This is a genomic window from Chromobacterium subtsugae (assembly GCF_001676875.1).
Classification (GTDB): domain Bacteria; phylum Pseudomonadota; class Gammaproteobacteria; order Burkholderiales; family Chromobacteriaceae; genus Chromobacterium; species Chromobacterium subtsugae.
The window spans coordinates 1-50,948 of sequence record NZ_JYKA01000014.1 but is presented as its reverse complement, the minus strand read 5'-3'; the positions used below and the strand labels follow the sequence as shown (position 1 = coordinate 50,948).

The 50,948-nt window shown below is 59.8% G+C and carries 81 protein-coding genes (1 of these 81 running past the window's edge); 21 read left to right on the top strand and 60 right to left on the bottom strand.

What is annotated here, in order from left to right; genetic code table 11:
• From MY55_RS16185 to MY55_RS16165, 5 genes are all read left to right on the top strand, one after another.
• Positions 1-360 carry the 3' portion of a hypothetical protein gene (locus MY55_RS16185; protein WP_065202707.1) on the top strand. It extends 183 nt beyond the left edge of the window, so 360 of the gene's 543 nt are visible here — the last part of the coding sequence; the start codon falls outside the window, past its left edge; its stop codon occupies positions 358-360.
• 85 nt (positions 361-445) lie between these two features.
• Positions 446-649, top strand: coding sequence for a hypothetical protein (locus MY55_RS16180; RefSeq protein ID WP_065202706.1), 204 nt, complete (start codon positions 446-448; stop codon positions 647-649).
• Positions 649-1,179 (top strand): phospholipase D family nuclease, encoded by a 531-nt coding sequence (locus MY55_RS16175; RefSeq protein WP_081284716.1) that lies wholly within the window; start codon positions 649-651, stop codon positions 1,177-1,179. Before MY55_RS16180 ends, MY55_RS16175 begins: the two co-directional genes overlap by 1 nt.
• A 67-nt stretch (positions 1,180-1,246) precedes the next feature.
• Positions 1,247-1,675, top strand: coding sequence for a LexA family protein (locus tag MY55_RS16170; protein ID WP_065202704.1), 429 nt, complete (start codon positions 1,247-1,249; stop codon positions 1,673-1,675).
• Entirely contained in the window at positions 1,672-2,943 is a 1,272-nt protein-coding gene (locus MY55_RS16165) for a Y-family DNA polymerase (RefSeq protein WP_065202703.1), read from the top strand. Before MY55_RS16170 ends, MY55_RS16165 begins: the two co-directional genes overlap by 4 nt.
• Here MY55_RS16165 and MY55_RS23705 read toward each other — a convergent pair.
• Positions 2,904-3,308 carry a hypothetical protein gene (locus tag MY55_RS23705; RefSeq protein WP_146008305.1) on the bottom strand — a complete coding sequence of 135 codons (405 nt, stop codon included), beginning with the start codon at positions 3,306-3,308 and terminating at the stop codon, positions 2,904-2,906. The two genes, MY55_RS16165 and MY55_RS23705, sit on opposite strands and share 40 nt — an antisense overlap.
• Position 3,309: 1 nt before the next feature.
• A complete protein-coding gene (locus MY55_RS16160) occupies positions 3,310-3,924 on the bottom strand; it encodes an SOS response-associated peptidase (protein WP_043573658.1) in 615 nt (204 codons plus the stop codon).
• A gap of 237 nt (positions 3,925-4,161) precedes the next feature.
• Between MY55_RS16160 and MY55_RS23700 the strand changes: the two genes are divergently transcribed.
• Positions 4,162-4,425, top strand: coding sequence for a hypothetical protein (locus MY55_RS23700; protein ID WP_146008306.1), 264 nt, complete (start codon positions 4,162-4,164; stop codon positions 4,423-4,425).
• 38 nt (positions 4,426-4,463) lie between these two features.
• Here the strand turns inward: MY55_RS23700 and MY55_RS16155 are convergent, their stop codons facing one another.
• The 35 genes from MY55_RS16155 to MY55_RS16005 all read right to left on the bottom strand — a co-directional run bounded on the left by MY55_RS16155 (position 4,464) and on the right by MY55_RS16005 (position 30,856).
• Positions 4,464-4,928 (bottom strand): lysis system i-spanin subunit Rz, encoded by a 465-nt coding sequence (locus tag MY55_RS16155; RefSeq protein WP_065202702.1) that lies wholly within the window; start codon positions 4,926-4,928, stop codon positions 4,464-4,466.
• A gap of 2 nt (positions 4,929-4,930) precedes the next feature.
• Positions 4,931-5,170, bottom strand: a complete 240-nt coding sequence (locus MY55_RS16150) for a hypothetical protein (RefSeq protein WP_043573654.1) — start codon at positions 5,168-5,170, stop codon at positions 4,931-4,933.
• A gap of 3 nt (positions 5,171-5,173) precedes the next feature.
• Positions 5,174-5,791, bottom strand: a complete 618-nt coding sequence (locus tag MY55_RS16145; RefSeq protein ID WP_065202700.1) for a transglycosylase SLT domain-containing protein — start codon at positions 5,789-5,791, stop codon at positions 5,174-5,176.
• A complete protein-coding gene (locus tag MY55_RS16140) occupies positions 5,776-6,066 on the bottom strand; it encodes a hypothetical protein (protein WP_043573651.1) in 291 nt (96 codons plus the stop codon). The genes MY55_RS16145 and MY55_RS16140 overlap by 16 nt, the downstream gene beginning before the upstream one ends.
• A gap of 17 nt (positions 6,067-6,083) precedes the next feature.
• Positions 6,084-6,368 (bottom strand): DUF5658 family protein, encoded by a 285-nt coding sequence (locus MY55_RS16135; protein ID WP_043573648.1) that lies wholly within the window; start codon positions 6,366-6,368, stop codon positions 6,084-6,086.
• A complete protein-coding gene (locus MY55_RS16130; RefSeq protein WP_043573644.1) occupies positions 6,365-6,649 on the bottom strand; it encodes a hypothetical protein in 285 nt (94 codons plus the stop codon). The genes MY55_RS16135 and MY55_RS16130 overlap by 4 nt, the downstream gene beginning before the upstream one ends.
• Before the next feature lie 7 nt (positions 6,650-6,656).
• Entirely contained in the window at positions 6,657-7,565 is a 909-nt protein-coding gene (locus MY55_RS16125; protein WP_065202699.1) for a hypothetical protein, read from the bottom strand.
• Positions 7,565-7,783: a hypothetical protein gene (locus tag MY55_RS16120; RefSeq protein WP_063251077.1), complete on the bottom strand. Its 219-nt coding sequence runs from the start codon at positions 7,781-7,783 to the stop codon at positions 7,565-7,567. The genes MY55_RS16125 and MY55_RS16120 overlap by 1 nt, the downstream gene beginning before the upstream one ends.
• The gene (locus tag MY55_RS16115) at positions 7,780-8,136 is read right to left on the bottom strand and encodes a hypothetical protein (protein WP_043573635.1); all 357 of its coding nucleotides are present in this window, start codon (positions 8,134-8,136) and stop codon (positions 7,780-7,782) included. The genes MY55_RS16120 and MY55_RS16115 overlap by 4 nt, the downstream gene beginning before the upstream one ends.
• Positions 8,137-8,139: 3 nt before the next feature.
• On the bottom strand, positions 8,140-11,808 hold the full coding sequence (locus tag MY55_RS16110) for a TipJ family phage tail tip protein (protein WP_065202698.1): 3,669 nt from the start codon (positions 11,806-11,808) through the stop codon (positions 8,140-8,142).
• Between the two features lie 36 nt (positions 11,809-11,844).
• Positions 11,845-12,438, bottom strand: coding sequence for a tail assembly protein (locus tag MY55_RS16105; protein ID WP_065202697.1), 594 nt, complete (start codon positions 12,436-12,438; stop codon positions 11,845-11,847).
• Positions 12,431-13,114: a C40 family peptidase gene (locus MY55_RS16100; protein ID WP_065202696.1), complete on the bottom strand. Its 684-nt coding sequence runs from the start codon at positions 13,112-13,114 to the stop codon at positions 12,431-12,433. The genes MY55_RS16105 and MY55_RS16100 overlap by 8 nt, the downstream gene beginning before the upstream one ends.
• 58 nt (positions 13,115-13,172) lie before the next feature.
• Positions 13,173-13,871: a phage minor tail protein L gene (locus MY55_RS16095; protein ID WP_065202695.1), complete on the bottom strand. Its 699-nt coding sequence runs from the start codon at positions 13,869-13,871 to the stop codon at positions 13,173-13,175.
• A 14-nt stretch (positions 13,872-13,885) separates the two neighbouring features.
• Positions 13,886-14,548, bottom strand: a complete 663-nt coding sequence (locus tag MY55_RS23695) for a hypothetical protein (protein ID WP_157889350.1) — start codon at positions 14,546-14,548, stop codon at positions 13,886-13,888.
• A gap of 131 nt (positions 14,549-14,679) precedes the next feature.
• Entirely contained in the window at positions 14,680-15,024 is a 345-nt protein-coding gene (locus tag MY55_RS16090; protein WP_052257976.1) for a phage tail protein, read from the bottom strand.
• Positions 15,024-17,897 (bottom strand): phage tail tape measure protein, encoded by a 2,874-nt coding sequence (locus tag MY55_RS16085; protein WP_065202694.1) that lies wholly within the window; start codon positions 17,895-17,897, stop codon positions 15,024-15,026. The genes MY55_RS16090 and MY55_RS16085 overlap by 1 nt, the downstream gene beginning before the upstream one ends.
• Positions 17,890-18,147: a phage tail assembly chaperone gene (locus tag MY55_RS24650; protein WP_419761224.1), complete on the bottom strand. Its 258-nt coding sequence runs from the start codon at positions 18,145-18,147 to the stop codon at positions 17,890-17,892. The genes MY55_RS16085 and MY55_RS24650 overlap by 8 nt, the downstream gene beginning before the upstream one ends.
• Positions 18,148-18,170: 23 nt before the next feature.
• Complete coding sequence (locus MY55_RS16080; protein ID WP_043573626.1) at positions 18,171-18,644, bottom strand: hypothetical protein; 474 nt, start codon at positions 18,642-18,644, stop codon at positions 18,171-18,173.
• Positions 18,645-18,705: 61 nt separating this feature from the next.
• Positions 18,706-19,032: a hypothetical protein gene (locus MY55_RS16075; RefSeq protein WP_043573624.1), complete on the bottom strand. Its 327-nt coding sequence runs from the start codon at positions 19,030-19,032 to the stop codon at positions 18,706-18,708.
• A 14-nt stretch (positions 19,033-19,046) separates the two neighbouring features.
• A complete protein-coding gene (locus MY55_RS16070) occupies positions 19,047-20,264 on the bottom strand; it encodes a phage tail tube protein (RefSeq protein ID WP_157889349.1) in 1,218 nt (405 codons plus the stop codon).
• Between the two features lie 15 nt (positions 20,265-20,279).
• Positions 20,280-20,687 carry a phage tail terminator-like protein gene (locus MY55_RS16065; RefSeq protein ID WP_065202692.1) on the bottom strand — a complete coding sequence of 136 codons (408 nt, stop codon included), beginning with the start codon at positions 20,685-20,687 and terminating at the stop codon, positions 20,280-20,282.
• Complete coding sequence (locus MY55_RS16060) at positions 20,684-21,292, bottom strand: hypothetical protein (RefSeq protein WP_065202691.1); 609 nt, start codon at positions 21,290-21,292, stop codon at positions 20,684-20,686. The genes MY55_RS16065 and MY55_RS16060 overlap by 4 nt, the downstream gene beginning before the upstream one ends.
• A gap of 12 nt (positions 21,293-21,304) precedes the next feature.
• Positions 21,305-21,649 (bottom strand): hypothetical protein, encoded by a 345-nt coding sequence (locus MY55_RS23690; protein ID WP_157889348.1) that lies wholly within the window; start codon positions 21,647-21,649, stop codon positions 21,305-21,307.
• A gap of 19 nt (positions 21,650-21,668) precedes the next feature.
• Positions 21,669-22,160: a DnaT-like ssDNA-binding protein gene (locus tag MY55_RS16055; protein ID WP_341864710.1), complete on the bottom strand. Its 492-nt coding sequence runs from the start codon at positions 22,158-22,160 to the stop codon at positions 21,669-21,671.
• Positions 22,144-22,365: a hypothetical protein gene (locus tag MY55_RS16050; protein WP_065202689.1), complete on the bottom strand. Its 222-nt coding sequence runs from the start codon at positions 22,363-22,365 to the stop codon at positions 22,144-22,146. The genes MY55_RS16055 and MY55_RS16050 overlap by 17 nt, the downstream gene beginning before the upstream one ends.
• A 47-nt stretch (positions 22,366-22,412) precedes the next feature.
• On the bottom strand, positions 22,413-23,576 hold the full coding sequence (locus MY55_RS16045) for a major capsid protein (protein WP_065202688.1): 1,164 nt from the start codon (positions 23,574-23,576) through the stop codon (positions 22,413-22,415).
• 109 nt (positions 23,577-23,685) lie between these two features.
• On the bottom strand, positions 23,686-24,423 hold the full coding sequence (locus tag MY55_RS16040) for a phage scaffolding protein (protein ID WP_065202687.1): 738 nt from the start codon (positions 24,421-24,423) through the stop codon (positions 23,686-23,688).
• Between the two features lie 73 nt (positions 24,424-24,496).
• On the bottom strand, positions 24,497-24,757 hold the full coding sequence (locus tag MY55_RS16035) for a hypothetical protein (RefSeq protein ID WP_065202686.1): 261 nt from the start codon (positions 24,755-24,757) through the stop codon (positions 24,497-24,499).
• Positions 24,750-25,721 carry a structural protein gene (locus tag MY55_RS16030; protein ID WP_065202685.1) on the bottom strand — a complete coding sequence of 324 codons (972 nt, stop codon included), beginning with the start codon at positions 25,719-25,721 and terminating at the stop codon, positions 24,750-24,752. The genes MY55_RS16035 and MY55_RS16030 overlap by 8 nt, the downstream gene beginning before the upstream one ends.
• Positions 25,699-27,057 carry a DUF4055 domain-containing protein gene (locus tag MY55_RS16025; protein WP_065202684.1) on the bottom strand — a complete coding sequence of 453 codons (1,359 nt, stop codon included), beginning with the start codon at positions 27,055-27,057 and terminating at the stop codon, positions 25,699-25,701. The genes MY55_RS16030 and MY55_RS16025 overlap by 23 nt, the downstream gene beginning before the upstream one ends.
• Before the next feature lie 2 nt (positions 27,058-27,059).
• Positions 27,060-28,298 (bottom strand): terminase large subunit domain-containing protein, encoded by a 1,239-nt coding sequence (locus tag MY55_RS16020; protein ID WP_244270693.1) that lies wholly within the window; start codon positions 28,296-28,298, stop codon positions 27,060-27,062.
• 31 nt (positions 28,299-28,329) lie between these two features.
• The gene (locus MY55_RS16015; RefSeq protein ID WP_065202682.1) at positions 28,330-29,100 is read right to left on the bottom strand and encodes a terminase small subunit; all 771 of its coding nucleotides are present in this window, start codon (positions 29,098-29,100) and stop codon (positions 28,330-28,332) included.
• A gap of 72 nt (positions 29,101-29,172) precedes the next feature.
• Entirely contained in the window at positions 29,173-29,847 is a 675-nt protein-coding gene (locus MY55_RS23685; RefSeq protein ID WP_157889347.1) for a hypothetical protein, read from the bottom strand.
• Between the two features lie 235 nt (positions 29,848-30,082).
• Complete coding sequence (locus tag MY55_RS16010) at positions 30,083-30,574, bottom strand: hypothetical protein (RefSeq protein ID WP_157889346.1); 492 nt, start codon at positions 30,572-30,574, stop codon at positions 30,083-30,085.
• A gap of 57 nt (positions 30,575-30,631) precedes the next feature.
• On the bottom strand, positions 30,632-30,856 hold the full coding sequence (locus tag MY55_RS16005; protein WP_065202680.1) for a hypothetical protein: 225 nt from the start codon (positions 30,854-30,856) through the stop codon (positions 30,632-30,634).
• Between the two features lie 288 nt (positions 30,857-31,144).
• Between MY55_RS16005 and MY55_RS16000 the strand changes: the two genes are divergently transcribed.
• Positions 31,145-31,438: a hypothetical protein gene (locus MY55_RS16000; RefSeq protein WP_065202679.1), complete on the top strand. Its 294-nt coding sequence runs from the start codon at positions 31,145-31,147 to the stop codon at positions 31,436-31,438.
• Between the two features lie 3 nt (positions 31,439-31,441).
• Here the strand turns inward: MY55_RS16000 and MY55_RS15995 are convergent, their stop codons facing one another.
• Positions 31,442-31,627 (bottom strand): hypothetical protein, encoded by a 186-nt coding sequence (locus MY55_RS15995; protein ID WP_065202678.1) that lies wholly within the window; start codon positions 31,625-31,627, stop codon positions 31,442-31,444.
• 411 nt (positions 31,628-32,038) lie between these two features.
• Here MY55_RS15995 and MY55_RS22785 point away from each other — a divergent pair, with 411 nt between their 5' ends.
• Positions 32,039-32,413: an HNH endonuclease gene (locus tag MY55_RS22785; RefSeq protein WP_080770187.1), complete on the top strand. Its 375-nt coding sequence runs from the start codon at positions 32,039-32,041 to the stop codon at positions 32,411-32,413.
• 162 nt (positions 32,414-32,575) lie between these two features.
• Here the strand turns inward: MY55_RS22785 and MY55_RS15985 are convergent, their stop codons facing one another.
• The 11 genes from MY55_RS15985 to MY55_RS15930 form a co-directional block, all read right to left on the bottom strand.
• Positions 32,576-33,076, bottom strand: coding sequence for a hypothetical protein (locus MY55_RS15985; RefSeq protein WP_146008312.1), 501 nt, complete (start codon positions 33,074-33,076; stop codon positions 32,576-32,578).
• 12 nt (positions 33,077-33,088) lie between these two features.
• Positions 33,089-33,544: a RuvC family protein gene (locus MY55_RS15980; RefSeq protein WP_208856053.1), complete on the bottom strand. Its 456-nt coding sequence runs from the start codon at positions 33,542-33,544 to the stop codon at positions 33,089-33,091.
• Positions 33,541-34,908, bottom strand: coding sequence for a hypothetical protein (locus tag MY55_RS15975; RefSeq protein WP_167595303.1), 1,368 nt, complete (start codon positions 34,906-34,908; stop codon positions 33,541-33,543). The genes MY55_RS15980 and MY55_RS15975 overlap by 4 nt, the downstream gene beginning before the upstream one ends.
• A gap of 300 nt (positions 34,909-35,208) precedes the next feature.
• Complete coding sequence (locus MY55_RS15965) at positions 35,209-35,589, bottom strand: nuclease domain-containing protein (protein ID WP_080770186.1); 381 nt, start codon at positions 35,587-35,589, stop codon at positions 35,209-35,211.
• The gene (locus tag MY55_RS15960; protein ID WP_197466020.1) at positions 35,586-36,023 is read right to left on the bottom strand and encodes a recombination protein NinB; all 438 of its coding nucleotides are present in this window, start codon (positions 36,021-36,023) and stop codon (positions 35,586-35,588) included. Before MY55_RS15960 ends, MY55_RS15965 begins: the two co-directional genes overlap by 4 nt.
• Positions 36,024-36,135: 112 nt before the next feature.
• A complete protein-coding gene (locus MY55_RS15955) occupies positions 36,136-36,945 on the bottom strand; it encodes an ATP-binding protein (protein ID WP_081284714.1) in 810 nt (269 codons plus the stop codon).
• Complete coding sequence (locus tag MY55_RS15950) at positions 36,945-37,709, bottom strand: hypothetical protein (RefSeq protein ID WP_065202675.1); 765 nt, start codon at positions 37,707-37,709, stop codon at positions 36,945-36,947. Before MY55_RS15950 ends, MY55_RS15955 begins: the two co-directional genes overlap by 1 nt.
• On the bottom strand, positions 37,706-38,461 hold the full coding sequence (locus tag MY55_RS24645; protein WP_244270692.1) for an HNH endonuclease: 756 nt from the start codon (positions 38,459-38,461) through the stop codon (positions 37,706-37,708). Before MY55_RS24645 ends, MY55_RS15950 begins: the two co-directional genes overlap by 4 nt.
• A gap of 62 nt (positions 38,462-38,523) precedes the next feature.
• Entirely contained in the window at positions 38,524-38,730 is a 207-nt protein-coding gene (locus tag MY55_RS15940; RefSeq protein ID WP_065202673.1) for a hypothetical protein, read from the bottom strand.
• Positions 38,730-39,242 carry a DNA N-6-adenine-methyltransferase gene (locus MY55_RS15935; protein WP_065202672.1) on the bottom strand — a complete coding sequence of 171 codons (513 nt, stop codon included), beginning with the start codon at positions 39,240-39,242 and terminating at the stop codon, positions 38,730-38,732. Before MY55_RS15935 ends, MY55_RS15940 begins: the two co-directional genes overlap by 1 nt.
• Positions 39,242-39,511, bottom strand: a complete 270-nt coding sequence (locus MY55_RS15930) for a phage regulatory CII family protein (RefSeq protein WP_065202671.1) — start codon at positions 39,509-39,511, stop codon at positions 39,242-39,244. The genes MY55_RS15935 and MY55_RS15930 overlap by 1 nt, the downstream gene beginning before the upstream one ends.
• Before the next feature lie 166 nt (positions 39,512-39,677).
• Here MY55_RS15930 and MY55_RS23680 point away from each other — a divergent pair, with 166 nt between their 5' ends.
• Positions 39,678-40,172: a hypothetical protein gene (locus tag MY55_RS23680; RefSeq protein ID WP_157889345.1), complete on the top strand. Its 495-nt coding sequence runs from the start codon at positions 39,678-39,680 to the stop codon at positions 40,170-40,172.
• Between the two features lie 15 nt (positions 40,173-40,187).
• On the opposite strand, the gene MY55_RS24025 is transcribed toward MY55_RS23680, so the two are convergent.
• The 11 genes from MY55_RS24025 to MY55_RS23655 form a co-directional block, all read right to left on the bottom strand.
• Complete coding sequence (locus tag MY55_RS24025; protein WP_167595301.1) at positions 40,188-40,478, bottom strand: hypothetical protein; 291 nt, start codon at positions 40,476-40,478, stop codon at positions 40,188-40,190.
• Positions 40,453-40,776: a helix-turn-helix domain-containing protein gene (locus MY55_RS24640; RefSeq protein WP_122983743.1), complete on the bottom strand. Its 324-nt coding sequence runs from the start codon at positions 40,774-40,776 to the stop codon at positions 40,453-40,455. Before MY55_RS24640 ends, MY55_RS24025 begins: the two co-directional genes overlap by 26 nt.
• A 127-nt stretch (positions 40,777-40,903) precedes the next feature.
• Complete coding sequence (locus MY55_RS15915; protein ID WP_065202669.1) at positions 40,904-41,245, bottom strand: helix-turn-helix domain-containing protein; 342 nt, start codon at positions 41,243-41,245, stop codon at positions 40,904-40,906.
• Between the two features lie 520 nt (positions 41,246-41,765).
• Positions 41,766-41,942: a hypothetical protein gene (locus tag MY55_RS23670; RefSeq protein WP_157889343.1), complete on the bottom strand. Its 177-nt coding sequence runs from the start codon at positions 41,940-41,942 to the stop codon at positions 41,766-41,768.
• A 27-nt stretch (positions 41,943-41,969) separates the two neighbouring features.
• Positions 41,970-42,329: a hypothetical protein gene (locus MY55_RS23665; RefSeq protein WP_157889342.1), complete on the bottom strand. Its 360-nt coding sequence runs from the start codon at positions 42,327-42,329 to the stop codon at positions 41,970-41,972.
• 281 nt (positions 42,330-42,610) lie between these two features.
• Positions 42,611-42,742, bottom strand: coding sequence for a hypothetical protein (locus MY55_RS24470; protein ID WP_279625456.1), 132 nt, complete (start codon positions 42,740-42,742; stop codon positions 42,611-42,613).
• On the bottom strand, positions 42,739-43,047 hold the full coding sequence (locus MY55_RS15910; protein WP_065202668.1) for a hypothetical protein: 309 nt from the start codon (positions 43,045-43,047) through the stop codon (positions 42,739-42,741). Before MY55_RS15910 ends, MY55_RS24470 begins: the two co-directional genes overlap by 4 nt.
• A 15-nt stretch (positions 43,048-43,062) precedes the next feature.
• Positions 43,063-43,404: a hypothetical protein gene (locus MY55_RS15905; RefSeq protein ID WP_065202667.1), complete on the bottom strand. Its 342-nt coding sequence runs from the start codon at positions 43,402-43,404 to the stop codon at positions 43,063-43,065.
• The gene (locus MY55_RS23660; RefSeq protein WP_157889341.1) at positions 43,401-43,565 is read right to left on the bottom strand and encodes a hypothetical protein; all 165 of its coding nucleotides are present in this window, start codon (positions 43,563-43,565) and stop codon (positions 43,401-43,403) included. The genes MY55_RS15905 and MY55_RS23660 overlap by 4 nt, the downstream gene beginning before the upstream one ends.
• A 224-nt stretch (positions 43,566-43,789) precedes the next feature.
• On the bottom strand, positions 43,790-44,278 hold the full coding sequence (locus tag MY55_RS15895; protein WP_157889340.1) for a hypothetical protein: 489 nt from the start codon (positions 44,276-44,278) through the stop codon (positions 43,790-43,792).
• A 9-nt stretch (positions 44,279-44,287) separates the two neighbouring features.
• On the bottom strand, positions 44,288-44,683 hold the full coding sequence (locus MY55_RS23655) for a hypothetical protein (protein WP_157889339.1): 396 nt from the start codon (positions 44,681-44,683) through the stop codon (positions 44,288-44,290).
• Positions 44,684-45,691: 1,008 nt separating this feature from the next.
• Between MY55_RS23655 and MY55_RS23650 the strand changes: the two genes are divergently transcribed.
• The 12 genes from MY55_RS23650 to rdgC form a co-directional block, all read left to right on the top strand.
• Positions 45,692-45,862, top strand: a complete 171-nt coding sequence (locus MY55_RS23650) for a hypothetical protein (RefSeq protein WP_155294739.1) — start codon at positions 45,692-45,694, stop codon at positions 45,860-45,862.
• 425 nt (positions 45,863-46,287) lie between these two features.
• A complete protein-coding gene (locus tag MY55_RS15885) occupies positions 46,288-46,824 on the top strand; it encodes a hypothetical protein (RefSeq protein ID WP_043573568.1) in 537 nt (178 codons plus the stop codon).
• A gap of 67 nt (positions 46,825-46,891) precedes the next feature.
• Positions 46,892-47,125, top strand: coding sequence for a hypothetical protein (locus MY55_RS15880; protein WP_065202664.1), 234 nt, complete (start codon positions 46,892-46,894; stop codon positions 47,123-47,125).
• Complete coding sequence (locus tag MY55_RS15875) at positions 47,122-47,370, top strand: hypothetical protein (RefSeq protein WP_065202663.1); 249 nt, start codon at positions 47,122-47,124, stop codon at positions 47,368-47,370. Before MY55_RS15880 ends, MY55_RS15875 begins: the two co-directional genes overlap by 4 nt.
• A 91-nt stretch (positions 47,371-47,461) precedes the next feature.
• The gene (locus MY55_RS15870; protein WP_065202662.1) at positions 47,462-47,737 is read left to right on the top strand and encodes a hypothetical protein; all 276 of its coding nucleotides are present in this window, start codon (positions 47,462-47,464) and stop codon (positions 47,735-47,737) included.
• Position 47,738: 1 nt separating this feature from the next.
• Positions 47,739-48,146: a hypothetical protein gene (locus tag MY55_RS15865; RefSeq protein ID WP_065202661.1), complete on the top strand. Its 408-nt coding sequence runs from the start codon at positions 47,739-47,741 to the stop codon at positions 48,144-48,146.
• A gap of 2 nt (positions 48,147-48,148) precedes the next feature.
• On the top strand, positions 48,149-48,319 hold the full coding sequence (locus MY55_RS23645) for a hypothetical protein (RefSeq protein WP_157889338.1): 171 nt from the start codon (positions 48,149-48,151) through the stop codon (positions 48,317-48,319).
• Between the two features lie 15 nt (positions 48,320-48,334).
• Complete coding sequence (locus tag MY55_RS15860) at positions 48,335-49,207, top strand: ATP-binding protein (protein ID WP_065202660.1); 873 nt, start codon at positions 48,335-48,337, stop codon at positions 49,205-49,207.
• On the top strand, positions 49,204-49,881 hold the full coding sequence (locus tag MY55_RS15855; RefSeq protein WP_065202659.1) for a putative quorum-sensing-regulated virulence factor: 678 nt from the start codon (positions 49,204-49,206) through the stop codon (positions 49,879-49,881). The genes MY55_RS15860 and MY55_RS15855 overlap by 4 nt, the downstream gene beginning before the upstream one ends.
• Complete coding sequence (locus MY55_RS15850) at positions 49,878-50,339, top strand: single-stranded DNA-binding protein (protein WP_065202658.1); 462 nt, start codon at positions 49,878-49,880, stop codon at positions 50,337-50,339. Before MY55_RS15855 ends, MY55_RS15850 begins: the two co-directional genes overlap by 4 nt.
• Positions 50,340-50,433: 94 nt before the next feature.
• On the top strand, positions 50,434-50,781 hold the full coding sequence (locus tag MY55_RS15845) for a helix-turn-helix domain-containing protein (RefSeq protein WP_065202657.1): 348 nt from the start codon (positions 50,434-50,436) through the stop codon (positions 50,779-50,781).
• A partial coding sequence (gene rdgC / locus MY55_RS22775) for a recombination-associated protein RdgC (protein ID WP_167595302.1) occupies positions 50,778-50,948 on the top strand: 171 nt, incomplete at its 3' end. The genes MY55_RS15845 and rdgC, both read left to right, overlap by 4 nt.

The window sequence follows — 50,948 nt, the reverse complement described above, 5'->3', positions numbered from 1 at the left end:
CGCAAGCAGCGGGAGGGTGAAAAGCATGTCGGCACGCGAGAAGGAATCACTCCGCTCCGCCCTGACGATTTAATCATGCGCGGCATCGCTGGCGAGGAATATCCCATCGGCAGTGAGCTTTGGGCGAAGACCTACTGGCTTGAGGCCGATGCCAATCTGCCTAATGAAAAGGCAATTGGTAAGGAATCCTTACAGGTTCAGGCTGTGCCGGATGGATGGAGGCTTGTCCCGATCAAACCGACCGAGGAAATGATCCGCAAGTCCTACTGGTCTGGCGCTGGAGAAATAAACATCCATGAGGAATGGGCGAAGCGCGAGGTGTGGGGGCGCATGCTCGCCGCTGCGCCGTCGCCCAATTGACACACAATTCGCGCATCATTCTCTGTAAATTTGCGTAATTCACGCATCATTGCCATGCTGATTGCAAATCAAGGAGCAATCAGCCATGCGCCTCTACCTCTCCGCCGACCGCTACTACGCTATCGCCATCCAGCTGGACCTGTTCGACAGGCCGGTGATCGTGCGCGCCTGGGGCGGACGCGGGAGCCGGCGCGGCGGCATGGCGACGGAACCATTCAGCACGGCGCGGCTCAAGGACATTGACCGCCGCCGGCGACAGCATGGCTACCAACTACACAGGCCCAACTGATGAAACTCTCCGCCCTACTCTTCGCCGGCGCTCTTGTAGCGCCGTTCTCTTTTGCTGCACCCCTACCAGCCGGCGCCGACTTCGAAGTCGGGTTCTCGCCCAAAGGCGGCAGCCTCGCGCTCGTCCTGCAGGGTATCGACGGCGCAAAGTCGTCGATTCTGGTCGCCGCCTACTCATTTACCAGCAAGCCGATCGCCGAGTCGCTGCTGAGCGCACACAAGCGCGGCGTGAAGGTGCAAGTCGTCGCCGACGAGAAGAGCAACCGCAAGGGCTACAGCGCTGCGCAGTTCCTGGCGAATCAGGGGGTGCCGGTGCGCCTGAATGGCAATTACTCCATCTTCCACCACAAGTTCATGGTGATCGATGGCCAGCACCTGGAAACGGGGTCGTTCAACTACAGCGCGGCCGCAGCCAGCAAGAACGCCGAAAACGTGCTGCTGCTACGCAACGTCAAGCCGCTAGCCGACAAATACGCAGTTGAGTGGACGCGACTGTGGCAGGAGGCGACACCCTTGCCGAAAGCATACTGAAATCCGTTTTGATATTTCCTCACCTGTGGTGTAATTTGAATTTGTACGAATTCAAAATTTCACCACCATGGCCACCATCCCCTACTTGATGCCGATACCTGGAGGCCAGCCTCTGCCGTTGGTCTTAGCCCCCGTCCGCGCCGGCTTCCCATCGCCGGCCGACGACTACCTCGACGACAACATCAACCTGCATGAGTACCTGGTGGACGACCCTCCGGCGACGTTCATCGTCCGTGTGCGCGGTGACTCCATGATCGGCGCCGGCATCGACAACGGCGATCTGCTCGTCGTGAACAAGGGGCTCGCGCCGGCGCATGGCGACATTGTGGTGGCCGTGATCGATGGCGAATTCACCGTGAAGCGACTACACAGCCGCGGCGGCTCCTGTGCGCTGATGCCGGAGAACCCCGCCTATGCGCCGATCACCCTGCATTCCGGCCAAGAGCTGCTGGTATGGGGCGTAGTGACCGGTGCAGTGAAGAAGTTCCGGCAATGAGCGCGCCAACCCTTTTCGCGCTGGTGGACGGCAACAGCATGTACGCCAGTTGCGAGCGCGTGTTCCGGCCCGACCTGATCGGCAAGCCCATAGTGGTGCTGAGCAACAACGACGGCTGCGTGGTGGCGGCCAGCGCCGAAGCCAAGGCACTGGGCATCAAGATGTTCGGCCCCTTCTTTGAGATCGCCGACCAGTGCCGCCAGCACGATGTCGCGGTGTTTTCCAGCAACTACGCCCTGTATGGCGACATGAGCCGGCGCATGATGCGGGTGCTGTCGGAGTTTGCTGCCGAGCAAGAGGTTTACAGCATCGACGAGTGTTTCCTCGACATGACAGGCATGCCGGATCTGGACAGCCATGGCCACCGGATGCGCGAGGCGGTGCTGCGCCGCGTCGGCATCCCCACATGCGTCGGCATGGGACCGTCGAAGACCTTGGCCAAGTTGGCCAACCGGATCGCAAAGAAGCAACCGAAATGGGCCGGCGTGTTCGAATGGGACTTCGTGACGCCGGCCGAGGCCGACCAGATGATGGCGCAGATTGAGGTGGGCGATGTGTGGGGGATCGGGCGTCGGCTGACCGAGCAGCTGCAGGCGATGGGGATTCACAGTGCGCTCCACCTGAAACAGGCCGACCCGCGGCGCATCAAACGCGCGTTCTCGGTGGTGGTCGAACGAACGGTGCAGGAGCTGAACGGCGTCAGCTGCTTGGCGCTGGAAGACGTGACACCCAGCAAGCAGCAGATCATTGCCAGCCGGTCGTTTTCCAAGAAGGTGCGCGACCTGAACACCCTGATCGCGTCCATCTCGCACCACGCGGCGCGGGCGGCCGAGAAGCTGCGCGCCCAGGGCTCGGCGGCGCGCCTGGTCGGCGTGGGTATTCGCACCAGCCCATTCAGCGATGTGGCGCAGTACCGGCCCTATATCGTGGTGCCGCTGGTCCAGGCGTCTGACGACACCCTCGAAATCACGCGCGCGGCGCTGGCGGGCCTGCGGGCCATCTACAAGAAAGGCTACCTCTACCACAAAGCTGGAATCGTGCTGATGGAGATCAGCCCGCGAGGCGTGGTGCAGTCGGATCTGTTTGCGGCGCCGCCAGATCCGCGCCGAGAGCTGCTGATGCGAACAATGGACGCCATCACTCGACAATTCGGCCGCGGCACGGTGCGACTGGCGTCTGAGAACATGACTCAGCGCTGGCAGATGAGGCAGGATGTGAGGTCGCCGCGCTATACGACGCGGCTTGATGAATTGCTGGAAGTGAAATAGACCAATGATATTTGCAAGGGCTGCTGGATAAAACCAGCCAAGCCTTGCCCTGTGGTGGCTACCGAAGCCACGATGCTGGCGCTTACTGCGCTCAAACTACGAACACAGCCAATAACGAAATAAATAAAATAAGCTTTGCATTTTTTCATACCGAACCCCTCTTTCTTTGACGAATTACTTGTTTCTGAACACAAAAAAACATCAACACAGTTCAAGAAAACAGTCAAAATCAAGAGCACAGTAAAAATGCACCAAACACCATGTCCAGGATTCGAACCGGACACCAACCCTAGCAAATACCACTGCAAGAATTCCGAAACAATATCACGATCAACAATAAATGTCAATGCAATTGCGTTAGCCACTTTATTTTGTCATTGGTGCGCTTTCCAACAAATGTGCACCTGAAAGTATCAGAAAGCTCCGAGCTACATCAGGATTCGGACACTCCAACCATGCCTCATAATGTTCGGTCGGCACAATAACCAATGAGCGCTTCTCTTCGCCAGGCCGGTGCATCCTTCCCATCACCTCGTGACCGTCTGCGTTGATGGTTATTTGCGTGAAAGCGTAGCTAACCGCCCCCTCTGGCTCTTGCCACTCGCGCCACATGCCCGCCACGGCGAAGGGCTGGCCGTCGGCCAGTCCGATCCGCGTCCGCACTGCCTTTCCTGACTCGTAGCAGGGTTCGAAGAAGGCTTGCATCGGCACGAGGCAGAGCTGGCACTTGCGCCAAGCTGCCTTGTAAGTCGGCTTCTCCCCGATGGTCTCAGCGCGCGCGTTCATGGTTGTGAAGCGAACGCCAGGCGGCAGATGGCGCTTTGGCACGAAGCCATAGGTCGCCAGCTTCAGCCCGTCACGGGTGATGATCGGCGCTGCATAGTCCTGCCAGCACTCAGGCTTCCAGAGGCCATCGTCGACCTCATAGCCAAAATGCTGGCGGATCTGCTGCGCCGTGGGTGGAATGAAATTTACGCACATGCGCAAAGCATAGTCGCTTAACTCGGACTCGCAAAGGGGGGGCTACAGATGGCCGCTGCAGCATAATTTTATTTTGTCAACTATTCTGATGATAACTGCCATATAAGAAAGGTTTTGGTATACGGCTGCTTTTCCGGGGTGTCTTGACTACTGGCAGTGTTACTGCCTATACAACTGAAATAGAGAAAAATTCAGAAAAATCACATAGTCAAATTAGAAATGGAGAAAGGAAAAGGAATGACCCAAACTGATCCAGGCATTTTAATAGAAGAGTATCGTGGCTATAAAATTATATGCGATTGCAATAATTGCAATACCGTTACAGGTAGATTTGCTGTCATTACCATTTCAAAAATCAATAAAAACATTGATGAAATAATACTTTCTGCCAAAATATCCATCCCAAACGGTGCTGGACTTATGAATTACATTGTAGAAGTGCAATCAATCTCAAGAAAGTTTATTGATCGTTATATTGATGGTGAAATAGAAAATAAATAACGCCCAGCAGCATGCCTTCGACATGCCGCCAGGCCGGATTACTGCCTGTCCGACCGGATCAGGGCTTGGCAGGCGCTGAGTTGCCGGACGACGTCGTCTGCCTCGGCGGCGAGCCGGAGAGCATCGTCTCCATGCGCTGCAGAAAAGTCGGCTGGCGCGGCACCATCACGCTGGCCGGCGCTGGCGGCAGCTGCGGGCAGATCGCCGCGCCCGGCGGCGGGCTGTTGCTGGTGCAGCCGGAGAGCAGCAGCATGGCGAGCCAGAGCGGCTTGCAATTCAAGTTTCCCATCTTCCAAATCCTTTTCGTAGGCGGCCGCCGTGGCCGCGTCATCTGCTGCCACCTGGCGCTCGTGCATCCGGGCGGCTTGGGTGGCCACTGCCTGCTGCTGGGCCTGGCTGGCGCGCACCACCGCAGCGTCACGCTGGGCCAGCACAGCCCGCATCTCCCACCCCAGAAAAGCCAAGGCCGCCACGGCGGCGGCCAGCACGATCTCCCTCCACATGTTCACCCTCCTTTTGCCTTGGCCAGAACTACGATGCCGGCCCAGATCGCGCCCAGCAGGCCAATCACAATGCCGCCGGCCAATGCCTTCAGCACAGCATCCGCCACACCATCCACTCTCTTGGCCAGCTTCACTGCATCAGCCACTCCGGCCTCGTCCAGAGCCTGGCGCGCGCCGGCCTTGGCCGCCGCCTCCAGCAGTGCCCGGAACTCTTCCCGCGGCAGCACAACTTCATCACCCATCCCCTACTCCCCAAAGTAAGCGCGATACTTGCCCCTCCGCACGACCATCACGTTCCTGACGTGCGTATTGGTGATATCTGCAAACGATTGCCCGTAGCCGGCATGCCGAGCCTTCGACTGCGCGCTGCTGCGTTCAAGATTGCCGAACCAGACGCCAGGCTGACAGCCGGAAGTATTGGCGCACTTCCGCCGGCGCTGGATCACCCCTCCGAGGCCGGAGTTGTAGGCCGCGTCCATCATGGCCAGCCGGTCAGCGTCGGAAGCTGCCCAGCGGATCAGCTGGTAATTGCCACGGTTCTTCAGCACGATGGCCGGCAGTTGATAGCGCGGATCATAAGCGTTTGCCCAGCTCCAGCCTCGGAGCTCTGGATGCGCAACCACCATCTCTCGAATCGCATCGAAGCGAACCGAGCCATCTGCCTTGTACGCCTTGGTGAACTGCCCCAGGCCGGCGCCCAGCTCGCGCGACGTCTGCAGCTTTGCGTTGACACGCCAGCCGCTTTCTTGCTCAACCTGAGCCGCCAGCACAGAGCGGGACGGCATGTCGGGCCAGTGCTGAGTCACAGCGGTGTTCAGCAGCGGCAACAGGGCCAGCGCGCCGGCGCTCAGCCCCGCAGCCACAACACACCACCAATCACCACCGCAGCCATGAACAAACGGTCGGCCAGCACCACCAGAGCAGCACCAGTAGGCGCGTGCAGAGCAATGTCGGCGGCCTCCGACATGTCAGCATGGAACAGCGCTTTGCGTAGCAGCAGCGCCACGCCCACCAGCACCGGCAACGCCAAACCCAGCTGCAGCCAGGTTTGGGCAACAACGGAGTCAATCCAGAACAGCGCCAGCGCGGCCGGAAGGATCAGCAGGTAGATGCGATAGTCGTGCAGTTTTTTCAGCATGGTGTCTCCAGGAATGATTAGGGCCGGGAATCCCGGCCCTGTTTAACTGCCCGCAGATTGCGGAACAGAATGAACACGTAGAACGCGCATAGCAGTTGGTAGGCCAGTGGCGGTGGCGCGAGCAGGTAGCAGGCAAAGAACAGAAATGCCTTGCTCGCCACCAATGCTGGCAGGATGCCAACGCGTGCCATCAGGCGCCTGACGAACGGATTCAGCTCCCTCCCATTCAGGCGGACCAGCGCGTAGTTGGTGCTGGCGATGTCGGCCAGCTGCAGCAGAATGAAAAGCGCGATCCAGATCACTTCGCCCCCTCCGGCAATGCCGCCAGCCTGTTTTGCACGTCTGCCAATTGCAGCTGCAATGCCTGATTTTGCGACAGCGCCACGGTAGCCACCTGCCCGAGCACATCCGCCAGCTTCAGGCCGCTCTGACCATCCGCCACACCAAGAGACTGGGGATCGCTGATGTAGGTCTGCAGCTGCTGGCTCAGGGGGTTGGGCTGATCTGCCGCGAATCGTACCGATGCGCCGACAATGCCAGCGGCAGAGAGCCGAATAAGGATTTCATAGGGATATTGATTCATGGTGTCCTCAGACAGGGTTGCCGGTTCTGACGCTGATCCAGGCATTGCCGTTTGACCATGCCAGCGCAGCGCCGCCAGTGGCGTCTGTGATGTAAACCAATGCGCCAGCGTAGGCCGCCGCCGCCGGCGCAGTTGCCCGGGTGTAGGCTGGAGCAGGAGTTGGCGTCGTGTTGAAACTGCTGACCGTCAAAATGCCTTGCGGCTGTACCGTCAGGAGGTTGCCAGCGGGCAATTTGCTGCCGGTATTCACCACGCTTGCCACCCAGCCTCCATTCGAGGCATCCCCAAACGCGCTGCAGCCGCCAGCGCCGGCCCAAGCCTGGAGCTGGACAAATACCGTGTACGACGTAGGGCTGTTCTGCGCGATCAGAAACGTGCAGCCGCTGTTGCCGAAAACCATGGCCGTCGCGGCACCAAAAAATGGGCCGGCAGAGCCTGGCTGCTGGGCACCGCCATTGCTCGTGCTGAAGATCAGAGTCGCCATGCCCAGCTGGCTGTTGGCTGCGTTGTATCCATTGCCAAAAACAACCGACAAAGCCAGCTTGGCGCCATTCTGGCCGCAAGTGAATGTGCCAAGCTGGACATAGGACATCGCTCCTTTTGTGTCTGGAATGCTGTCCTGTCGCACCGGTTGATAGCCGAGACCAGCGGCCACCTGGGCAGCAGTCACGCTGCTGACCGAGCCCGCATTGCCCGACACCGAGATGGGCCAGGTGCCGCTGGCATTGGAGCCGTCAGCGCGCAGCACATTGGCGGCGCTGGGCACCGTGTGAGTTCCGCCGGCGGCGTCGGTCAGCGTCACCATGCCGGCACTGGTCAGCCAGGCATTGAACTGGTCCATCGTGACGTTGTACTTCTGGAGCAACTGGGCTAGCGATGCCGCAAGGTCTGCGGGAGTTGGGTTTGATGCGGACATCACACCTCCAAAGGAGAAGCCCCGCTGTCATCGCGGGGCTTCGGGTAGGTTTGCTTGACGGCCTGGATCTCCGCCAGCATCGCCTTCGTTTGCGGCGGCAACTGGTCGGGCGGCGCGTCGGCCACCATGCGCCACAGCGCGTCCAGCTGATCGCCAATGTCCGGGTACTGCTGGCGGCGCGCCGCGGCGTGGTCGCCAGCGTGGTGGATCTTCATCATGTCGTCACCTCAAAAACAGCGGTTTGCATTGGGAAGGCATCGACCACGATTTGGTGGCGCCCGGGATGCGCGAACGACAACTCGCACACCTCATCCGGGCACGGGTACGGCGTGCCGTCGAGTATCAGCTGGCACGGCGCCGGCAACTGCCGCAGCGTCATGCCGTCCAGCACCGCGCCGGCCAGCGGGCGCGGCGCGACCGCACCGTCCCGCACGTACTGCGTCAATGGGTCTGCCGCGCCGACCAAGATGCGCTTGCCGGCGGCCACGTCCAGCTGGATATTCTCCGGCCGGCTGGTGCCGACCTGCAGGATGCGGCCGGCGTCGTCGTATTCGATGATATCGATGGGCATCTGCTACCTCCTGAACAACACGCAGCCATAGCGAATCATGCCGCTCACATTGATCGCAGGCGAGGAAACACCAATCGTCACCACCTCACCTGCATTAACATTCAGCACCAGCACCGCACTGCCATTGATGGGCGCCGAGCGTCCGCGACCGTATAGCGTAGGTATCGGCGTCGTGAATGGAGAATCCGCAAACGCCAGCAGTGTGCCGGAATCGCTGCAGTTGAACTGGAACGAGTAGTCGAAGGCATTGGTCCAGCCGCTGACCGTGATGCTGCGGGTGTCGTTCTTGCTGACCGCTTCCCCCTTGATCTGCAAGGTGTCCACCATCAGGTTGCGGATGAAAGAGCCGTCGATCCCGTTCATGCTAACGACGATATTCCCCACGGCATCCCTGATCGTCATGCCCCGGGTGTCAATCTGGCCGACAGTCAGCTGCCCCTTGATATAGGCAGCGCCCATCCCGGTCATGTCGACCACCACATTGCCAGCCGCATCGCAAATGGTCAGCCCTCGCGTGTTGATCTGCCCCGCATCGATAGAGCCGGAAACGATTGCATTTCGGCCGCTGATCGAGCCATCAACAATCATGGATCCGTCAACTCCGACGGCAGTCTGCCCGTTGATTCGGCCAACCGTGAAAGCCGCCCGCGGGTTGGAGCCATCCGGAAACGCGACCTGGAACTTGTCTGCGAGGACCGCAAACGATGACCCCCCCTGCCCATTGCTCAACTGAATGCCGGCCACGCGAGGATTTTGGCCATTCGCGTCAAGCTGGACCTGCACCGCCCACTGCCCAAGAAGACCGTTAATGCTCTGGGCCTGCTGGGTAATGGTCGCGCTGTTGCCAATGAGCGTCGTCTGCATCTGAGAGATTTGGCTGGCCACAGCACTATCGGCGGTGACGCGCGCCATCCATTCGCTCGTGATCGCCGCAGCATTGCCGGCGACGGATGCCTGGAGTGCCGAGATATTCGACGCCATCGAGGCATTCTGGTCGGCGCGGATTTTCTGCTCGTTCACGATGGCGGCCGTAGCCTGGCCGCTGATCACGCGCGCGCCACGCGCTTGCGACCAGGACGTGTCAACCTGCAGCAGCGCTTGCAACAGCGCGTTAGCCACGTTGTCGTTGCTGGTGATGCTGCCGGCCAGATCCGGCGCCAACAAGCTGTAGTCGACACCGCCCTGCAACTGCTGGAGCAGCAGCGTGGGATCTTTCATCGTCTGGGCTTGGGCTGTGGCAAACGACGAGACATTCCCCCAGGTGTCGTAGATCCGCAGCCAGAAGAAGTACGTCACGCCCAGTTGAGCACCCTGGAAGGTAAAAGCCGTAGTCGGATAACTGACATCCGCCAGTTTGCCAGGGTTCGGATCGGCTGCCGTGGTGCTGTAGAACAGCTCTGCCCGCTTGATATCGGGCCGGCCGGCAGGATACATCCAGGTCAAATCTACCTTCATCGCTCCGCCTGCCGCCGAGAGCGTAGGTGCCGAAGGCGGTGTCACCTGCCCCTGCGTCTGTTGGTTGCCTGTCACTGGGATGCTGACCACCCCAGTCACCGACACCGAGGACACCCGTACGTCGTAACTGCCAGGCACGACATCCATGATTTCGGCGTGATTACTCACCTGGTCCGGCAGCGCAATCCAGTTTCCGCCGTTCTGCCGATAGGTCACCCGATAGCCACGCAGGTAGGGATGCACGACCGCCGGCCAGTCCACTAGCAACTTCACCTTCCGACTACCGTCCGGCGCCAGGTAGGGCTGCTCCTGCAACTGAACTGCTAGAACCGCCGGCATCACACCTGGATCTGGCAGGTTGCTGGTGGGCGCCGGGTCAAACCTCAGCCCTGTCTCAATCGCGGCCCACTTGTTCGGGTCGTACTGCAGGCCTGAGATTTCGAACTCGCCGTTGTCTACCGACTTGATGGACACGCAGGTCCACAAGTCCGGCTGCAGGTTGGTAGCGATCAGCACCCAGGTCGCGCCGGCGACCGGCTGGGCTGGATACTGCGAAACGATATTGAGGGTGTCAGTTGTGCCAGGCGACGCGACAACGCCGCGGCGAACCGGCACGCCGTCAGGTCCGGTCACCTCCAGCGTGTAGGTCACGCCGGATTGAAGCGTAACCGGTGCATCCAGCTTGACAACCGTGCCGGCGACCGACCCCACCCTGCCGCCCATCCGCGCGCCGGTCACGTGGAAGTCAGACGTTGCAAACAGGTCACCCGGCTGGAGATCCGCACCATAGGCAGCCGCCTTGAACACCACCATTTCGGTGCTGCGCTGCGCCGTCTCCAAAATGTACCGGCCGCAGCGGCGCGCCTGGCCTCGCGTCACCGCCCCCATCGCTACCGCCGCGGTCTGCTGCAGCCCATAAGCCAGCAAACCCTGGCCATGCTCGACATACTCAACTGCGCGCCGGTAGCGGTCACCCGGATCCGTCCAGGCTACCGACGCCGCGGTAAAGCGGCCATTCTTCGGAGTAGACGAATAGGTGAATTTGCCTTCAATGACATTGGTGGCGTTGAAGTGCTTGACCGGCTGCTTGCCGGGCATGTCTGCGACAATCCGAATACCGCCGGCCGACCAGTATGCCTGGCCACAGAAGGAAGACACGATGTCGGACACGACCTTCCAGGCGTCTTGCGTGTCCTGCTGGAAGTTGTGGAACTGGAAGCGCGGCTCGGTGCCGCCGTACCCATCCGGGACGGGCTGGTCGCACCACTGCGCAATGGCGTACATCCCCCACCGGTCCATGTTGGCGGCCGGAATGTTGATGCCGAAGCGGTTGTCCGTGCAGTAGGTCCACAAGAACCATACCGGATTGCTGGTCACCGCCGGCTTGAAGTTACCATCCCATGGGCCGGTGTACGTGCGCGCCACCGGGTCATAGTTGCTGGGAACCTGGCACTTCAGCTGCTGCCACAGCGCCGACACCGTCGGCATCCGAGAAAATTGGCGCGAGTCGAACTTGAGGGCAAGCACAGTCAGGTTCGGATAGCGTAGCTGCGCATCGATGATGCTGGTAAAGGAGGTGAAGACGGTCTGGTCGGCCAGGTACTGCGTCGTGCTGTCGGGCGTGATGCGGCGGACCCGAACCAGCCAAGGCCCGGCGCCGGTCAGCTGCAGCCGAGTGCTACGCTGATAATTGGCCGCGGTCTTGTCGGAGATGGTGACAATGGCCGCCTGAGCGAAGGCCCCATTCGCTGGTGCCAGATCAATCGCATATTGCACCGACGCGCCAGCGGTATCTCCAGTTTTCTGATCCGTCGATCGGAGGCCGGCCGGCAACGAAACCGTCACCCGGATGGCGGTGGCGTTCACATCCGCCACGGTTTGGGTGATCGGGTTCGCAGCCTTCACCTCCAGCCCGACGCCAATCTCTGTTTCAACCGCAGGAAACCCCTGAATGGCCGGCTGCGTCTGCGTACCATTGCGGTAGGAGACCTGCATGTTCTGGAAGTTGAACGAGCCGTCCTGGTTTTGGATCGGCGTATCATCCAGATAGATGCTCTTCAGTGGGTTGGCCGCGTCCGCCGGCCCGCCCGTCTCACCATGGCTCAGCAGGACCATCATGCGGCCGTAGCTGATCGACTGCGCAGTATCGGGCGACTCTACCGGGGTGTGCTGGCTGCCGCCTCCGCCCTTGGCGCCAAAGATTGCATCGTCGGACATTCATGCTCCAAAACAGAAATGCCCGCGCGTGGCGGGCTATATGAGTACAGGGGAATTGCTGGGCAGCGCCCCGGTGCCGATGTCCTCGACGCTGACGCCGGCGGAGATCACCGTGCCGGCAATCAGCATGGTGCCGGTTCCAATCGGAATGGGCAGGCCCTGCGCGCTGGTCTGCTGCGCGCCGTTGAACCAGTAGTTCGGCTTGCCGTCCTTGGCCTGCCAGTCGGGCTGCTTCGGTATCGGCGTCAATAACTCAACGGCCCCGCCAATCATCATCCCTACACCCAGCTGAACCGCCCAAGGCTGGCCAAAGTATGCCCCGACAACAGCGATGACGGCGCCGGCAAACACCCGCAACCCTGCACTGGCTCCGCCGATTACCGGCATGATGAGGATGTCACCCTTGCTCACCAGCACCAGTTCATCTTCTTCAACGACATCCCGGTCAGCCACGGTCACCCGGTATCCCACTTTTTCCGGATCGCTGTCGCGCAGGTGCTGGATGAATCCTGGCCAGTTCGCGTCCAGCATCCGGACGGCCTCACCGACGCTATCCACGTAGGCGGCGACCTGCTTCACGAACTTCTCGCCCAGCTCGCCGCCGAGGCGGACGGTACGTTTTTCACTCATGGCGTGGCCTCACAACGGTTACGGTGCAGCGCCGCCACCAGCCGCCATAGATGCCGACCTGGCTGGGCTGATGGTAGAGCTGATGCAGAATTCGGCTATCGCCGAGGTAGACGGCTACATGGTTGACCACGTTGGCCTCGCACATCATGAATATCAGGTCACCGCGCACGGGCTCTCCCTCCACGACATCCACTGGCGCGCTGGCCAGCCAGGCCGGGAACGGGCTGTCACCCTTCAGCCAGAACTCTTCCGCCACCTGCGCCCGTGACAACTGAATGCCCGTCTCGCGCCGATGCCAGTCCTGCGCCAGGCTGAAGCAGTCGAACATTCCCCAGCAGAACGGGCGCCCTTCGTAGGGCGCCTGCCAGCCGCCTGGCTCGGTCAGCGTGTGCTCGCCATTCGGCCAGCTGACGATGTGCCAGGGCAGCCCGGTTCGCTCGCACATCACACGATCCACCATGCTCGGGTCGGCCGTGTCGTCCGGGTGGCTGTGCCAGATGCCAACGACCCGGCCCAGCTGCTCGGCGGCGGCATAGTCCACCGGATCGAGCTCGAATTGCGCGCGGGGATCGCCGGCAATGTTTCTGCACGGGTAGACACGGCCGGAGTCCAGCAACACCCCGCACGCTTCCTGCGGGTGCGCCAGCTCCGCCAGGTGCAGCATTTCGTTGATCATCAGGGCCCCAGAAATGAAGAAACCCGCCGAAGCGGGTTGTTTATTGGATTGGGATCGCTTAACCGTAGCGCCGCAGCCCCAGCAATCCGGGATAGTTGGTCTGATTCCCCCGGCGCTGACAGTCGCTGAAGTGCTTCCCGCAAGCATCTTTGCTGGGATCGTTCGTAGGCATGCCATCGACGTCGAACATGGCAGCGCCGGCGTAGCCGCACGCCGCGCTCCGGTACTGCGTCTGGGCCGGGCAATAGACGCTGGCCATGGTGTTTGGCACTGTCTTGCCTTCAAGGTCCAGCGCGCTCACCAGCTCAAACTGCAGAACCGTGCCGTCATCCTGGGTCCGCCGGTTCACAAACCAGATTTCCTGCTGGTGGAACTCTGGAGCGCCGGCCAGCGCGCCGCCATCCAAATACTTGGCGTAGGTCACCATGCGCGTCACCCGCCAGCCGGCCAAGCCTCGGAACTGGCGGACCAACTGGGTAAAGATGCCATAGATGGGGCCATTAGCGCCCATCACCGCATTGGCGATGGACAGCGTCGGCCGCGGCGCACTGCCCTGCACTGTTTTCTCGAATCCCTCTGCCTGGATTGCCCAGGGCTGATACTGCTGGCCCATGAAGCTGATCGCATTGGTATTGGCATCGGTTCCGGCCGGCGTGAAGTACTGCACCGGGTATGGCGTGCCGGGTGGCGGGGCCAATTGAAAAAGCTCCACCCTTGCATCAAGGATGAAGCCTTGGACATCTTGCTGGATTTGCATATTAAAACTCTAGGTTATTTACTCGCAGACGCTGATGCCGGAGCAGATGCAGATGCATCAGTCTGTTTTTTTGGATCAACCCCTTTATTTGGCTTGGGGGTGCTTATAGGAAAATCAGCAATCTGTTGAAGGAAGGCAGCATCAACTTTGGAAGAACCCATTGCACAGTCTGCTGCCATCATTATCGATCCGAAAACTATTTTGTTATTTGAAACAGGGTTATCACTACCGCTTTCATTAAAAATAACCGAAACATCATGTGCATACGACTGATTAACCGCATCCATTTTCTTGTAAGACACAATGCTTGAAAAAGTTTTATCCATTGTAGCCTGAATGCCATTCGCCGCCCCAGACATCCCAGACCAGCCTTTTGCAGCAGTTCCCTTTGCAACCACCGACAGTACCGAGCCAGAAAGCGCCCCAACCGACCCGACTAAAAGCTTAGAACCATCATCAAGTTCACCGCCAGATTCATAGTAATTCAAAACCTGTCGACAGAATGTAGTTGCCTTAATATAAGTAGAAATCGCATCTTCAGGAGTACAGGGTTCTGTACTGATCTTCGAACAAGGGTAATTTTTAGCATCTTGCCATGGCCACTGCGGAGAAAACACAACACAGCCAGACTCCACCACAAGCACAACACCCAAGAAAGCCAATTTAGCCACTTTCATATCATCCATCCAACCGATCTACTTTTCCTATTTAGCTCCTTATTTTCAAAAATATTATTAGGAGTACTACCTACTCGTCAAAATTCCCACATCATCTTTATTGGTATCTTTAATTTCAACACCATATCTATCTAAGTTGCATCAAATACTTGATCAAAAATACAAGTGAGACTTACCACTCCCGACACTGGATCAGTTCGCTTCCAAGGCTTCTGGCAAATCACTTTGACCTTGTTGCCATCCGCCCCCGTAAACCAGAACCAGGACACGCCACGCTGCTTTGTCAGGAACGCATCAATCGCAGCAATCTCGGCGGGAGAACGGTTATTGAAGGCCAGCGTGAAGGTGTCGGCCAGATTATTGATCCCGGCCGGCGCCCGCTGGCTGTAACCGTCGCCAAACTTGGAAACCGTTACCGCCGGAGCGGTTTCGGTCTCCATATTCACCGAGGGCGTCCAGGTAAAGGTGTCTGCCACTATGCGCTCCTCGCCTTGTACAACATGCCGCCCTGCCGCAACTCTGCGGCAATGCCCTGCTTCACCAAGGCCTTCACCGCCTCGGCCATTCCCGCCATCATCGCGCTACCCTGCGCATCGCCCTGCGTCTGCTTGCCACCGGCGTCCTGATAGATCACCGTCTGGTTGATCATCACGTCGCCGCCCCCCGAACCGCCGGACGCTCGCACGCCCAACCGGCCATCGGCACCGCGCGTCAACGGCATCACCGCCTCCGGCCCGGCCTCACCCAGCACGCCCAGACCTCCTGCGTGAGCAAACCCAGTCGGCCGGTCGAACACGCCGCCATTCGCATAGAACTGCACACCTCGCGACCATGCCCCGCCGTCGGCCTGAGCGGTCCAAGATGGCGTACCTGCCTCAACAGGAGCGGCAGATTGCGTCGGCATCACGCCCGACACAAAGCCGGCAGCCTGGGTCAGCATGCCGGCCGCAGCCTTCGCTACCGCGATCTTCTCAATTTCCTGAAGGATCGCCGCGGCGAAGCTCTTCCAGCCCAATTTGCCGGTTTCGAAGAACTTGGTCAGCGTCGACTCCATACTGTGCGTCATGGAATTGAAAACGCCGCTGGCAGCGTTTGCGTTGTTATTGGCGGCGTCCTGGTACTTGGCCCATGCATCGGCCCAGCCTGTGGACCACTGCTGCTGAAGCTCGATTTCCTGCTGAATAGCAGGGATTTCCTGCTCCAGCCGGACCTTTGCCCCTTGGCGCAGCTGCTCGACAACCTGCGGGTATTGAGCGATGAACTCCTGATCCGTCAGATTGACCTTGTTGGCCGCGGAGGAGATTGCAGCCCGCAGATCCTGCTCGATCTTCAATTGGGCCGCGTAGAGCTTGCGCGCCTGCGTCGATGCGCCGACCAGATCATGCTCTTGCTGCAGTTGTGCCAGCTGCTGAGCGGTGGCGCCGCGCCACTTGTTGCCAGTATCCAGCGCGGACTTGCTCGCCATCTCCTGGTTGTGAACGGCCAGCCGATCCTCCATGAACTTGCGCTGCAGCGGGATCGCCTGCTGATACTCGGCAATCGCGCTCTTGATTTGGCCGTCGCTCATCTGGCCCACGCGGAACTGCTGCGGCATCTGCAGCTGGGTGCGCAGCTCGATGATCCGCTTCTCCGCCGCAGTCAGCTTCGCCAGCCGGCTGTCGTCGCCGTCGGCCAGCATGCCGATCTGTGCTCTCGCCTCTGCCAGCATCGCCTGCGCGCGCGCCATCTCTTGATCTGTCTGGCGGGCGGCATGGTCGATCTTGGCATGCGGAGGCTTTTTGTCCTTGTACTTCTCGTTGATCGCTGCGATAGCGTCATCGCGCATCTTGGGCGTAATCTGGTCACCGGCCATGATCATCGCGTCGAAGTCGCGCATCTTTTCTGCGATTTCCATCTGCCGCTTCTCTGCCGGGCTGGCAAATTCTTTTAGGAATAGCTTATACCGAGCTCGAGCTGCAATACCCTCTTGATTGATCTGGGCGGCTTGTCCTTTCGCCTGCGCCACCTCAGTGTCCCTGACCAGCCGTGCTTGCAAATTGGCGTTCTCTGCTCGCAAAGCATCGGCGCGGGCCTTGTTGCCTGCCCCATATCCTGAACCTGTCGAGGCCGCCATCAGGCTGGCTATTTCAGCGTTGTTGGCTGCGATCTGCTCCGCAACCGAGCTATCACGCCCCCACCCCTTCATTGCATCCCAGGCCTTGCGTACCCCCATGGCGACGCCTTCCCAGGCCATCGCCAGATACCCTAGATTTGGCAGTGAGGCAGATTGAAGATGATCATCCAACGCCTTGGACAGCGCCAGTTGCGCCCCCTGAATATCTCCCGCCTTCTGCATCGCCTCAATCTGCTCATACTGAGCCAGCGTCAGGAAATGCATCTGATTGTTGAGCTCGACAGCGCTCTTGGACGGATCGCTCAAAGCCTTGGCAAACTTGGTCGCAGCATCCGCAGCATCGCCGCCGGTCAACTTGGCATAGCGCTGCGCCGCATCGGTGATCAGCTCAATCTGCTTGCCGCTCACCTGGCCGGTTTGGATCATCTGATCCATCAGCTCGCGCATCGACCCGGCGCTGACGTGGTTGGCGTCAGCCAACCTCTGGGCCATGGCCTCAAACGACGACGAGGTCATTCCGACATAGTTGCCGGTCAACGCTATGGCGTTGTTGAATGCTTTGGTCTCTTGAGTACCCTGATAGAAGGCAACGGCCACGGCACCCACGGCGGCGGCACCGGCAGTGGCCAGCAGGCCGAACGGAGAGACCAGGGCACCCAGCATCTCATGCAGGCCGCCGGCACGCTCCATCAGCACCATGAACGATCCCGGCATCCGGCTGAAGTTGCCGGTCATGGCCTCGTGAGCCAGAACAATCAGCTCACGGGTCGAACCCGCATTGGCAAACGTCAGGGCTTTGAATCCCTCAGCCGACACCGCTGCGGTACGGCCGGCAAGCTCCTCCGCCTTCGCGGCGGCCTTGGCGGCCTCCTCCTCCCGGTGCCAGGCATCGATCTTCTTGCCGATGTCGTAGGCCTGCTGCTGGATCTGCTGGCTGAAGCCGCTGTATTGAGCCTGTAGCGCCGCCTGCTCTGCCTTGTTCTTGCCCAGCATGTCCAGCTGCTTCTGCAGCGACTGGATGTAGGCATTGGCCGCGCGCTCGCTGCGCTGTATGGCGTCGACGGTTGCGTCCACGCCCGGCACGTAGTCGTGCGCCATCTTCCGTCCGGCGCCTCCGGCGGAAATCGTTGCCTGCTCCGTGCGGCCGGCCGCATCCGTCACTCGGTCCAGCGCCTTGGTCGCCTCATCCAGCTGGCTGGTATCGACCGAGAATCCCAGTTCCGCGTTGTCAGCCATTGCTGCTCCTCGATTCGAAATACACTCCGTCCAGCTGTATGATCAGCTCCACTTCGCGCGGCGACGGGTTCGCCTGCGTCATGGCATTCCATGCCGCCATGTCAGCCCAGCTGATGGGCAGAGGGCCAAACTCAGACTGCCCGCGACGGACTGAGAGCTCACCGAACCAGCGCCAGGCGCCGGAAAGCAGCTCAGGAAATGCGCAAGGCGGATCCAGATCAGCCGGCCGGATGCCGGTGGCCTTCCAGATGGCTTGCAGGTGCTGCGCTGGCGCTACGCCGTCGGCACCGGGTCGGTGGAGTCGGAAGTAGTGCTTTGCCCAGTCGAGGAGTCGCCGGGCTTGCTCCCGAAAAAACTCTCGTCGTCCAGATGAGCGCGCTGCACTTGGCGCTGTATCCAGGCGTGGCGGCGCATCAGCTGCAGCACAACCTCGGGGCTGTATGCCACCGGCTGGCCGTTGTCGGTCAGGCCGGTGAGCCCTACGACTACAGCCGCAGCGCGCCGGGCTTCAAGCTCGTCCTTCTCGGCATCGGTCAGCGGCAGATTCTCGCGCCCCTCTTTGAAGGCAGCGGCGGCGCGCTGGAACAGCTCCGCCTCGATCTGGCGGTCGTGGTGACGCACGCGCGCCGACTCGCGGCCGACAATGTCCAGCACCAAGCCATTCGGCCGCAGCGTCAGGGGGTCGAGGATCTTCAGGGGTTGAGCGACATCGGCCAGATCGGCCAGGCTCGGGGAGGAAAGGTCCATGCAAGGGCTCCAAAATGAAATAACCCCGCCGTAGCGGGGTTGTGCTGTGTTTTTTTGCGGCTTATCGCAATAGCCGGCTGATCGCCGCCTGCGCCTCAATCAGGCCAGTCACCGTGAAGGGAAGAAACTGCGCCTCGTGATGTAGAGACTCCAGGATCCGCTGCGCCTCCTCGGCGTGATAGCGGCGGACCGCTCCGACATTGGCCTGGGCATGCTGGATATGCTCGGTGATGGCGATCATGTGCGACTGCGCCACGCGCTCCGGCGTGTCCTCGCCGCGATGCAGCGGAATCACTGCATCTGGCGGGGTATAGCCGACCTGTCGCACGCGCGGGCGCGCCAGCAGCAGGATCAGCAAGAATGAGGTGATGGCAAGGAAGATTCCCATGCCACCATTCTACATCAGGCGGGGTTGCTCCGCTGGATCAGCAGGTTCGTCCCGTACTGCGTGCCGGTCTGCGCAGCCGTGCCGGGGTCGGCCAGCGCCTGGGCTTTGATGTTCAGCAGCACGCCGGCGTTCAGCTTGATATCTTCGTCGGCAGACAGGATTTTCACGTTGCCCATGCGCAACTTGATGAAATCCACGCCGTTGACATCGAAGAACGGCAGGTCGATCGCGACATTGGTCTCATTACGGAAGGCCTGGACCAGCGACTGGTCGCTGAAGTAGGCGGTGATGTCGAGCGTCACTTCGTTGGTGCCCTCGATGATGGCCGGCGCCACCTTCGATCCGAGCACGCCGTCGGCAGCCTTTCGCCCATTCTGCAGATTCAGAGTCATGCTGGTGATGTTACCTACCGCCTGGCCACCGATGTACAGCGGCGCGCTGAACGCGTCCATCGGCGCATTGGTTGGCGCGGCCGGATAAGTGGTGCCATTGGCGACCGTGCCCTGCACCGAATTCAGGCCGACGAAGTCGAACGAAATCTTCACCATCTCGTTCGGCTTGGCCGAGATGGTCATCTTGTCGACGCACATGCCGGAGTACAGCTCGTAAACGCCGTTGCCGGGAATGTAGTGTTCGATGGACAACGACCCCGGCAAGGTGGCCGCCTGGCCGACGGTCAGGTATTTGCCAATCACCGTAACCGACCGGCCTGCCGCAGCTGCCTCATCGACCAGGGCACCGCCGGCCGGAGAGATAACGGTAAGCGTCAGCACTTGGGCCGTCACCGCGTTGATCTGTGCGATGGCCGCGTTATTGGCCGTGGCGGTGAAACCTGCCAGCTTCACCCACACGCCGGCCATGAAGCCGTCGGCGATCCAGGATCCGGCCGAGCGGGTAACCGTGCTGGCGGCGCCGGCAATCGCTGCCGATCCGGAGAACGTCGGCCCGCTCACCCAGGAGTTGTCCATCGCGCAGGCCAGCTCATCGTCCCAGCCGCCCAACAGCAAGTTGCCATCGAATTGGTAGTTCGCCTTGTACATGCCCAGGCGCATGGACAGCACCTGACGCGACACGTTCAGCTCGTCGCTTTTCAGGGCATCGCGCTGGAACTGAGGCTTCAGGCTGGTGATTCGCTTCACCTTGAACGCCGGGCTCGCCGGCAGCACGCCTTGAGCAGTTTCAACGCAGGTCGCGAGCCGGACGCCAGAGCCAGCAGGGATATTGATTGCCATAGTGGCCTCGTGTGGTTATGGATTGCAGTAGCCGTAGTAGCTGATGCTGATCGGCAGGTATGACCATGTGTCGGTGTGGATCGCTCGACCGCGGCTGGGCGGCTTGTCGACCCGGACGAAGCCGTCGGCAGCCGGCAGCACCAGCCCGCGTCGAAACAGTGCCTCCACCTGGTCAGCCATCTGCCCGGCCTGGCCGGTGCCCTCGCCTGTCGGCGTGCACGCCATCACCTGAAAGATGCCGGCAGCGCGGTTCATCGCGTTCTCGCCGATGCCGGCGGCAACGCTTCCCGCCGGCAGGTTGTCCACCCGCAGGTATGGCTGCGCCAGATCCGGAGCAAACGTCACGTCTTCCCAGGCGATGGGGTATGCGACGAGCTGTGCCAGGTGCGCGCACAGCGCCGCCTCCATGTCGGATGGGGTCATTTGTTGCTCCGGTTGATCTGGTTCTGCAGAATGCGCGGTTCATGGAGCCTGCCATAGTCGGCGATATAGGCGGACCGGCCGATGCTAGTATTGGTGAGCCTGCTGGCGAGGCTGGGCGCGTTGTAGCTGGCCGCCTCTGTCAGATTCATGGTTTTGTCGATGGCATCGAAGACGAAGCCCTTCCACTTAGCGCACGACACGCGGAACATGCCCTGCGGCGCCTGTGTTGAGTAGCCGTTCACGGTCCTCTCCGTCTGCCGGTCGAAACCCTTCAGCAGGCGATACAGCCCGTACTCCAGAATCGGGCCATACGGCGCTGAGTTGGTCAGATAGAACACGTCGCCCAGCTTCAGCTCGTCTACCACGGCGCGGATCCGCATCGCGGTTGGCACGCCGTCCGTGTCGGTGTCCATGGTCCATGTTGTGTCGGGCGCATTCAGGCTGGCGCGCATGTTGGCCATGAACTGGCCGGTGTCGATTGGCGTCGCCGCACCCTGCAGCACCTCGTCGACCAGCTCGACAATCGCGACCTTCGCGACGTTCTCCATACGCAGGCGTTGGTAGTCCACCATCGCCCGGACCTGGGCTTGAAAGGAAATGCTCATTTGCGCAGTTGCTCACTTGCGAATCAGCAATTCATGAGTAATGGCCACGCCTTGAGCAGACTCCGTTGCGACATGGGAGACATTCCAGATTGCGCCGTCTGCCACTACTGAGTCATTTGGCGCGGGCACAAATGGCACGGCCATGGCCGCCACAATCAGCCGCCGGTCTCCGGCCTGAATAGATGTGCCGTTCACCTCTCCGGCTCCGACTTTTTGCGATACGCCCTTGCCCGAATGCTTAACTACGGCAGGGGTGGCGCGCCTCGAAACGGGATCAAACTGGCCAGAACCAACAGCATGACTTATCGTAATTGACGCGCCATACCTCTCAATCTGATCGAATGCGATCTTGGCCATTCTCTGTCCAAGCGACATGTCAGCACCTCACCAGTTTCGAGCCGAACCCGCTCAGCCAGTGGCTGATCTTGTTCATGATGATGTCCGGCAGCTCGCGCTGGATTCGCCCCGGCCGGTAATTCACCTGCAGCGAGCCGATGCGCACCATGGACAGCCCGAGCGCGCCCTCGTCCTCGGTGCGGTCTTCCTTCAGCAGCATGCCGGCCAGCTCCGCAGTGCAATCCAGCAGCACTCGCGGCATCTGGTTCTGAAGGATGTAGATGCCGTCGCGGTCAAACATCCCCGCGCGCGGCCAGCGCAGCGACTGGCCGATTCGGATGCGCTGCCCCTTCCAGGGCAACTCATCCAGTAGCCGAGTCGCCATCACCAGCGCCGCTGCTTTCTGGTCTGCTGTTGCTCCCGTCCAAGCATCTGCGTAGAGCCTGGTCTGCCAGAAGGCATCCGCATAGACGACATCGCAGTAGCTATTGGATGTCGGGCCGCCGACAGTCGTATCAAGCGGGGGCGCCATCGCCGTCACCACCTTGCGACTGGCCGTCCGCATCATCGGCCTTCTTCTTCGGCTTGGCCTTTTCGCTGTACAGCTTATGCAGCTTCGGATCGAAGTCTTCCTTGTTGATCACCACGAAGCCGGCGTCGATGTCGGTATTGACGACCTGAATGGTCGACTGCGAGTAGTCATAGGTCGGCGCGGTGCCGATAACGAGCGGATCCATACTTTCTCCTGAAGTGGAAATGGCGAGGGTTTCCCCTCGCCGATTGTTTAACCTGCGATGCGAACGCCCAGTTCAGGGCGGACCAAGCCAACGCCCCACAGCGAATCGAACGCCAGGCGGGTGCGATGGAACTCTTCGCGATAGGAGAGGCGCAGCGTCAGGCCGGACACCGGGTCAGCCACCTGGAAGGTGTCATCCGCTTCCTTAGTCAGAGACTGATTGCCCAGCTGACGGGAGGCGAACGCGAAGGCATCGCGATGGAACGCCAGGTTCACAACGTGGGGCGCGGCCACTTGCACGACCTCGCCGCCGTTTTTCGGCACGCGCAGCGCCGGGGCAGTGTTCACCGTGACGGTGGACGAGCCGCCGGCGGACACCGGCGCCAAGACGACATAGGTCTGCTTGTCGCCCGCGTAAGTCAGGATGTCGCCCTGTACCAGATTGATGGCTGCGCCTGCAGCGGTCGCCAGCGTGATAACGCCGGTCGCACCGCCATCCATCGAGCCATTGGCCACGGCCTGCGCGCCGCTAACGGTCACCGTGCCGGTGATCGAGCCGGCGTTGTGGGTCGGGATCTGCTGATCCATCGCCCAATCGAAGCCTAGCTTGCGACCGATGATGCCTTCGCGGATCACGCCATCGTCGGCTGCCGCCATGGCGTTGGTGAACTGCGGCAGGCCCAGCGCATTCGCTTCGCCATCCGGCGACAGCACGATGCGGCGGTTTTGCGTCGGAGCCTTCTGGATACCCAGCACCTTTCGCGCCTGGGTCGAGGCGGACAGGTCGGCGGCAAACGGGGTCGTGCCCGGCGTGCCAACGAAGCCATAAACGCCCTTGTAGCAGTTCAGGATCGAGGCGTTGATCGTGGTGGCCAGCGATTCGATGGCGCCGGACAACTGGATCGGCACGACGCCATCGACGATCTGCGCCAGCTCTTTCTCGGTCAGGTAGAACGGCGCTTCCTTCCAGTTGTTCAGCGGAATGCTGACCTTACCCGGCGAGATGCCTTGCGGATCGGGCGCCACCGGGCCCGGCACGACGTCCTGCACCGGAACCATGGACGGCACCGGCACTTGGATGGTGTCACCCTTCTCCTTCACTTCGGTGCCGAAGTCGCTGTTCACCAGCGACGGCATCACGCAGTTGGAGCGCAGCGCCTTCAGGCCCTGGGCAAAAATGGTCGGGACGAGTCCCTGCAAATTGTTCGGCATTGATTACTCCAGCGGTTATGGACTGCCAGCCCCGCTGGCATTCGATCTGCGCGGTTTGCGCAAAAGAAAAAGCCCGCCGATTGGCGGGCTTGGATGGTTTGTGGATTGGTCAAACGACCTTGGTCTTGCCGGAGGCGATGGCGTCGAGGTTGGCTAGGAAACCGGCCGAGTCGTTTCGGGCCACTTTGCCGGCGCCAACGTTGATGGTCTGGCTGCCGGCCTTCGGCGCGCCGGTGCCGCTCGACGGCTCGAACAGGTGGGGCGCGGACTCGGTCAGGCCGGAGACCCATTCGGCAATGCCCAGCGGCGAGCCGTCCTTGCCGAACTGCGGAGCATCGCCGTTCATGGCAGTGGCTTTGCCTTCCACCAGGCGGAACATTGCACGGCCGCGCAGCAGTACGTCGTCGACGGCAGTCGAACGCACGCCGGTCTTCGTAGCCGCATCGCGGATGGCGTTGTCGATCAGCAAGCCTTCCAGCTGGCCCGAGAGCTTGGCCTTTTCGTCGCCGGCGACCTTGATCTGCTTGTCGAAGTCGGCCTTCATGGCGGCCGTACGCTCGGACAGCAGCTGCTCGAACTGGCCCGCGTCGATCAGCTGCTTGTCGCGCACCTTCTGGGCTTGCTCCGTCAGCTCGCGATACTTCTCCGGGTCGATATCCTTGAACTTGGCAGCCTGCTCTTCCAGCTGGCGCCGCAGATTGACGTTGTTGTCGCGGAATTCATCCAGCTTGTCCTTGCCCACCATGCCTTCCACCGACAAGACGAACTCGCCGTTCTGCTCGGTGTAAAAGCCATGTAGTGCCTCCGGCACTTCGGACAGGGATTTGATGCGGGCTTTGAGACTCATGTGTTGACCTCCCAGGTCAGAAAAGAAAAAGCCCCATCCACCGGATGAGGCTTGTGATTAAAGCAATGGGTTGTTACGCGGCCGGCTCGTATCTGGCGCTGAACACAGCTGCAGGGATGGCAGAGACGCCCCGCTCGTCGGTGACGACAAAGTCGCCAGGGTTCACCACCACGGCGCCGCCGTGGGTTTGCAGCAGCCCGCGACCGGCCATATTGCGCAGGGCGTAGACGTGCTTGATTTCGTGGGCAAGCGGATTGCGCACAGCCGGGTGGTCGCCGGCGGCATTCCATTGCACCGCATCGACAATGGCTGATTTCAGCCTGTACTTAGCCATATCGGCTCCTCATTTCGTCGAGAGTAATCGGATTGCCTCGCTGGTCCAGCGCATCGGCCGGAGTGAGCGCGCCGCGCCGCCACATGCCGTATCGGCCGCGCATGATGTCGCGCTGCCGGGCTTCGGGCCTGCTGTTGAGCCAATCTTCGAAAGTGATATCCGATGGCATCTCGCCATTCACCAGCGGCAGGATGATGGACCTGCAGCCCCAGTGCCGCGGCGTGCCACCATCGAAAGGCAGTTGGTTGCCCAGGATTGGCGCGCCGTCCAGATCCCAGGTGGCGCCGTTGTAGCGCCGGCAGATGGCTGTCGTTCTGCTGTCCATCACGCTGACTTGTACTAGGCCGTTGATGGTATCGGCGTTGCTGCGGTAAACCGCCATCGCCGAGGATGCCGCCACCTCTTGGACAAACGACCTGATCAGCGCATCTGCGTTTGCCTCGGCCGACACCTGGAGCCCGCGCAGCGCCGCGATCACGTCATCAAGGCTCATACTTCTGGCGATGGCGTTTTGCAGTGCAAGCCGCGCGCGCCACAGCAAATCCTGAGCCTGGCGCTCGTACCACGTTTTGAGCGTCGCGCCGAAAAGCATCAGGTCGGCCACGTCAAACGGCGGCTTGCGCCGGCGCCGGTCATCCTGCTGATCGCCCAGCGCCCGGCCAAGTGCCTGATCCATGGCGGCCGTCTGGATATCGGCCAGATCGCCAGAGTCGATCAGCGCCTCATCCACCATCGCGGTGTACGCCTCGCGCACCTTGCTACCCATGTCACCAAGCAGCGCTTCAAGTCGCCGCTGGCGCGCGTAGAGCATCGTCACCGCCCAGGGATTACGCATCAGGACCAGGGCGATAATGGTCTCGAGGATCTGCTTGACCCTATCCCGCTGCTCGCGTGCCGCCTCGGATTCATAGCGGATGACATCCATCTGGTTGTCGAGGATGTCATCCCTGAGGCTGTCGATCATTTGGCATCACCATGGGTGGTATTGCGCCGGCGGCGCGGATCAGCTCCTTCTCGTCATCGATGGTGCGATCTGGCGGCAGCATCTCGGCCTGTTGCATGTTGAAGATGAATGTGTCGAGGGACATCGAGCCGGCCTGATATGCTTGAACCAGGCCTTGGAGCTGCTGCGGGCCGAGCTGGGTATCCACAAAATCACGGTTGATTGTGACCTTGATGTCGCCGGAAACTCCCATCCAATCTGCGGCGCACTGCAGGGCGGCGATGATGACGCCCTCCGTCGCCGTTACCGTCCCCATCAGCAGCGAAGTCTCGCCACTAGTCCGGATGCGCGCCGTCTCGGCTGCCTCTACGCCGCGGCGCTGGTCAGCAAACACGGCGGCGCCAAGCACCGCCATCATGTGTTCCTTGCTTTCGAGCGCTCTCTCCAAGCTGCCCAGGCCGGTGCCATGGAACTCGGCATACTCGACGCGGCCTTGTGGGTTGGGCACTTTCAGCAACGTCGCCGACCCGATCATGATCGGCTGATCGGTATCCTCAAGGCCGGACACCCACAGCGTCGGCAGCCCCGTAAAGTGCCGGCCGTGCTCAAGGTCGGCGCTGCTGCGGTAATGCGACAGCGCGACGTTCGCCAGGCCCAGCAAGGGCGGCTTGCTGATGGCTTGCGTACCGCCCTGCGGAGACAGCCAGAAAAACGGGATGCTGTTGAGCGCTGCGCCACGCTTGGCCGGTGTCGACTCCTCGGCTACCTCCCATTCACCGCGGCCGGTGGCGTCAGCTTTCTGCCTCCAGATGCGCGCCCTGTACGTCGAGCCATCAAGCATCAGTTCGCGGCACTGCACCACTTCCTTCTGCTTGTACTGGTCGGCCGGATCAGCGATACAAACCGACTCAGTCAGCACCAACCAGTTCGCGCCCCAGTTGATGATGTTCTCTGCGCGGTAGATACGCAGGTATGCGCGGGCGCCGTCGTGATCCACCAAGATGCCAAGCCGGCCAGCGAGCAGGTTTTCACTGCAAACGCTCTTGATGAACTCCTGCAGGTTCACGCCATCGGCAGTAGCATCTTGCCCCACAGCGGCCAGGCCATCGGGCAGCTCGATGACCGTCGGTTTCCTGGCAATGGCACCTACAAAGCCGTCAACCGAACGGCCCATGGCCTCGTAATACAGGGCGCGCAGCTTATAGGCCTCGTACTCCTCGCCCGTCTGGCCACCCAGCTTCGGCAAGTACTTGGTGCCTGCGGCCTTGACCGCGTCCTCGCCGTCGTAGGCGTCCCGGCACCGCTGCCACTTGTCGATGTTGGCATCGTAATCGGGATGCGTGCTGTTGATCGGCATGGTTAATATCCAGTTGGTTTGCTCACCGTCGCAGTGCGCTTGGCAATAGGCCAGAGGCGGACGATGGGATAAGTCCCGGCGTCGTTCACATGGTCAACGCCGCTTTTCTTGTCCGGTTCGCCGTTGGCGTCATAGGCCTGCTGCTCCAGCCCTTCGGTGAATTTTGGACAGCGGCGCGTGTTCACCTTCAGTCGCCGCTCGCCGTTCGCATTCAGCAGCATGGCGTTCGTCGACAGCACGCGGTCTTTCACCGCCGGGTTGGCGGAGCCGACGCTGATCGTGAAGCCGGCCTGCCGCAGGATGGTCATGTCGGACTGACTGGCGCTCTTGCTACTCGTGTTCTGGCCACTGGCATCGGGATAGACCGTGATCGAGTGGTTTTTCGACTTCCAGCGCTCGACGATCATTCGCGCCATCTCCGGCGTGTCCCGCACATCCACCAACTCATCAACTGCAATCGGATTGCCCTCGCGGATCACATAGACCACCGCGGCCATCTTCAGCACGTTGAAGTCCATGCCGACATGCAGCGGTTCATACGGCTGCATCTCGGCGTTGGAGTGGTTCAGCTTGCGGTCGAAACAGGGGTAAACGCTGCCGCTTGCCAGATTGCAGAACTGCCCTTTCAGGTAGGCGTCAATCAGCTGCGGCGGATAGGTCAGGAATAGCGAGTCGATATAGTCATCGGGGAGATTGGCCTCGTTGTCGTAGGTCGACGCCTGGATCAAACCATACAGCGCTGCCAGCTCCGGCTTGGCGGCGACCTGCTTCACGAATTGCTCGTAGACGAACTTGAAGCCCTCCGGCGTCGTGGTGACGTCCACACCGTTCTTGAGGTTGTCCACCTTGTAGCGCATCCGGGCGATGATCTTCCGCCAGGCCGCGCGCGCCTTCTCGGCTTTCATCACGTCCAGCTCATCGCAGAGCGCCTTGCCGATCTTGAATCCGACGATAGTCTCGGGCTTCTCCATTGAGCGGCAGATGGTCGTGCCGCGGTACTTGCGGCCCTCGTAGACGTGGACTTCCTTGTTCGACTCGTTGATTTTGACCTTCAAGCCCCAGTCGAACGCCACCTCCTCCACGGTCGGGTAGAAGATGTCGCGGATCTGGGCGTAAGTCGGGGCAAAATACCCGGCGTTGATCAGCGGGTATTCCCAGAAGTGCTGCATCAGACCGCCGCAGCCTACCCAGGTCTTGCCGGAGCCGAAGCCGGCAACGTAGGCGCGGAACTTGTGATCCATGGCCAGGAATCGGGATTGCGGGACGTTGAGGCTAGGCATCGTCGCTGCGCTTTCTGGCATCCTTCACCTCCACCACGATTTGAACTGGCGTCGGTTTCTCGTCCCCGCCATCGCCCAGGTCATGGCGAATCTTGTCGGTCACGGCCTGCTTGGCCGCCAGCTCGGCCTTGTGCATCTCCTCAGCCCGCCGCATTGCTGCAGCGTCACGGAACAGACCGATATGCTCCGCGACCTTGTTCAGCGCGGCCAGCTGGTCGTGCATCTTCAGCTCCAGACCATCCCGGCCCTGCTTCACGCCGGCATAGAGCAGCCTTGCGGAGCCCTTCACGCGGCGGGTGTCGCTGACGAATATCTTGCCGCGACCTTCGCCTGCGCATTCCGGGCATGCTGGATTGGGATCGCGCGTCGGAACATATCCGAAGCCGCCCTTCTCGCCCGGCGCTTCCTCGCCCTTCTCCTTCGCCTCTCGCTGGGCCTGCTCGAATTCAGCCTCAGTCCATTGATACTGGTGGCCGGCGCCCCAGCAGTGCCGGCAGTTGTCGCGACGGTACTGCACCAGATCGTTCGGATCCGCGGTGGCAATTTGCCAGAGGCGATCCAGCACCATGTCGGCGGTGATCTCGGTGCGCTGGGAGCGGGCTTGCTGAGCTTCCGCGATTGCGGTGATGACGTTATGTTTCGTTATGAGTTGGCGGCCAATGTTGGGGTCTGAATATTTGGCACGCGCAGCGGCGGCGGTGGCGTTCAGGTCGATCAGGTATTCCTGTACGAACAGCTGCTGCTTTGGTGTGAGTTTCGCCATAGAGGCGTCGCCTCCTCGGCAAATTTAAAAGCCCCACAATCATGGGGCCAGATGTCTTCTTCGGCATTCTGCCTATAGCTTCTCATGTACGAATAGCTTCAAGCTTGGGTACATGTCAAAAACACAGTGCCCTTCGGGAAAGTCTTTCTTTACGTCTACACCCCTTAATGGATCCACTACCTTCCCGTCCCATACGGAGAAGCTCATTAGCACCACTGCTGATGATTTTTCAATCTTCCTTTCAAATCCACCTTGATTAAAGTAGGTTGGATCGGGACAAAGGCCATACCCTATCTCGTTGTCTTCGGGCTTATCAATACATCGAAGTACATCACGGAAGGATGAACTCCATAGCATCCTCTGTCCGTTTAAGACTTTCTTGTATGCGGGAAGAGTGATCGATTTCTCAATCTCCTCGAAACGCAGGATCAGCCTTGCAGCTATCAGCCAATTTGTCCTGCTGGCCTTTGGCTTCCCCGTTTCTGGGTCTGCCCCCTCCATCAGGATATGAAACGCCTTCTGGAGGCATTCCTTTGCATCTGCACACGATACTTCCTCTTCCTGTAGTCGCCTCGATTCGCGGATTGTTTTTCCTGCAATCGATGCAGACCACAGTGCTGCAAAAGCTGCAATCAGAGCAAACACTGCACCTACCGCAGTTGCAAACCCAGAAATCGCTGTCCAATCTAGCGGCAACGCAAAGCACTTCTTTACAAAAGGCAGAAGCTCGAAATTCAATTGTCCCATGAGGCACCCATCTTGATCAGGGTGTCATTATGCATTACAAGTTGGAATTAAATCCACCATAAACTAAGCGGTTTACGCGTCTATCCTCTGTCATACTCCATAGCATGCCGCTTCGCAACTGGCCCGCGCCAATATTGGCTCCACAATGGGCCATGGCTCACCTCTTAGTGTTTTGTCGGCTTGAAAATGGAAAAAGACCGCGGTTGCGGCCTAAGCAATGCTCCAGGGTGAGTCCCTAGGAAATCTCCATGAAACCCTTCGGCTGCGGCTTCCCAATACCAACCTGCATTAGCGGGCTTTCGTATAATCCCAAAGCAGCCATTTCCATTAGGGCCTCAAGCGAAGCAGGTGTCTGGAATTGTTGGCGCGAAAAAGTCCCATACGGATCGCCTAAATATCCGTCTCGATTGATCCAAGCCTTATAAATAGACAAGTCCTGATCATTACTAACGTGGATAAAGTCTAGCAACAGGGCAAGGTCGCCGAAATCGCTGCCGCCTGCAACGGCCCTGACCCGAAGCTCCACAGGCCAGCCAAAAATCTCGAGTGCGATCTCCCGCGTGGTCGATTCGCGTTTTTTGACGATTCCGGCAATGCCAGAGCCAGCCTTAGCTATAAGCCATTCCGTCAGCGCATCCTTGAAAATTACCTTATAGCCTTCCAGGCGGTCACACATCCCCGCTGATTCATACTGGAGCTCAGCAGCTTTTCTCAGTCTCTCTTGCATATTCACATTACTCCATAGTCATGGAGCAACATTATGCCACCCGAAAGACGCATTCAGCTACAAGACAGCTGTTCGTATGTGTCCGCCGCTGAAAACATCCATGGAGATGGCGACCTCGACAGCTCGGCGGGCATCTGCCCCGGCTCTCATGGCCGCGAGCACCGGGAGCTTGCCGGAGCCGATGGCCATGGGCGCTGGCCAGGACTCAGCCAGAAAGACGTCTTCGGCCGTGGCGCGGCCGTCCGCGGCCATGGTCTTGCCGTCGAATGCGACGGTGGTCATGCAGCCAACCTCTCCTTCAGCACATAGCCCAGCATTCGATAGCCGAATCAGTCATTTCAACACTTCTTTTTGCGTGGCCGATAATACCACTTGGCCGTTTTGATGCGATTTTGCCGGGGGAATACCCGACCCTGTTAATGCCAGTTGAGGTTTTGGCCCGAACATGGGGCTAATGCAGCAACGGCGCTTTCCTGACTACGCCATTTGCATGAACTGCAGAGCGCGCCGATACTGGATATCGCCCTAACGCTTGGGCGCCATTCCTCATTCACGACAAGGAGAGCTGACATGGGTAATTTCCGTATCCGCATCAAAGACGGCCGGACTATCGGAGGCTACGCAAGCGACTTAACACGTATCAATGTCACTCCGGGGGAGTACGAGGCTCGCTGGGGCGAAGCAACGGTCCGCGACGGCGGAGATCAACGCATTGAACTCGCCCTGACAGTCCTAAACGCCATTCCTGCCGTTGGCACTCGCCAAAGCTTTCTGAACATCTCCTCTACCGAGTACCTGCACGATCTGGAGAACTTCCCCAATATCAACGGCACTAGCTCCATTGAGGTCTTGGGGCGGATCTAGCCGTTAGTGGCGCGCCGACATGATCTCCACGTCCATGCACTCCATTGCGATGGCCACGGCGCGCCGCCGGATCACCTCCATGCGGTGCGGGCTGATCGACTGGCCGGCGTACTCGGCCACAAGCGCGGCAATCCGCTCCTCCGCGGTCACGCTGTCGAACTGGACACGGGCGGTGATGGGCTGAGCCATGGCTATCTCCTTACCAACTTGATGAGTGCGCGGCGGGTGAACGTGGCGTGCTGCCGGTTACGGTGAAATCGCACCGTGATTTCGTCGCCGTCTCGGGCGATGACTCGACAGCGCGTGCCGGTGATCAACACCAGCTCGGCGCCACGGCCCCAGGGCGCGGCCTCGTAGACGATGGTTGTGTGACGTAGCCGCATACGGGCCTCGGAAAAGAAAAAGCCCCGCGATGTGCGGGGCGAGGTTGATGGTGCCGGTTTTGCGGGGTGCTCACGACGGGAGAGCCGGCGTCCTAGTTGCCAGGTTTAGCCGCTACTGGTGGTTAAGGTGTCGGCGGCGATAGCCTGGCGATCTTCTATTGTAATTTTCAAATCTGCACAAACATGACATCGGCACTTTGTTAATAAGGGATATACCATGCGCAGATATAGCAGCTTGTTTCGTTCACCTTCCTTGTCCTTGGAAAGTTTTTCGAGTGATGTAATCGATGCAGTATGGGAAAAGGCCCTGAGCCACCTCTCACTGTCTGATGGCAAGAAGCTGGACCGCTATGGTGCCATTATTGAACGCGACCAATATGGGAAACAAGAAAGCAGGACAGGTTGGCAGGTTGATCACATAGTGCCTAAATCCAAAGGCGGCTCAGACGAGATTGAAAACTTGCAACCTTTGCAATGGGAGAACAATAACTCAAAGGGGGATGGCAATCACCCATCTGAGCTAGTCACAGCAAAACCTGACTACTCCGACAATGAAATCCCAAAAGCCTTTGGTAAGAAGGTAGAAGACTAACGCTTGCATATCACTACAGCCCACGGCAGAAGCCGTGAGGCTGTGTACCCTTTGGCGACTGCCATTCCTACAGACGCAAAAAGGCCGCCTTTCGGCAGCCTTTTACTCGCCCGCGGGCGGTGACAATTTGTAGATCAATTCTACCGCTGCATTTTGCAGAATTCAAGCGGCCCTTTGCTGTTTAATGCGGTTGTAAATCATCTGAACCAGTTTTGCTACACGATTCTCGTATTCCGCGGTCTGGATACCCAGCTGGCGGCACAGCACTTTCGGATTGCTGGCCTGCCATTCGCCGGCGCGATTACGGAAGCCGCGGAAATGAGCCAGCAGGATGGTCACGTCTCGCTCCGGCATACCCGCCTCTACGCGCCGACAAACCACGCGGCCGTGAGTAATTGCCCGCTCCACGCGCAGCGCCAGTTGGATGTCCACCGGCAGCCCGGCACCCTTCAGGTATTTGCAGGCGTCGCACGGGTCGGGCAGCTCGAAGCAATGCTCGCAGCGGTTCGACCGGTAGTTTTTGCCCTCTATGCCGGAGCGCCGGCTCGCCTGGCTGTCGCTGCGCTGCCAGCGACCCCAATTTTCCATGGCCTCGTGCGCCTCCAGCGGCAGGTTCAGAATGCGCATTGCGCGGATTACACCGATATCGACAACTGAACTCATTCCCTACCCCTTTCAGATTCCAAACCGACCAATCAGTGCGGCCTCGGCGCGGCCGTCGTCCTTCACTCTGGCGAACAGGCCAGCCTGGGCTGGAAACAGTTCCGCGGCGCGCGCCCGGCTGCCGTCCTTGCCATCCCTGCGCCCCGCCCGCTTCTGCCACTGCTGCGGCGTGACGAACGACACCGGCAGGCCCAGGCCCGCGCAGACGCCCTCCACGATGCCTGCGCTCTTGCCGAAGTTGAACATGCTGGCCACACCCTGGCCGGGCATGGCGCCAACTTTCTCGATCACCACATGCGCGCCGGCGAGCTGCCGGAGCAGGTCGGCCAGCAGCGCCGGCGACACGCTTCGCTTCGTGGCCTTGCCGCTCCTCAACTCCACGACCGGCATGTCGTACACGGCCAGCAGCTGCTCGCCGTCCAGCACCGCGATGGCGCCGTTGATTCCTGGGTCGATTCCTAGCCTCACGCCGCCCTCCATTTCCCGTTGATCACATGCAGCAGCGACCGCTTGCCGCTCGCGTATTGGATGCAGTGCGTGTGCCGCCAGCCGGACAACCCGGTGTTGTAGCCCATGGCCATCTGCGAGGACGTGCCGACCTGGTAGACGCCGTCGGCGATGCCCGGGGTGTGACTGTGACCAATCACCAGCTTGGCGCCAGCCTTGGTCATGCCGTGCAGACTGCCGCGCGCGCCGTTGATGCCTTTGTCGCCGTGCTGGCCATATTCCACGCCGTCGACAATGAACGACTCATCGCGGCGCAGAAAGCGAATGTTGTCCGCGCCCGGCAACAGCTTTCGCACCCAGTACTCCAGTGGATCCAGCTCGCGGCCGGCGGCCAGCGCGCGCAGCATTTCCAGCTTGGTCTCGTGGTACACGATGGCGTTTTGCACGTCCTGGGCGTTCTGGTGGTTTTCCAGCCAGCGGTAGATGTGCTCGTTGTGGTTGCTGCCGGCCAGCACCACTTCGGCGCCGGTGGCGGCGATGCGGCCCAGCAGATCCGCCGTAGCGCGCAGCTCACCATAGACGTCATCGTTGCCGGCCCGGCGCAGCCTGAACCGCTCGAAATAGTCGTTGTGATGGCTGGCGCTTTGAAAATCCAACACGTCATGCAGCACGATGGTTTCCGGCTGCAGGGCGTTGACCATGCTGTCGGCGCCGAACACTGTAGCCTCCAGCACCTCCGGATCATGGCGGACGCCGTGGAGATCGCCCAAGGCCAACACACGGGCGCGGTGGCTGATGCGCTTAGCGTTGCTGGCGCTGTACTTCCGGTCGAGATCACAGAAAGAGCCATCCTTGCCGGCGTTCAGGTGGCGAAAATGGGCGGCGCGGCCGTCCCACTCGACCACCACAGCGCCCTGCACCTGGTGGAATTCCCCCTTCTTGCCGGCTTTGCTCTTGCTGTAGACCGGCTCGGTGATGGCGCCGGTGGTCATCACCAGCTTGGCGGCGCGGCCGATGGCTACCGGCACGCTCTCCAGCGCGATCTTGGGGTGCGCGAAAATGCCGTGGCTGTCGCCACTCATCGTGTGCAGGCCCGACAGCGGGCGCACCGCGGTCGGCTGCGTCGGCACGTCGGCCAGCAGCAGGACGCCCGGGCACAGCTCCAGCCTTTCGACGGTCATGTACCGGGCCAGCTCCGGCGCGAACCACTCGTGCGGCTTTTCGAGGTTGCTTGTCGGGTTGCGATAGGCCACCGGCACGACGATCAGGCGCGCGCCGTTCTCGCGGCAGTACTGCTGCAGGCTCTTGAGGAACGGAGCGTGAACCGGCGAGCCCGACACGGCGCAGGTAATGACGAACCTGTTGCCGTCCGCTGGCTTGGCCACGGTCGTCGCCTGGGCGGCGCGGGCGCGGAACGTCCGGCCGCAGGCCTTGCACATGAATCGCTGTGCCGCGGCGGAGTGAACGCCATGCGGACCGGCGTCGTTGCAATTCGGGCAATTAAGCTGCATTCAACTCCCTTTCGTTCATCAGCCTTGCGGCTTCTGCTTTCGCCTCCCTCGAGGTCTGAAAATTGCCCAGGAACCGCGGCCACTCCCATAGCTCGTAGCGCGGCGGCGTGGCCAGCGCGTAGCGGAATATCCGCCAGTCTCCGCACGCTAGGCATTCACCCTGCAGAATCCATTTCATGCCGCACCCTTTATCGTGATCAGCCCTTTGGCCAGCAGGCGGCGCAAGGTCCGCACCATGGCGCGGCGCATGTAGAAATCTTTCTCGCCCGGCTGCCAGTCACACGGCACGCGGCCGTCGATGACGTCATGGCATGTGCTGCAGCCGTAGCAGCTGGAAACGTCGTCGGCCTTGCGCCCCATGCCGTGGCTTTCGTCCGGCAGATGGCACAGGACTGTCGTGTCGGCGCGGCCGTTGCAGATGCCGGCGATTTGCAGAGTGCAGGTCTCGCCGGCGGCGCTGTCGCGAATGGCTTGGCTGGCGATGCGCCTGGTGTCGCGCCGACCAGTGCCAGGCGTGGACCCGGGGCGCTGTACGATCTTGCTCGGCGTCTTCATGCCGCCCTCCTCCCATACGCTGCGCCCAGCCCGAATTTCACGCCCCTCTCCGCGCCGAAGGCGTAGATCAGCTCCAGCAGCTCGCCCATCTCCCGGATGCTCATGTCGCTGGTGCGCCGGCCCAGGATCACGAAGCCGCTGCCGTCCAGGTTCGGCACCACCTTGGTCTTGCGAAGGCCGGCGGTCAGCAGGTCTTTCCACTCCTCCGGCGTCAGCTTGTTGCCGTACCAGTCCAGTTGCTCACTGACATCCGTCAGCGCGGCCCACATGGCAGCGTTCTGGCTCAGGTTGCGGAGGCTGGCGGTCTGGATCGTGACCTTCAGGCCCCTGCCATCGGCGGCCTCGTCCAGCATCTTGCACGCCAGCTGGTATGCGTGGGCCATGCGCGGCCGGAGATCGGTGCCGGTCTGGATGGTGATAGTCTCGCGACTCATTCCGCCCCCCTTTCCAGCTGCAGCGCAGCCATGAACCACAATGGCGCGGTCAGCAGCAACATAGCGACGAGTAATGTGCCGATGACGGTTCGGCGCCAGGCTGGAGAGCGCTTCATGCCACCTCCAATGCACGGTAATCATCCCAATCGAAGACCAGCACCTCGCAGCCGTCCTCGCGCAGCCGGCTGAACAGCCTCGGCCCGATGCTGGCGGCTACGCCATCACGGTCAAGATTGCTCAGGAAGATGGTCGGCCGACGCGCCTCGTAGCGGCCATTCACGACGGCGAACAGCGAGCGCGCTTCGGTGTCGGTGCCGGACTGCACGCCGACCTCGTCGATGATCAGCAAATCCGGGGCGGTGTAGAGGCGGATAACTTTGCTTTCCGACATCGCCGAGTCGAAGCTCTTGGCTTCGCGGATAAGCCGCGCCATCTCGTCCAGCTTGGTGAAGACCGCGGTGCATTGGTAGCGATGCATGATGCGCAGCGCGATACCGCAGGCCAGGTGCGTCTTGCCGGTGCCGAACTCGCCCAGGAATATCGCGCAGCGGCCAGAGTGGCCGTGTTCAAACTCGGCGGCGTAGGCTTTGGCAAACTCCAGAGCCGTGCGCTGACCGTCATTCGCTGCGCGGTAGTTTTGCAGGGTGCGATCCTGGAAACGCAACGGGATGCCAGAGTTTCCGCACAGGGTCAGCCAGCCGGCGCGCTGGCGTTCTGCAGCCTGGGCCTTCTCGCGGGCCTGCTGTTCAGCGTCGGCCAGGTCTTTAGCCTCCTGCGCGCAGACCGGGCAGCGCGTCCAGACGCGGCCAATTGGATTGCGTGCGGTGTACTGACCGTGCCGCTCGCAGGCCTCGGTGCGCTCTCGCGGTGTCGCCGGCACAATGTCGGGCAGCAGCGCGCCAAGAGGTTTCAGCTCGTCCATCACAGCCTCCCGCTCTTGCCGTAGTTTTTGGGGGTTTGGTTGATGCGCGGCGCCGGCGGTGCGCGGTCAGGGTCGCGGCACAGCCATTCAGCCTTGAAGCCTCGCCACCCGCGCTCGGCGGCAATCTGGATGGCCTGGGCCAGTGTCAGCCGTGCCTTGGCGGCCTCGCGCTCGATGCCCTCAAGGGCCGTGGCAGTCAGCGGGGCGCGCTGGGCCTTACGGACTGCCATGAAGTCGGCGGCGTGCTGGGGATCGACACCCTTCGCCTTCAGGTCTTTGGCGGTAACGGGCTTGGACTCGACGTCGCTGGCGTCAGCCGGCGGCGTATTGGTTTTACTACTATCTGTGTAACTATCTGGTAAGCCATCTGGTATAGGTTCGCCCTTCTGGGCGTTTCGTTTCGCCCGTTTGGGCGCTTCCATTTGCCCATTTGGGCAGATGAGATGCCCGTTCAGGAAAATGGATTCGTCCACGAAGGCATACCACAAAGTCCGGTCGTAGCCCTGGTCGTTGTAGTTGCCCTTCATGATCACACCATGGCGGACGAGGCTGTCCAAGACGCGGCGGATTTGCTTCTCGGACAGATACGGAAACAACTCGCCAAAGGCCTTGATGCTGTTGTATGTCCAAGTCCGTCCGTCGTAGAGATGGCGCGCGTTTGCCTTGTTCTTGGCGATCCAGAACGATATGTTGTTGATGAACACGGCTTCCTCTACGCCATACAGGGCGGCATGCTGGATATCGAATGAATGCACCACGCTCATCTGCCTACCTCCAGCCTTGCGCCCTTTGCGGAATTACAAGGGCGGCACAGAAACTGCAGGTTTTCGAGGTCGTCAGTGCCGCCCCTTGAGAGAGGCTTGATATGGTCTACGGTCAGGTCTTCACTAGACATGCAATCGGGATGTGCGCAGATATACGGCTGGCCGGAATCAATCATGGCCAAGACAAGCGCATCCCGCTTGGAATCGAAAGAAGAGCGACGGCGACGGATCGCCTCCCGCTTTGCAGCGCGCGTAGCCTCCGTCTCCTGCTCGGCCTTGGCGGCGCTAGATGTCAGCGCAAGAAAGTCGTGGTAACTGAGGCAACTATATTTTGACAGCGGCCCCACGCCACCATGCGCGGCCATCTCCAGATATTTGTTATTTGCGCAGCTGAATGCCAGAGAGATTGATTGCAAAATCTCTTCGGGTGCCATGCCCTTCGCACCGGCAGCCAGAATCACTCCGTTATTCGGCGAGTAAGAAACAAAGTCGTTGATTTGCACCATGATTCCCATATAATTCCCTTTGTGTTCAGAACCCACCCGAGGCCCGGCCAGGCTGTTGACGGTGGGTTTTTCTGTTCCTGCATGACTGCGAAACGCGGCTTCTGATATGCTTAAATACCATTCGCATACAGGAGGCTGTATGAAGACCTTCATCAACAAAGTCAGATACGACCACTCAAACGGATATGCAGCAGTGGAGTTGATGATTCCTGCTGATAACGACGAGCTCGGATCGGTGGTCACCATTGATGTAGAAATCCCCATCAACAAGGCCTACGAATCGAGCTACGGTGTCCTTATGGAGGTGGCTATCCGCGAGGCATGTCGCCGCCACGCTTGGCTTGATAAAGTACTCCGCCCGGCCTAAGCTCATTCGCAATCGCGGCCTTGATCGCTTGCGGCAGCTGCGCGCTCAGTTCGCAAAGCTGCTGCTGCGCCGCCTCCAAGTCCTCCCGCAGGCCTGACACCATGCTGCCCAGCGCATTGACCTGCTGCTGCAATTGCTCGATGCCCATCACTCCCCTCCCTTGATTTCATGCGCCCGGCCGCCGGTGCCCGGAACCTTGTACGCGCTCAACTTGCACTGCCCGTTCTCGCCCGGTTTGTAGACCACCAGCACGGCCGGGAACGGCGCCTTAGCCTTCGCCCCATCGAACCGCAGTCGCTTATCCAGCGCGCGGATCTCTGCGGCCTTGAGCGCGTGGCGGTGGAACCAGCGCGTGTCCGTCCGCGCCGGCACCAGGCAGACCACCAGAGCGCCGTCGATGCTGGAGCGATACGCCTTAGCCATCCACAACTTGATCTGGTGACCGAACGGCGGATTCATCCAGACGACCTCCCTGCTCCAGTCCTGGGCCAGGCCATCCTGCTCACGCGTAAAGAACCGCTCGCACTTGGCGTTCGCGGGTGTCGCGCAGACGTCCAGCGTGAACCCGAACTCCGCATGCAGCTGGTCGAACAGCGCCTGTGGTGTTGGCCACTCGTCCGTTTTGCTGCTGAAGTGGATCTGCTCGCTCAGGTCGGCCACTAGGCGGCCTCCGCGAGTGCATAGTCGTTGGCGGCTTCGCGCGGCAGGAACGGGACAAGGCGCTCATCGCCGGTGACCGCGTACAGCCTGGCTCGCTCCGCAACAGAAAAACGAGCCGGACAGTGCGTCGTTTTGTCCCGATTGACCTTCCGCCTCAGCGAGTTGGGGTTTATGCCCAGCTCGTGAGCCAGATGCCTCAGTTTCAATCCTGTCCGATCCTTCCAGTCGGCGACGACCTGGTAGATCACCACATCGATTTCAGAAAACATGGTTCGCAACAATTCCTTGAAAAGTGATCATTTTCAAAGGTTTAGCGCTTTGCCATACTTCACTCAGCACCAAGCCAGACCCGCTGCAGCGCCTCGACCGGCTGCCACCTTGGAGCGCGATGCGGGTGTTCTTTGACAATTGGGTACATCGAAACGGAGATGCTCCATGCAATCCCCCGCTCAAAACTTTAACTCTATGCAAAACTTTTCGCAAGCATATGCATGTTTGTTTCGCAATGAGTTTATTTCACGTGATGCGAAAAATTCCTATCATTTGGGCATGGGAATCGATGTTTTTGATATACGGCGTGCGAATCTTGCGCGGCTTTTGAAGCCGAGGGGATCTGCTGCGCGCATAGCCGAAAAGGTGGGCTCCTCAGCCTCCTACCTCTCTACGCTGAAGACTCTGGACAAGAAGAATCCTAACTCGCGCCGGATGGGGGACGATATGGCGCGGCGGATTGAAGAGGCGGAAGGCCTGGAATACGGCTGGATGGACAGGAGCCACGACAGCGAACATGCTGCGGTGCCGGAGCAGGTCGTGATTACCGCTCAAACGGAAGAAGAGCTCGTGAAGCTCTTGCGCGAGAAAGGCGAGGCCTACGCCTTCGAGCTGCTCCGCAAGGCGTTCATGGAGCAGGAAAACAAAAAAGGCGACTGAGAGTCGCCTTTATTTTTACGCCACCATCTGCGCTAACCAGTCTGGATAATCATCAAAAATAGCTGCATCGCCACTGCGGTAAAACTCAACAGATCCATCCTCATACTTCCTTAGCCCTACTGTCACCTCGGCAACAATTCGGCCTCGCCTATCTGCCAGGCAGCACCCTACTGCCAAGTTACCGCTCACGGAATTCTCGTTTTTTTTCATATACAAGCACATGCGTTGTTGCGGAGCCATCAGTCTCACGCTGTCGGCGCCGGTGGGCATATACGTATTTTTACTTACATGCGACACCTGTCGCATGAAACTCCCTCGCAACAACCAATAGTGCATCCATCTGATTGCACGTCAGGTCCTCGCAGAGTTCGAGTAGCTCTAGTCGCTTGGCTGCCATCCTGGCGCTATCCTGGCCATGGAGTAGCACATCTGCCGGCATGCAAACGCACTCGGAAATCATATCCATATGTTCTTTGTTAGGCACTACATCTATGAGCCAACGGTATGCGGTAGACCTAGAGACGCTGCAGGCTCGGGCGAGCGCAGTGATTTTGATGCCCTTTAGGCGAAGGATGGCTTTCAGCCGTTCATGGAAGGATTGCACGCATGGATGCTAAGTGTAAGCACGTACTATTAGCAATAGTTCATGTTTGAACACTTGTAAAATCCATGCGACACCGTGCGACAAAATCTGATGCAATGGACATACACTGTCCGTTGGAGCAGTTGTATCAGCGACGGTCCTTCTCAGCCAGGATCAGCGCCCAGAGTTGGGTGATCTCGTCATTGCCACGGTCTACCAATTGGCGTGCAAGATCCTCCAGAGAGGTCGCCGCAATATAGGCCTTTTCCTCCTCCACCGCCGGCTCCCGCGGCCCTTTGCCTGTCTGCAGCCATTGCGGCCTCACCATGAGAACTTTGGCAAGCTTGAGCAGATCGCGCGGCTTTCTGGTCGGATCGAGTTCAAGAGCAGAGATAGTGCTTTGGGACACGCCTGCGCGTCCGGCGAGCACTTCTTGAGACATTCCCCGCTTCTCGCGGGCATTCCGTAGTCGGTCGGAGAAGCTATCCATCGCGGCATGGTGCCGCACAGATCAACCACAAAGGTGGTAACTATTACCCGTAAACAAGTTGATCGGTTGTGAAAAAGCCCGCGCGAGGCGGGCTTCGTGGGCGCCAGGTGTTTTTATCCGAACCGTGGTGGGTTAGGCCTGGGCCTGGGGGTAGTGTGGCAGCCGGCCGGCAGCGCGGCAAGACCTCAGGTTCAAACCCGCGCACCCAGCTCGACGGCCAGTCCCAGTAGGAATGTAAATCCGACATAGAAACCAAACACGATACCGATCAGCGCGATCTTCATAACAATCTCCGTCGTTGTGGAGCTGTTAGCATGGCATAGCGGGTTCGTCGGCAAGCCCCGGAAAGGCGCAGTTTTCGGCCCTATTCTGGAAAAGTGGCGCGAAACGAGGTTCTGGCCGGCTAAATTTTAAAAATCTAGATCGGCGCGAGGGCGGAATGAATGAGGGTGCCCGATTGGCAAGGCAAAGAAAAACCCGCCGAGGCGGGTTTTTTCAATCAGGCAACGCAAAGTCTTGCTTATGCAGCTTCAGCAAGGCAGGTATGCTTGTCGCGGATTACGCCAAGATCAATCAGCTCTTGGCGCGTTTGCCGGATATTGCAAAGTAAAGTGTCCAGCAGGCTGGAAATCTGCGCGCTGGTTAGCGCAGTCTTTTCCGTATCCGCGGAGGTCAAAGTGCGCATGTAGGCATCCATTTTTCTCTCCTGTTGATGTGATGGTTGTTAGAAATCTGCTTGATTTTGTAGAAGATCTACGAGTCTTCTGCACTCTTCAATGTCATTAGACTTGACTGCATTAATCAACATTTCAAGTCTTAAAATCTGTTCTTTTGCATTAATGAGTCGCTTTGCCAGATCATACAATTCATGGCCTTCGAGAGCCGTTATCACTACGCCAAGAATCGACTCATACACTTTTACTCGAAGCAGTTTGTCTTCAGCGTTCGGCCTTGGGGCAAGAAGTAAATCTTGGAAGCCAAATTGCTTAACGCTGCGGAGCACTTCGGTGGCTGTTGAAAATATTACAGCGCAAACCTCTTCAACTTGCTCGTTTACCCTTAACCATTCATCCGCATTACTCATTTTGATCCCCTCTGTGAAGGAATCATAATATCTTAAATGCATATCGATTGTGAAGGCGAGCAGCTAAGCGCTAGATCGTAATACAAATTCCCATAAAAATCCACAACTTACCGAGACTATAGCATCATATTTGCTACAGCCAATGCCTTTTACATGGAAGCGTACTGTACTTAAGTGGTGTGACTGCCTACCATCAAGTCGTTCATTCGCCATCACTCTAACAGTACGTTTGACGCTGCGCCTTGTGAACAACGTCACCACCTTGGCCTAGCATTGACCGCTCACAACCCCACCCACCAGAACACCCACTCACCCACCACCAGCAGCATCGTCACCAGCCTGCAGCCGGCCGGGTCCAGTGCCGCGGCGTCGCCGGCGTAGTAGAGCGGGTCGTTGGCGGCCGGCACCATCACAACACCTTATCGGTGCAACTTCCTGGATTTCTCTGGCAGGCCTCTGACTCCAACTTGCGTGCCGGCGGGCAGCTTGGGCTGCCAGGTTGCTCGCTGCAATTGATCTGGCGCTGCAGGTCTTCGCGCTTCAACTGTTTCTCATAGGACGCTTTGTCCTGGTCCAGCACCATCGGTGCCTTCTCTGCCAGTGGCTGGCTGGCCGCAGGCTTGGCGCGTACCGGCGCGTCCGGGAGCAATGTATCAGCCATGACAGGCAGCGCCACAAGGACCGTTATGATTGCTGCCAAATCACTCATTCTCTTCATATATCCCTCAGCCTCCTAGATCACACTCCACAACCATCGAAGGAATAACCAGGCGATCGAGACGACCGTCGCGCCAACAAACATCGCCAGGATCAGCACGCTCAACCAGTAGAGGGCCGCACCGCCAGCTGCGGCGCCGATCACGGTCAAGATCAAACGAATTGCCTTCGGCCACTCGGCGCCGCCGTGGGCCATGATGGTGTGCCAGGTGGCCCACCCTCCTCCAATCAGGCCAATGAACAGCCCGAGAGAGCGGATGTTGCTCTCGCGCGCCTCGTCCTCTGCTCGTGCTAGATCCGCAGCAGAGTTGTAGTGGGCGGTGACGCCGCCGCCCTGGCGTTTGCTATAGCGGGTCATGCCATCCCCTTTTCAATTTTGGCATCGAAGAACGTTATTACTTTCGAGCCGCAGGCCAAGGTGCCATCGCGAACACCCACAAAGCCAGCAGGTTCAGTACCGGCACCCACATGACAATGCTCAACACTCCAGGGAAGCCAGCTTTCCGGACGATCAACCATGCAGGCACCTGGAAGATGACCAGCATCACAAGGAACATCACCCAATGCCAAATAGAGAACGACCCCATCTTCTCCCCTTCCCTCCAGTGATATATCCGCCTCATCAGCAGGCCAGTAGCCTCAGCTCGCTGGCGGCTCGTACACGTTGATGCCTCTCATCACCGCCTACTTCAATGACACATTCAGCTCGTGCGGCAGTCGACGATCACCAGGCGCTTCAAATATCAGCCGCAAACAGGCAGCCAGTAAGTCATTTCAAAGGATCTCGAAGCTACATTTCCATCAGGGCTGGGGCCTGGCTCGATCTGCAGATTCGTCACATCAAGCACCCTACCCCCGAAGAAGGCGCGCGCGACAAATCGCCTCTCATCGGCCAATACCCCAAAAGAATTCGTCCCGGTTACATGGCCGCAAATGTAGCCGCTTGTGAACTCGCCTTCGACTTTCTCTTTTCTGAACGCCACGTCCCGAAATTGTGCTGAATCTGGGTTCTTCAGACTGCGGCGGACCCCCTCCTTGGCCGTCGCTATTGCCTTGTCCTCGGAGCTCTGCATTGCCACGGTTACAACGACGAACATCGCAACCATGGCTAATAGGCCAAGCACCAATCCGATCCAGATTGGTGACCTCTTCCTCTTGGCTCCGCAGCTCGGGCAGGCTCTCGCTTCGGAGCTGATTTCTTTGTTGCATTCATAGCAAGCGATTAATGACATGGCGCGGCCTCAGTCGGTTGCTGTTGGAACAATAGAGGTCGACATTGCAGAGTCGATCAGCACCCGAAATTTGTTGGGATGGTCGGCATCCAGGATTGTTTCTATCTCTTTCAGGCCGCCCGCGGGAAATTCAGCACCAATAATTACCCGCCCCGGCGTGCTGCGCAGAGCGACCACCTCGCCAGGGCCAACTTTCGCTCGCAACTTCCCGTTCACGAAAATCCGCACATCACAGCAGCCGCCCGTGAAGCCGCTATCACGTTTAACCAGGACTGCGGCAGCCCCTGAGCCTTCATCGAAAATTTTGGCAGGATCAACCGGTTTTGCTGCAGTAAAAGATACGGGCTGCGTCGCGCAGGCACCAAGCCCCAAAATGAAAGTAGTGCTAAATAAGAGTTTACGCATATGAAGACGCCACCCATGGTTGACATTGTCATTCTACGCCGCTGGCGACAGCTTAACGATTCGCAATCTGTTGCACTTTCGCACGTAAATTTCGCAGAAAGCAAAATAAATACTTGCACAACATTTCGCTGGGCATTAAAGTTTGTTCAACACACAGCGAAACTTTCGCACCGATCTCAAACAACCAGCAGCGATACGGCACAGCCCAGGGCGCAGAAGTACGGCACCCCTGTCAGGTCTCTGACCTGAGGAAGAAAGCCAAGTCATGCAGCAGCAACTGCATGTCGCGTGAGAGGGCCGCAAGGAGCGGACTAATGACCACGTAAGCGCCAAACCCACCGTGGCGGGTAACGGGGGAGTGAAGTAGAAGGCCGCTTCGAGAGAGGCGGCACACTTGAGCGGTTGCGAGTTGGCTACTCGCTACGATGAGGTCCGTTCGATCGAGCGCCGAAGCTGAGTGCAGGCTTAGGCGGGTGAGACCCGGGGCGACGGTACAGGATCACCAACAGGCTAACAATGCCTCATCTGCACCAGCTGGCAATGCCGCCAGCCCGCTTAAGTGTGAGAGCAGCGCACGGCGGCGCGGCGTCGATATAAAGCCCATAGTTGTGAGGTCCGCGCTCGTCGCGGAGATGTTGGGAACCCGCCGGCCCGGCGGCTTGCTCAGGGCAGGTTTCCGCAATACCTGTAGCGGCGCAACGATGGTCGAAAGATTCGTGACGGCGAGAGAGAACGCAACGCAGCAAACAGGCGAGAGCGGCCTGTTCTCCCGTGTAGGCGCCATCCGCGGCGCGAGGGATGCAGGCAGACCCCTACAGAATGACCCTGCCCTGGCTCAGCAGCGAAATCGGAAGGCGAGGACACCGCCCGGAATCTGAGATAGGACATCCCGACTGGCCGCCGTAAGCGGCCACCTACACGCATGACGATTGACGGAAACGCCGTGAGCAACCAACTTTTCCAAGCCAGTCGTCAGCCGTGTAGGTCGCAATCACAAACGAGGAACACATGAGCGAATTCAAAGTTGGTAGCAAAGTGAAGTTCACCACCATCCACAAGCGCGCCGGCAGCGGCAAGATCACTCACATCGACGATGGCCCGAAAGGCTCGTTCTACTCGGTGAAGGAAGAGGACGGCAAGATTACCAAGTGCCGCCTGAAGCAGCTGGAACACGCCTGATCCGCCGCCGGCCTGGCCGGCTTTACCACTGAACGCCTTGCTGTGAGCAAGTGCAGCGTTTGGCCACGCGTACCGGGCGCCACCCGGGCAGGAGCCGGCAGGACGTTCAGTAGTAAAGCAAGAGCCCCGCACTGCGCCGGGGCCGCTTCGGCGGGAGGCCTTCCGGTTGCGCACCCCAACCGATATGCGCAGATGGGTCGACCACAACACATCGTAGGTCGTTGCAACAGCGCCGGCAGCCCTCGCGGGTAGTCTGATGCCGGTCGTACCGCTGGATTCAGCGGCGGGGGATTGGACCATGTTCAGCAGTCGCTGGGTGACGAATCGCGCCAGCGCCCCCGCCCCTGCACCTCGCAATACGTGCTTGAGCCGTTCAATCGAATCGATTTATCTTTCAAGCGAATTTGATAGAAATGGACACTTGAATGCATCCTGATCTAGCCCGCTTGGTCGATATCGCCGGCATGGCTCTTGAGGCGGAAGACCGACAAATACTCGGGGCCGTTACCGCTAACCGAGTCGCATACTCCGGCGAGTCTGGCGGCCTTCTCCGCTTCAACAATGAGCGATTCTACCAATTCATAGTTGCCAAGTCCTTGCTGTCCTCTATGCCTTACAAGGTGTCTGTCGAAGTCAATTCTCACGACATGGTGTTGGAGGTGCCGGATACCGGAAATCACTTTGCTGTGGTCGAAATGAAGCGCTGGATGAGCCCGAATGGTGAGCAAGAGTTGCCGGGTATCCGCAAAGATATTTTCCAAAAATTACAAAATACGACAGGGGCTCACAAGCTCATGTTGCTGTTCTCATCCAATCCTCGTGATCAAATGCGCGAGCAGATGAGCTGGCTGCTTGAAAGACTTAACCTTCCCGAAGATAGCTTTTCATCATATTGCTTCTCAACATATGACCAGTTAGGCAAAGCCGTAGAGTTTTGGATCGCCGGGATTGAAATCACTTAGCCCCCTTCGTTCTCTTCCCTATCACCACACCCCGCCATGTGCGGGGTTTCTTTTTCTGGAGCACTCCATGCCCAAGATCGACATCACCATCCATGCGGATCTGGCCTGCGTCAGACCACGCACCATCGCCACTCGCACCGAGATGGAGGTTCGCATCGAGGGCGTGGCACTGGAAGACCTCTTGCAGAGCGTGTCCGCTGACGATCTGGTTCGTCTCATCGGAACGGATGAAATCATCGCAGCAGTTGGCCGGGTTCGAAATGCCGACCTGCTGCTACGCAAGGAAAGGAAAGCAGCATGATCGCCAATGCCATCGCAGCGCCCTCCTCGGCGCTGATTCACCAAGACTGCCGCAACCTGCGCGCAGCCAATTCCGGCAGCTACGCAATCCACTCGCTGGCTGGCTTCCGCGTCCACTTCCAGTTTCCTCGCACTCGCCGCCGCATCGACAACCTGATCGTGCTGGCGCGCAGCAAGGGGGAAGTACTAGACCGCGCAGACTCGATTCTGCCCGACTACCTGCCCACCGGCATGTCGCGGATATGAGGGAGATCATCAGGAGCACCATTGGCGGCCTCGTCGCCACCTCACTTTTCTTCGCCGTTGTCACTGTGGCGCAAGCCGTGGAGCAACTCAAATGAACGCACGTCAGTTCCTCCCCATACATGGCCCCATTGCTCACCACATTCATGGCGGCTGCCTTGTTGTTGCCGGGCAACTCGCCCTGCCGGTGCAGAGCAATATCGAAAAGGCCGACTGGTCCGCAGCAGAAAATTGCGAAGCCACAATGGCCATGGCCGCTCAGGTACTGTCGCTTGTCAACGCCATGCCGGACGGGCCCGCGCGGCGCCGAACGGTTCGACTGCTGGAGGCGGCTCGGAAGAGCTACGCCCAGGTAGTAAGGAGTAACTGAGATGATCGCAAACCTTTCAGGCACGTCTGATTTGATCAGCGCCGCCAACCTCATGGCCGATTTTGTTGCCCGGGTGAACGGCCACTTCGATCAGATCAAGCCGCGGCCGGCATTCGCCATCAAGGTGAAGGGCCAGGCGCTGATTGGCGAGGTTGCCATTCCTTGGGAGGCGCATCCGGGTTTCGCCTTCACCATCCGCGAGCTCAGCGAGGCTGAGGCCGATGCTCTAGGCGGCCGGCTTCGCAACTCCCTCGAAGCCTCCATTGACCGACTCGGCACCAGCCAGCCGCTGGCGCCGAACGTCGTGCACATTGAAACGGCGCGCAAGCCTGAGCCGGAGCAAAAGCCATCCCGCAATTGGGATGAGGACCGCGAAGGCATTCTCGGAACAAGAAGCGTATGGGGATGACCATGAAACGAACCGAATGGAAGCAGGCCTGGCGCTTCGTCCGCGCCATGTGGCCGCAGATCAACCAGGGCGATGGCTGGAAGCACCTCACCGCCCAGCAGCATCAAGCCGCTCAATCACTCGACCAACGCAACACCGCAGCGCCAGCCCACAAGCTGGCGCTTCCGTTTTAAGAACCGGAGAAAATCATGCAATTCCATCAGGCACAGCGCAAAAAGGCCAAGCTACGGCTGGCACTGACTGGCCCCAGCGGAGCAGGCAAAACCTACGGCGCGCTTCTCGTCGCCAAAGGCCTTGGCGGCAAGATCGCCGTCATCGACACCGAGCGCGGTAGCGCCTCGCTTTACTCCGACATCGTGGACTTCGATGTCTTGGAGCTGGACCCGCCCTATACGCCTGAACGCTTCCTTGAAGCGATGAGAGCCGCAGAGGCAGCCGGCTACAACACGGTAATCCTCGACAGCATTACCCACGAATGGAGCGGCGTTGGTGGCTGCCTCGAAATGAACGACCAGTTGGCCAAGGCCAAATTCAAGGGCAACACCTGGTCGGCCTGGAACGAGACCACCCCACGCCATCGCGCCTTCATTGACGCCATCCTGCGCTCGCCCATGCACGTCATCGCCACGATGCGGAGCAAGACCGAAACGACTCAGGTTGAAGAAAACGGCAAGAAGAAGGTGGCCAAGCTGGGCATGAAGTCTGAGCAGCGCGACGGGCTGGAGTACGAATTCACTGTCGTTCTGGATATCTCGCACGACGGCAATGTCGCGCTGGCCAGCAAGGACCGGACTCGCCTCTTCGCTGACCCAGTCCGCCTGAGTGCCGAAACTGGCCACCTGCTGCTGGAATGGCTGGAGAGCGGCAAAGACCCGGCACAGATGATGGCGGAAGAAGTGGATATGGCCATCGAGACGATGCGCGGCTGCGACAACCTGGGCTCGCTGCAGGGCATCTTCGCCGGCGCGTGGAAGCGCTGCGATGAAGTGAACAAGGCCCGCCTGAAGGCTGAATACGATCAACTGAAATCCGCGCTGGAAACCAAGGAGCAAGCCGCATGACCGCCATTATCTTCGACTGCGAACACACCGGCCTGAGCGGCCCCGAGCTGATCGAGGCCGCCTGGTTGCAGCTGAGCGGCTTTTCATTGGCAATGGGCACGCAATTTTGCCAACGCTACCGGCCGAGCAAGCCGATTCAGCTGGGCGCAATGGCTGTCCACCACATCCACGACGATGACCTGGTTGACTGCGCGCCGCATACCGATTTCCAGTTGCCGGCCGGCACCGTCTACATGATCGGCCACTTCATAGAGAGTGACTGGAAGGTGATCGGACAGCCGGCGGTCAAGCTGATCGATACCTGCGCGCTGGCGAAAAAAGTGTGGCCCGGCCTGGACAGCTACAGCCAAAGTGCCCTGATTTACCACTTGATGGGCCGCGAAGCCAGGGAGCACCTGCGCGAAGCCCACAACGCACTGGCTGACGTGCTGATCTGCCATCGCATCCTGCGCGCCATCATGCTCCGACTGAGTGAGCAAGGCTTTGTCGTGGACAGCTGGGAGCGGCTTCACCAGTTGTCCGAAGAAGCTCTGGTGCCGACCGTGATGCCTTTCGGCAAGCACAAGGACACGCCGCTGGTCGCCTTGCCGCGCGACTATGTGTCCTGGGCAATCAAGAACCTGGACCACTCGCAAAACCCGCGCTTGGAGAAGGCGCTGAGGAGTCTGCAATGAACAGCATCACCTTTGACGGCCGCCTAGCCGCCGACGCCGAGCTTCGCTATACGCAGGCCGGCGAACCTATCCTCACCTTCCGCGTGGCCAGCGATATCGGCTTCGGAGAGCGCAAGACCACCAACTGGTTCAGCTGCCAGGTCTGGGGCAAGCGCGGCGAATCGCTGAAGAACTACTTGGCAAAAGGCCAGCAGGTGACGGTCTATGGCCAGCTTAACCTGCGCGAATGGCAGGACAAGGACGGCAACAAGCGGCTATCGCCGGATGTGCGCGTCAACGAGCTGAGCCTGCAGGGCGGCCGGCAGGAGGATGGTGGAACGCATTCGCCACGGCAGGAGCCGCCGGCAGCGCCGCGCCGCCAGGAGCCGAGGGCAGCCCCACGCATGGATGACATGGACGACGACATTCCGTTCGCACCTCTCGGCCTGCAGCGCCGCTTCAGCACCTATTCGATGTAATGCCAGCAACAGCCCACCGCCGGCGCATGTGGATCCGCGCCGCCATGATCAAACAAGCCCGCCGCGCGCGGGCTTCATCAATTCTGGAGCCATCATGCAAAACCCCCGCGACATCCGCCGCCAAACCGGCCTCAACCAGCAACAGTTCTGGAGCGCTCTCGGCGTCACCCAATCCGGCGGCAGCCGCTACGAGAACGAGCGCAACATCCCCAAGCCGGTACAGACCCTGATAAACGTAGTCCACGTTCATGGCATCGACCTGTCCAAGATCACAGCCGAGAATGCCCAGGTCATCCGCGCGCTGCTGGCTGGTGAGCTGGATGTTACATCTCTACTCCGAACCGCCGAGAACATGCGCAAACTGTCTTTACTTGCCGCGGGAGTGTCGAGTGAGGCCGCCAATACATCAGCACGGCTCCAAGGACTGGGGGTGGCAGCATGACCTGGTTCAAACAACTGTCGTTCTACCGCCTGGCCGGCCTGGTCGATCAGGCTGCCCTTGCCGCCACCCTGGAGCGGCGCCCGTTCCAGCCCTGCATGGGCCTGGATTGGTTCAACGAAGGCTGGGTGGCTCCGGCCAGCCACCTGGACGTGCCGGTCTACGCAGAG

Excerpts from the sequence above, each read along its gene's own strand:
- MY55_RS23665 (WP_157889342.1), bottom strand. The coding sequence starts at position 42,329 with ATGAGTAATGCGGATGAATGGTTAAGGGTAAACGAGCAAGTTGAAGAG.
- MY55_RS15910 (WP_065202668.1), bottom strand. The coding sequence starts at position 43,047 with ATGAAGAGAATGAGTGATTTGGCAGCAATCATAACGGTCCTTGTGGCG.
- MY55_RS15875 (WP_065202663.1), top strand. The coding sequence starts at position 47,122 with ATGATCGCCAATGCCATCGCAGCGCCCTCCTCGGCGCTGATTCACCAA.
- MY55_RS15885 (WP_043573568.1), top strand. The coding sequence starts at position 46,288 with ATGCATCCTGATCTAGCCCGCTTGGTCGATATCGCCGGCATGGCTCTT.
- MY55_RS15905 (WP_065202667.1), bottom strand. The coding sequence starts at position 43,404 with ATGACCCGCTATAGCAAACGCCAGGGCGGCGGCGTCACCGCCCACTAC.
- MY55_RS16155 (WP_065202702.1), bottom strand. The coding sequence starts at position 4,928 with ATGTGGAGGGAGATCGTGCTGGCCGCCGCCGTGGCGGCCTTGGCTTTT.
- MY55_RS15860 (WP_065202660.1), top strand. The coding sequence starts at position 48,335 with ATGCAATTCCATCAGGCACAGCGCAAAAAGGCCAAGCTACGGCTGGCA.
- MY55_RS15930 (WP_065202671.1), bottom strand. The coding sequence starts at position 39,511 with ATGTTTTCTGAAATCGATGTGGTGATCTACCAGGTCGTCGCCGACTGG.
- MY55_RS15865 (WP_065202661.1), top strand. The coding sequence starts at position 47,739 with ATGATCGCAAACCTTTCAGGCACGTCTGATTTGATCAGCGCCGCCAAC.
- MY55_RS16115 (WP_043573635.1), bottom strand. The coding sequence starts at position 8,136 with ATGCCCATCGATATCATCGAATACGACGACGCCGGCCGCATCCTGCAG.
- MY55_RS23660 (WP_157889341.1), bottom strand. The coding sequence starts at position 43,565 with ATGGTTGATCGTCCGGAAAGCTGGCTTCCCTGGAGTGTTGAGCATTGT.
- MY55_RS16120 (WP_063251077.1), bottom strand. The coding sequence starts at position 7,783 with ATGATGAAGATCCACCACGCTGGCGACCACGCCGCGGCGCGCCGCCAG.
- MY55_RS16050 (WP_065202689.1), bottom strand. The coding sequence starts at position 22,365 with ATGGATCCGCTCGTTATCGGCACCGCGCCGACCTATGACTACTCGCAG.
- MY55_RS16125 (WP_065202699.1), bottom strand. The coding sequence starts at position 7,565 with ATGTCCGCATCAAACCCAACTCCCGCAGACCTTGCGGCATCGCTAGCC.
- MY55_RS15965 (WP_080770186.1), bottom strand. The coding sequence starts at position 35,589 with ATGAAGACGCCGAGCAAGATCGTACAGCGCCCCGGGTCCACGCCTGGC.
- MY55_RS15880 (WP_065202664.1), top strand. The coding sequence starts at position 46,892 with ATGCCCAAGATCGACATCACCATCCATGCGGATCTGGCCTGCGTCAGA.
- MY55_RS16035 (WP_065202686.1), bottom strand. The coding sequence starts at position 24,757 with ATGGCTAAGTACAGGCTGAAATCAGCCATTGTCGATGCGGTGCAATGG.
- MY55_RS16095 (WP_065202695.1), bottom strand. The coding sequence starts at position 13,871 with ATGCAAATCCAGCAAGATGTCCAAGGCTTCATCCTTGATGCAAGGGTG.
- MY55_RS16170 (WP_065202704.1), top strand. The coding sequence starts at position 1,247 with ATGGCCACCATCCCCTACTTGATGCCGATACCTGGAGGCCAGCCTCTG.
- MY55_RS15870 (WP_065202662.1), top strand. The coding sequence starts at position 47,462 with ATGAACGCACGTCAGTTCCTCCCCATACATGGCCCCATTGCTCACCAC.
- MY55_RS23655 (WP_157889339.1), bottom strand. The coding sequence starts at position 44,683 with ATGCGTAAACTCTTATTTAGCACTACTTTCATTTTGGGGCTTGGTGCC.
- MY55_RS16045 (WP_065202688.1), bottom strand. The coding sequence starts at position 23,576 with ATGCCGAACAATTTGCAGGGACTCGTCCCGACCATTTTTGCCCAGGGC.
- MY55_RS15950 (WP_065202675.1), bottom strand. The coding sequence starts at position 37,709 with ATGAGCGTGGTGCATTCATTCGATATCCAGCATGCCGCCCTGTATGGC.
- MY55_RS16060 (WP_065202691.1), bottom strand. The coding sequence starts at position 21,292 with ATGAGCATTTCCTTTCAAGCCCAGGTCCGGGCGATGGTGGACTACCAA.
- MY55_RS15855 (WP_065202659.1), top strand. The coding sequence starts at position 49,204 with ATGACCGCCATTATCTTCGACTGCGAACACACCGGCCTGAGCGGCCCC.
- MY55_RS16025 (WP_065202684.1), bottom strand. The coding sequence starts at position 27,057 with ATGCCGATCAACAGCACGCATCCCGATTACGATGCCAACATCGACAAG.
- MY55_RS24645 (WP_244270692.1), bottom strand. The coding sequence starts at position 38,461 with ATGGTGACCACCGATCCGAGCTCGTCGTTATCAGCAGGAATCATCAAC.
- MY55_RS16160 (WP_043573658.1), bottom strand. The coding sequence starts at position 3,924 with ATGTGCGTAAATTTCATTCCACCCACGGCGCAGCAGATCCGCCAGCAT.
- MY55_RS15995 (WP_065202678.1), bottom strand. The coding sequence starts at position 31,627 with ATGGCTCAGCCCATCACCGCCCGTGTCCAGTTCGACAGCGTGACCGCG.
- MY55_RS15850 (WP_065202658.1), top strand. The coding sequence starts at position 49,878 with ATGAACAGCATCACCTTTGACGGCCGCCTAGCCGCCGACGCCGAGCTT.
- MY55_RS16150 (WP_043573654.1), bottom strand. The coding sequence starts at position 5,170 with ATGGGTGATGAAGTTGTGCTGCCGCGGGAAGAGTTCCGGGCACTGCTG.
- MY55_RS16040 (WP_065202687.1), bottom strand. The coding sequence starts at position 24,423 with ATGAGTCTCAAAGCCCGCATCAAATCCCTGTCCGAAGTGCCGGAGGCA.
- MY55_RS16105 (WP_065202697.1), bottom strand. The coding sequence starts at position 12,438 with ATGAGTGAAAAACGTACCGTCCGCCTCGGCGGCGAGCTGGGCGAGAAG.
- MY55_RS16005 (WP_065202680.1), bottom strand. The coding sequence starts at position 30,856 with ATGACCACCGTCGCATTCGACGGCAAGACCATGGCCGCGGACGGCCGC.
- MY55_RS16165 (WP_065202703.1), top strand. The coding sequence starts at position 1,672 with ATGAGCGCGCCAACCCTTTTCGCGCTGGTGGACGGCAACAGCATGTAC.
- MY55_RS23690 (WP_157889348.1), bottom strand. The coding sequence starts at position 21,649 with ATGGCCAAGATCGCATTCGATCAGATTGAGAGGTATGGCGCGTCAATT.
- MY55_RS23685 (WP_157889347.1), bottom strand. The coding sequence starts at position 29,847 with ATGGGACAATTGAATTTCGAGCTTCTGCCTTTTGTAAAGAAGTGCTTT.
- MY55_RS16080 (WP_043573626.1), bottom strand. The coding sequence starts at position 18,644 with ATGGACCTTTCCTCCCCGAGCCTGGCCGATCTGGCCGATGTCGCTCAA.
- MY55_RS22785 (WP_080770187.1), top strand. The coding sequence starts at position 32,039 with ATGCGCAGATATAGCAGCTTGTTTCGTTCACCTTCCTTGTCCTTGGAA.
- MY55_RS15915 (WP_065202669.1), bottom strand. The coding sequence starts at position 41,245 with ATGGATAGCTTCTCCGACCGACTACGGAATGCCCGCGAGAAGCGGGGA.
- MY55_RS15895 (WP_157889340.1), bottom strand. The coding sequence starts at position 44,278 with ATGTCATTAATCGCTTGCTATGAATGCAACAAAGAAATCAGCTCCGAA.
- MY55_RS15985 (WP_146008312.1), bottom strand. The coding sequence starts at position 33,076 with ATGAGTTCAGTTGTCGATATCGGTGTAATCCGCGCAATGCGCATTCTG.
- MY55_RS16130 (WP_043573644.1), bottom strand. The coding sequence starts at position 6,649 with ATGAATCAATATCCCTATGAAATCCTTATTCGGCTCTCTGCCGCTGGC.
- MY55_RS16055 (WP_341864710.1), bottom strand. The coding sequence starts at position 22,160 with ATGGCGCCCCCGCTTGATACGACTGTCGGCGGCCCGACATCCAATAGC.
- MY55_RS16180 (WP_065202706.1), top strand. The coding sequence starts at position 446 with ATGCGCCTCTACCTCTCCGCCGACCGCTACTACGCTATCGCCATCCAG.
- MY55_RS16110 (WP_065202698.1), bottom strand. The coding sequence starts at position 11,808 with ATGTCCGACGATGCAATCTTTGGCGCCAAGGGCGGAGGCGGCAGCCAG.
- MY55_RS15940 (WP_065202673.1), bottom strand. The coding sequence starts at position 38,730 with ATGGGCATCGAGCAATTGCAGCAGCAGGTCAATGCGCTGGGCAGCATG.
- MY55_RS16075 (WP_043573624.1), bottom strand. The coding sequence starts at position 19,032 with ATGGGAATCTTCCTTGCCATCACCTCATTCTTGCTGATCCTGCTGCTG.
- MY55_RS15955 (WP_081284714.1), bottom strand. The coding sequence starts at position 36,945 with ATGGACGAGCTGAAACCTCTTGGCGCGCTGCTGCCCGACATTGTGCCG.
- MY55_RS23650 (WP_155294739.1), top strand. The coding sequence starts at position 45,692 with ATGAGCGAATTCAAAGTTGGTAGCAAAGTGAAGTTCACCACCATCCAC.
- MY55_RS15960 (WP_197466020.1), bottom strand. The coding sequence starts at position 36,023 with ATGAGTCGCGAGACTATCACCATCCAGACCGGCACCGATCTCCGGCCG.
- MY55_RS16015 (WP_065202682.1), bottom strand. The coding sequence starts at position 29,100 with ATGGCGAAACTCACACCAAAGCAGCAGCTGTTCGTACAGGAATACCTG.
- MY55_RS23700 (WP_146008306.1), top strand. The coding sequence starts at position 4,162 with ATGACCCAAACTGATCCAGGCATTTTAATAGAAGAGTATCGTGGCTAT.
- MY55_RS16065 (WP_065202692.1), bottom strand. The coding sequence starts at position 20,687 with ATGACCCCATCCGACATGGAGGCGGCGCTGTGCGCGCACCTGGCACAG.
- MY55_RS16030 (WP_065202685.1), bottom strand. The coding sequence starts at position 25,721 with ATGATCGACAGCCTCAGGGATGACATCCTCGACAACCAGATGGATGTC.
- MY55_RS16070 (WP_157889349.1), bottom strand. The coding sequence starts at position 20,264 with ATGGCAATCAATATCCCTGCTGGCTCTGGCGTCCGGCTCGCGACCTGC.
- MY55_RS16010 (WP_157889346.1), bottom strand. The coding sequence starts at position 30,574 with ATGCAAGAGAGACTGAGAAAAGCTGCTGAGCTCCAGTATGAATCAGCG.
- MY55_RS16175 (WP_081284716.1), top strand. The coding sequence starts at position 649 with ATGAAACTCTCCGCCCTACTCTTCGCCGGCGCTCTTGTAGCGCCGTTC.
- MY55_RS23645 (WP_157889338.1), top strand. The coding sequence starts at position 48,149 with ATGAAACGAACCGAATGGAAGCAGGCCTGGCGCTTCGTCCGCGCCATG.
- MY55_RS16000 (WP_065202679.1), top strand. The coding sequence starts at position 31,145 with ATGGGTAATTTCCGTATCCGCATCAAAGACGGCCGGACTATCGGAGGC.
- MY55_RS16140 (WP_043573651.1), bottom strand. The coding sequence starts at position 6,066 with ATGCTGAAAAAACTGCACGACTATCGCATCTACCTGCTGATCCTTCCG.
- MY55_RS24025 (WP_167595301.1), bottom strand. The coding sequence starts at position 40,478 with ATGCGACAGGTGTCGCATGTAAGTAAAAATACGTATATGCCCACCGGC.
- MY55_RS23695 (WP_157889350.1), bottom strand. The coding sequence starts at position 14,548 with ATGAAAGTGGCTAAATTGGCTTTCTTGGGTGTTGTGCTTGTGGTGGAG.
- MY55_RS23680 (WP_157889345.1), top strand. The coding sequence starts at position 39,678 with ATGCAATCCCCCGCTCAAAACTTTAACTCTATGCAAAACTTTTCGCAA.
- MY55_RS15845 (WP_065202657.1), top strand. The coding sequence starts at position 50,434 with ATGCAAAACCCCCGCGACATCCGCCGCCAAACCGGCCTCAACCAGCAA.
- MY55_RS23670 (WP_157889343.1), bottom strand. The coding sequence starts at position 41,942 with ATGGATGCCTACATGCGCACTTTGACCTCCGCGGATACGGAAAAGACT.
- MY55_RS16085 (WP_065202694.1), bottom strand. The coding sequence starts at position 17,897 with ATGGCTGACAACGCGGAACTGGGATTCTCGGTCGATACCAGCCAGCTG.
- MY55_RS16020 (WP_244270693.1), bottom strand. The coding sequence starts at position 28,298 with ATGGATCACAAGTTCCGCGCCTACGTTGCCGGCTTCGGCTCCGGCAAG.
- MY55_RS16100 (WP_065202696.1), bottom strand. The coding sequence starts at position 13,114 with ATGATCAACGAAATGCTGCACCTGGCGGAGCTGGCGCACCCGCAGGAA.